Annotated in this window: 40 protein-coding genes; 12 read left to right on the top strand and 28 right to left on the bottom strand. The window is 56.8% G+C overall.

What is annotated here, in order from left to right; genetic code table 11:
• Positions 1–240: 240 nt before the first annotated feature.
• On the top strand, positions 241–1,026 hold the full coding sequence (locus EXR70_10940) for a hypothetical protein (GenBank protein MSP38994.1): 786 nt from the start codon (positions 241–243) through the stop codon (positions 1,024–1,026).
• Between the two features lie 269 nt (positions 1,027–1,295).
• Here EXR70_10940 and EXR70_10945 read toward each other — a convergent pair whose 3' ends face one another.
• The 8 genes from EXR70_10945 to EXR70_10980 all read right to left on the bottom strand — a co-directional run bounded on the left by EXR70_10945 (position 1,296) and on the right by EXR70_10980 (position 7,578).
• Positions 1,296–2,192, bottom strand: a complete 897-nt coding sequence (locus EXR70_10945; GenBank protein ID MSP38995.1) for an MBL fold metallo-hydrolase — start codon at positions 2,190–2,192, stop codon at positions 1,296–1,298.
• A gap of 371 nt (positions 2,193–2,563) precedes the next feature.
• Entirely contained in the window at positions 2,564–2,794 is a 231-nt protein-coding gene (locus EXR70_10950; GenBank protein ID MSP38996.1) for a YgiT-type zinc finger protein, read from the bottom strand.
• Positions 2,791–3,045 carry a DUF4258 domain-containing protein gene (locus EXR70_10955; protein ID MSP38997.1) on the bottom strand — a complete coding sequence of 85 codons (255 nt, stop codon included), beginning with the start codon at positions 3,043–3,045 and terminating at the stop codon, positions 2,791–2,793. The genes EXR70_10950 and EXR70_10955 overlap by 4 nt, the downstream gene beginning before the upstream one ends.
• A 217-nt stretch (positions 3,046–3,262) precedes the next feature.
• The gene (locus tag EXR70_10960; GenBank protein ID MSP38998.1) at positions 3,263–4,024 is read right to left on the bottom strand and encodes a 2-pyrone-4,6-dicarboxylate hydrolase; all 762 of its coding nucleotides are present in this window, start codon (positions 4,022–4,024) and stop codon (positions 3,263–3,265) included.
• A 58-nt stretch (positions 4,025–4,082) separates the two neighbouring features.
• Positions 4,083–4,841 (bottom strand): ribonuclease HI, encoded by a 759-nt coding sequence (locus tag EXR70_10965; protein MSP38999.1) that lies wholly within the window; start codon positions 4,839–4,841, stop codon positions 4,083–4,085.
• A gap of 42 nt (positions 4,842–4,883) precedes the next feature.
• Positions 4,884–5,291 (bottom strand): hypothetical protein, encoded by a 408-nt coding sequence (locus EXR70_10970; GenBank protein ID MSP39000.1) that lies wholly within the window; start codon positions 5,289–5,291, stop codon positions 4,884–4,886.
• A 175-nt stretch (positions 5,292–5,466) separates the two neighbouring features.
• Positions 5,467–6,195, bottom strand: coding sequence for a dienelactone hydrolase family protein (locus EXR70_10975; protein MSP39001.1), 729 nt, complete (start codon positions 6,193–6,195; stop codon positions 5,467–5,469).
• 18 nt (positions 6,196–6,213) lie between these two features.
• Complete coding sequence (locus EXR70_10980) at positions 6,214–7,578, bottom strand: MmgE/PrpD family protein (GenBank protein MSP39002.1); 1,365 nt, start codon at positions 7,576–7,578, stop codon at positions 6,214–6,216.
• A 107-nt stretch (positions 7,579–7,685) separates the two neighbouring features.
• On the opposite strand from EXR70_10980, the gene EXR70_10985 reads away from it, so the two are divergent.
• The 6 genes from EXR70_10985 to EXR70_11010 all read left to right on the top strand — a co-directional run bounded on the left by EXR70_10985 (position 7,686) and on the right by EXR70_11010 (position 13,374).
• On the top strand, positions 7,686–8,861 hold the full coding sequence (locus EXR70_10985) for a CoA transferase (protein MSP39003.1): 1,176 nt from the start codon (positions 7,686–7,688) through the stop codon (positions 8,859–8,861).
• A 52-nt stretch (positions 8,862–8,913) separates the two neighbouring features.
• On the top strand, positions 8,914–10,089 hold the full coding sequence (locus EXR70_10990) for a CoA transferase (protein MSP39004.1): 1,176 nt from the start codon (positions 8,914–8,916) through the stop codon (positions 10,087–10,089).
• Between the two features lie 26 nt (positions 10,090–10,115).
• Entirely contained in the window at positions 10,116–10,754 is a 639-nt protein-coding gene (locus EXR70_10995) for a glutathione S-transferase family protein (protein MSP39005.1), read from the top strand.
• 42 nt (positions 10,755–10,796) lie between these two features.
• Positions 10,797–11,207 carry a hypothetical protein gene (locus EXR70_11000; GenBank protein ID MSP39006.1) on the top strand — a complete coding sequence of 137 codons (411 nt, stop codon included), beginning with the start codon at positions 10,797–10,799 and terminating at the stop codon, positions 11,205–11,207.
• Positions 11,208–11,250: 43 nt separating this feature from the next.
• Positions 11,251–12,429: an NAD(P)/FAD-dependent oxidoreductase gene (locus EXR70_11005; GenBank protein ID MSP39007.1), complete on the top strand. Its 1,179-nt coding sequence runs from the start codon at positions 11,251–11,253 to the stop codon at positions 12,427–12,429.
• 147 nt (positions 12,430–12,576) lie between these two features.
• Entirely contained in the window at positions 12,577–13,374 is a 798-nt protein-coding gene (locus EXR70_11010; GenBank protein ID MSP39008.1) for a DUF1003 domain-containing protein, read from the top strand.
• Between the two features lie 5 nt (positions 13,375–13,379).
• On the opposite strand, the gene EXR70_11015 is transcribed toward EXR70_11010, so the two are convergent.
• From EXR70_11015 to EXR70_11050, 8 genes are all read right to left on the bottom strand, one after another.
• A complete protein-coding gene (locus tag EXR70_11015) occupies positions 13,380–14,090 on the bottom strand; it encodes a hypothetical protein (GenBank protein MSP39009.1) in 711 nt (236 codons plus the stop codon).
• Positions 14,091–14,255: 165 nt separating this feature from the next.
• Positions 14,256–15,095: an amidohydrolase gene (locus EXR70_11020; protein MSP39010.1), complete on the bottom strand. Its 840-nt coding sequence runs from the start codon at positions 15,093–15,095 to the stop codon at positions 14,256–14,258.
• Between the two features lie 120 nt (positions 15,096–15,215).
• Positions 15,216–16,646 (bottom strand): protoporphyrinogen oxidase, encoded by a 1,431-nt coding sequence (gene hemG / locus EXR70_11025; protein MSP39011.1) that lies wholly within the window; start codon positions 16,644–16,646, stop codon positions 15,216–15,218.
• Entirely contained in the window at positions 16,643–17,560 is a 918-nt protein-coding gene (gene hemH / locus EXR70_11030; protein MSP39012.1) for a ferrochelatase, read from the bottom strand. Before hemH ends, hemG begins: the two co-directional genes overlap by 4 nt.
• Before the next feature lie 95 nt (positions 17,561–17,655).
• Positions 17,656–18,261 (bottom strand): hypothetical protein, encoded by a 606-nt coding sequence (locus tag EXR70_11035; protein ID MSP39013.1) that lies wholly within the window; start codon positions 18,259–18,261, stop codon positions 17,656–17,658.
• Positions 18,261–18,647, bottom strand: a complete 387-nt coding sequence (locus EXR70_11040; GenBank protein MSP39014.1) for an ABC transporter substrate-binding protein — start codon at positions 18,645–18,647, stop codon at positions 18,261–18,263. The genes EXR70_11035 and EXR70_11040 overlap by 1 nt, the downstream gene beginning before the upstream one ends.
• Positions 18,648–18,763: 116 nt before the next feature.
• Complete coding sequence (hemE, locus tag EXR70_11045) at positions 18,764–19,798, bottom strand: uroporphyrinogen decarboxylase (GenBank protein MSP39015.1); 1,035 nt, start codon at positions 19,796–19,798, stop codon at positions 18,764–18,766.
• A 44-nt stretch (positions 19,799–19,842) separates the two neighbouring features.
• A complete protein-coding gene (locus tag EXR70_11050; protein MSP39016.1) occupies positions 19,843–20,964 on the bottom strand; it encodes a DNA polymerase IV in 1,122 nt (373 codons plus the stop codon).
• Positions 20,965–21,100: 136 nt separating this feature from the next.
• On the opposite strand from EXR70_11050, the gene EXR70_11055 reads away from it, so the two are divergent.
• Together EXR70_11055 and EXR70_11060 are read left to right on the top strand one after the other, a co-directional pair.
• Positions 21,101–21,448, top strand: coding sequence for a type II toxin-antitoxin system RelE/ParE family toxin (locus EXR70_11055; protein ID MSP39017.1), 348 nt, complete (start codon positions 21,101–21,103; stop codon positions 21,446–21,448).
• Positions 21,445–21,723: a Fis family transcriptional regulator gene (locus tag EXR70_11060; GenBank protein MSP39018.1), complete on the top strand. Its 279-nt coding sequence runs from the start codon at positions 21,445–21,447 to the stop codon at positions 21,721–21,723. Before EXR70_11055 ends, EXR70_11060 begins: the two co-directional genes overlap by 4 nt.
• Before the next feature lie 43 nt (positions 21,724–21,766).
• Here EXR70_11060 and EXR70_11065 read toward each other — a convergent pair whose 3' ends face one another.
• The 9 genes from EXR70_11065 to EXR70_11105 all read right to left on the bottom strand — a co-directional run bounded on the left by EXR70_11065 (position 21,767) and on the right by EXR70_11105 (position 35,562).
• Positions 21,767–22,765, bottom strand: coding sequence for an ABC transporter substrate-binding protein (locus EXR70_11065; protein MSP39019.1), 999 nt, complete (start codon positions 22,763–22,765; stop codon positions 21,767–21,769).
• 27 nt (positions 22,766–22,792) lie between these two features.
• Positions 22,793–23,794, bottom strand: a complete 1,002-nt coding sequence (locus EXR70_11070) for an ABC transporter substrate-binding protein (GenBank protein ID MSP39020.1) — start codon at positions 23,792–23,794, stop codon at positions 22,793–22,795.
• Positions 23,795–23,819: 25 nt separating this feature from the next.
• Complete coding sequence (locus tag EXR70_11075) at positions 23,820–24,677, bottom strand: ABC transporter substrate-binding protein (GenBank protein ID MSP39021.1); 858 nt, start codon at positions 24,675–24,677, stop codon at positions 23,820–23,822.
• A gap of 231 nt (positions 24,678–24,908) precedes the next feature.
• Positions 24,909–26,354: a DHA2 family efflux MFS transporter permease subunit gene (locus EXR70_11080; GenBank protein MSP39022.1), complete on the bottom strand. Its 1,446-nt coding sequence runs from the start codon at positions 26,352–26,354 to the stop codon at positions 24,909–24,911.
• A gap of 11 nt (positions 26,355–26,365) precedes the next feature.
• On the bottom strand, positions 26,366–27,802 hold the full coding sequence (locus EXR70_11085; protein MSP39023.1) for a DHA2 family efflux MFS transporter permease subunit: 1,437 nt from the start codon (positions 27,800–27,802) through the stop codon (positions 26,366–26,368).
• 468 nt (positions 27,803–28,270) lie between these two features.
• Entirely contained in the window at positions 28,271–30,898 is a 2,628-nt protein-coding gene (gene clpB, locus EXR70_11090; protein ID MSP39024.1) for an ATP-dependent chaperone ClpB, read from the bottom strand.
• 123 nt (positions 30,899–31,021) lie between these two features.
• On the bottom strand, positions 31,022–31,810 hold the full coding sequence (locus tag EXR70_11095; GenBank protein ID MSP39025.1) for a hypothetical protein: 789 nt from the start codon (positions 31,808–31,810) through the stop codon (positions 31,022–31,024).
• 19 nt (positions 31,811–31,829) lie between these two features.
• A complete protein-coding gene (locus EXR70_11100) occupies positions 31,830–32,552 on the bottom strand; it encodes a DUF2075 domain-containing protein (GenBank protein MSP39026.1) in 723 nt (240 codons plus the stop codon).
• A 28-nt stretch (positions 32,553–32,580) separates the two neighbouring features.
• Positions 32,581–35,562 carry a hypothetical protein gene (locus tag EXR70_11105; GenBank protein ID MSP39027.1) on the bottom strand — a complete coding sequence of 994 codons (2,982 nt, stop codon included), beginning with the start codon at positions 35,560–35,562 and terminating at the stop codon, positions 32,581–32,583.
• Positions 35,563–35,881: 319 nt separating this feature from the next.
• On the opposite strand from EXR70_11105, the gene hisC reads away from it, so the two are divergent.
• Together hisC and EXR70_11115 are read left to right on the top strand one after the other, a co-directional pair.
• The gene (gene hisC / locus EXR70_11110) at positions 35,882–36,937 is read left to right on the top strand and encodes a histidinol-phosphate transaminase (GenBank protein ID MSP39028.1); all 1,056 of its coding nucleotides are present in this window, start codon (positions 35,882–35,884) and stop codon (positions 36,935–36,937) included.
• Positions 36,938–36,978: 41 nt separating this feature from the next.
• Positions 36,979–37,383, top strand: coding sequence for a VOC family virulence protein (locus tag EXR70_11115; GenBank protein MSP39029.1), 405 nt, complete (start codon positions 36,979–36,981; stop codon positions 37,381–37,383).
• Between the two features lie 14 nt (positions 37,384–37,397).
• Here EXR70_11115 and EXR70_11120 read toward each other — a convergent pair whose 3' ends face one another.
• A complete protein-coding gene (locus EXR70_11120; GenBank protein ID MSP39030.1) occupies positions 37,398–38,711 on the bottom strand; it encodes an HlyC/CorC family transporter in 1,314 nt (437 codons plus the stop codon).
• Between the two features lie 192 nt (positions 38,712–38,903).
• On the opposite strand from EXR70_11120, the gene EXR70_11125 reads away from it, so the two are divergent.
• Positions 38,904–41,192: an ATP-dependent RecD-like DNA helicase gene (locus EXR70_11125; protein MSP39031.1), complete on the top strand. Its 2,289-nt coding sequence runs from the start codon at positions 38,904–38,906 to the stop codon at positions 41,190–41,192.
• A 76-nt stretch (positions 41,193–41,268) separates the two neighbouring features.
• Here the strand turns inward: EXR70_11125 and EXR70_11130 are convergent, their stop codons facing one another.
• Together EXR70_11130 and EXR70_11135 are read right to left on the bottom strand one after the other, a co-directional pair.
• Entirely contained in the window at positions 41,269–41,970 is a 702-nt protein-coding gene (locus EXR70_11130) for a hypothetical protein (GenBank protein MSP39032.1), read from the bottom strand.
• A partial coding sequence (locus EXR70_11135; GenBank protein MSP39033.1) for an amidohydrolase occupies positions 41,967–43,055 on the bottom strand: 1,089 nt, incomplete at its 5' end. The genes EXR70_11135 and EXR70_11130, both read right to left, overlap by 4 nt.

Here is a 43,055-nt window from a genome sequence, read left to right on the forward strand (position 1 = left end):
TTGCTCTGCTTTTTCTTTCTCGCCCACGCCAAACTCGCAAACGTTGTCTGCTCCCCCACGCTCTTTCCTCCCGCCTCACCTTGTCGGTCTTTCTGCTCTTCGTTATTAGACGACTTGCTAGATGACTTGTTCAGAGATTCCTTAAGTAGGAACAAATCCGATCAGGCCGCGGCGAATTGGCTTCGTGGACGTCAAGATCAAACTCTCGCTAGAATATCGGCGCAACGTGGCAACCGCAACGTGATCTTCTATGCCTCAGCCTTTTTACAGAAGCCTCAATCAAACGCACTAAATCTTCAGTTAACGCATGAAGAGATCAATGGGTTCATGTCTGTGATGTTTGGCATGGACTGGAGCAAGGGGCTTACCTTAATTCTGCACACCCCCGGCGGAATAACAAATGCGGCAGAGAGCGTCGTGGCGTATCTCGATAGTAAATTCGATCAAATAGAAGTCATAATACCTACTTTCGCTATGTCGGCTGGGACGATGATCAGTTTGGCTGCAGAAAAAATTGTAATGGGACGCCAAAGTCAGCTAGGCCCCATAGATCCTCAGATTCCACTTGGCGGACGATTGGTTTCAGCGCGCGCTATAGTCGATCAGTTTGAGCGAGCGAAAAAAGAAATTCTCGCCGATAGAAATGTTGCACATGTTTGGGCGCCAATTCTTCAAACGATTGGACCGGCAATGCTTGTAGAGGCACAAAACGCGCTAGATTATGGCGAGAGGATGGTTGCTGAATGGCTTGCAAAGCGAATGTTCAAGGGTGAATCCGCTGCGAAGGCGGCCAGCGCGGCTAAATATTTCAACGACGCATCTGAGCACAAGAGCCACGGCCGACGAATAGACCGACAAGAGGCGAGAACCCAAAGTATTAACGTTGAGGATCTCGAAGATGATCAGGATTTACAGGATGCAGTGTTGACACTGTATCATCTGACAACTATTGCATTTGAAAAAGGTCCCTCAACAAAATCGATCGCAGGTTCGAACGGGCGAATGTGGGTTAAGAATAGCGCCTGACGATTCCCCGCCAAACAAAATTGTCGGCTGATGTGTACGGTCCGCCTCTTACCCAACCTTCTTCGGCCGATAAAATTCGATGGCATTTTGTGTCAGTATCCAGTGTCACTATCCCGTGACAGGCCTTTCAATATTAACACTCTGAGTTATGTTCTCTCACCTATTCGAGTTACGAATAAGGTTCACGATTAAATCGGCAGATCCACCCACCAGACATCGATGACTCGCCTAAACGGTTGATTCTTTCATATCTCCCTCGATTCTAGATCTCAAAACTCCATCAAGTCGTTGGCGATCACGACGGCGCCAGCAAAGTATTTCTTCACTTCATCGGCCCAGGGTGTGTAGTCGGTGGAGCCGAAGCGCTGGGTCAGGTGCGACAGCACGACGGTTTTGACTTGAGCTTGCGCCGCGGTTTTGCCGATCGCTTCCAATGACATATGGCCTTGGGTCGCTTGCTGCATGATGCCTGCTTGCTCCGCTGGAGTCATGGCTTGCCAGCGGCCGTCTTCGATCATGGCCTGCTTGCGATCCTCGCAGGAGGAAGTCTCGGTGACGAGTAAATCGGCGCCGGCGGCAAGCGCGGTGACGGCGGCGCTGGGGCCGGTGTCACCGGTGAAGACGATCACCCGGTCGGGAGTCTCGAAACGGTAAGAATAAGACTTGTGCTTACCGGCGGCGGCGCCTTTGTGAAAACTGAAATGGGTGTTTTCCACCGCCGTCACTTTGATGTTGTCGTCCTGATAGATCATGCCGGTGCCCCGGTCATGGCCGCAGAATACTTGAGCGATCGGCTTGGTGCGGCCGCCGTCGGCGATCCTGATCTCGGCGCTGATGGCGCAATAATTTACGGCGGCCTGGACCAATTCTTCCGTGCGCGGCGGGCCGTAGACGTCGATCGGTTTAACCCTCTGGCGGTCCCATGCCAGGGACAGGAGCGTGCTGAGGCCTGCGGTGTGATCGTCATGATGGTGGGTGATGAAGACGATGCCGATCTCGCTTAGCTTGATTCCCGCCCGCGCCAACCGGCGTGATACGCCATCGCCGGCATCGATGACATAATGGGTCCCGTTCACTGTTAATAGATTGGACGATTGCGCCCGGGCCGGCTGGGCCGACGGCCCGCCCGCGGTGCCGAGCGTGATTAGCGACGATGGCTTTCCCATGTGGATGCTCCGATCTGTGGCTTGGGGGAGTAGGCGTAACAATAATGAAAATCTTTGTCAGGGCATAACATTTTCTTATTCACACTGATCGCAACTGCATCGGCGCCGAAATATCTATCAGCTTCTATCCAACTTTCTTCGGCCGGTAAAACTCAATAGCGTTTTTATAAAAAACGTTCGCCGCCTTTTTTTCTCCCAAGGTTTCTAAGACTAATGTGTCATCGCTATCGAGGTACGGACTCGGCGCTTGGGTGGACGATAGGTCGGTTGGAATATGTCGGGACGATGTTTCCTAGCTGGTCGAACTTACGGAGTTGTCTCATTAAGCGCCGATTCGTTTAACCTGGCTCGATCGGTACGCCAAGGAAACTTCAAGGAATCTGGTAAACCGTACCCACGGAACGCGGCGCAATCTCTTTGCGGGCAAACTCGTCTCGTAATCGCTCAAGCTGCCGCAAAATCTCGGCGGAATAATAAGCCTCGCCGCACTCAACGCAGCTTTCAGCCTCGATAGTTGTCAACAGATGGTCGTAGCCAACTTTAACTTCGACTTGGACTGAGGATTTTGTCACCGCACCGGTTTTACAAATCACACACTTCATAACCGTTTCCTCCCTTTAAGGTCTGCTTCCCATCTCGCCGGATCTGGCTGATAAATTGTAATAACGATCAAACGCTGCTCGTCTACGACAGGAGCGCAGACAACATGGAGCGGTCTATTCGCCCGCGTCCGGCCAAGAATCAGACAGCTCGGATAGGGCTGATCTTCGGGATAATCCTCGATGATCTCGCCGCTATCGAGGGCCTCAAGCACTTCATCAATGCGAATAAGTCCGAAGGATTCCGATTCCATCTCTCGACGCGCGTGTTCGGTGAATCGGCAATTCCCCAAACAGGATCGGATCTTAGGATAATTCACAAAGGAACTTTAATCCATGTCGGTCAATTTTACCATCTTCTGATTAGTTCCGTTGGGGCTTTGCGGGCTGTGTATCAGGCATTGATTGTTTGTTATCAGCGCCGCGGTCATGGGTCCGCTTCGGTCCCTTTTTTGAGATTTCCATCTGCTTCTACCCAACCTTCTTTGTCCGGTAAAACTCAATCGCGTTCTTGTAGAAAACGTTCGCGGCCTTTTCTTCTCCTAGGACTTCTAACACCAACGTGTAATCGCTATCGAGATATGGCCTTGGCGCGCGGGTGGACGGCAGGTCGGTGCCGAACATCAACGCTTTCGGATTGGCGGCGTAGAGTTCTTTTAGCGCCGGGCCGACGTCGAAGTTGACGCGGCCGAAGCCGGTGGCTTTCACGCGCACGCCTTTCTCGACTAGTTTGAGCAGCGTCGGGAAGCCCGCTTTGGAGAGACCGATATGGTCGATGCTGACCGCCGGCAGTGACACGAGAGTGTCGAACAGAGCGGTGGCGTCGGTGGAATCGATATACAACTCGGTGTGCCAGCCGACCAGTTTGTGCACGCGACGGGCGAAATTTTCCAGATGTTTGATATCTTCCGAGCCGCCGCGCTTGACGTTGAAGCGGACGGCGCGCACGCCGGTGTCGTTGAGTTGCTGCAACTCTTGATCCGAAATGGTCGCCGGCACTTGGGTGACGCCGACAAAGGTCGGACCCAACACTTTCAAGGCGTGATATAAATAAGACTGATCCAACTCCTGGAAAGAGCCGGAGACCACGGCGCCGCCGCACAGGTCGATCTCTTTCAGGCGCGCTAAATAATCTTCGCTGACAAAGGCGTCGGGCATGAAGCCTTGATTGGCCACGACGGGATAGTTCTTGTCGATGATATGAAAATGGCAATCGAAATATTTTTGTTTCAACGAAATTCTCCTCTCAAGTTACTGGCACCGCTTATCGTATTCGCACCGTACGATCAAGTTATCCCGCGCGCAGCTTGAGCAGCGCCGAAATATCAAATCCTTCCTCATATTGCCGCAATGTTTTTTCTTTACGCTGGGCACCGAGCATGGCCATGCGGTCGGCGAGCTCGTTGCCTTCAGTGCCGACATGGGCGGAGACATGGGTGAGGGTGAGTTGTTTTTTGATTCGTCCGAAGATCGCGTAAGAGGCCTGGATGATTTCCAGATTCTTGATCTCGCCGCCGGGTTTCTTCCAGCCTTTCTTTTCCCAGCCCGGCGCCCAACTGCGAATGCAGTTGATGGAGTACGCCGAGTCGCTGCAGATCTCGACGCTGTTACCCTTTTCAATCTCCGCTTCGGCCATGCGTAAGGCGTGATAGAGCGCGTTCAGTTCGGCGGTGTTGTTGGTGCCCGTGGGGTTGTACAGGCCGTACCACAGTTGCGCGAGTTCGCCGGCGCGATAGACGACGACACCGGAGCCGGCTTCGCCGGGGTTGGGATCGCAAGCGCCGTCGCAATAAATGCTGACATCGAAGCGATGCGCAGTATGCGCGGCGCGGCGTTGGCTGTCCGACGCGCTGGCTTTGGGGCTGTTCGCGCTTCGCGCTGAATGGCTCGCGCCGCCGCCGTGAGCGAAAGCTTGCTCAGCTTCCGCACGGGTGGGGAAGGACTTAAAGCGCGCCCCGGCAAACTTTTCGACGGATCGCTGCGTCGTCGCCCAATCGGTGAATACACCGGTCTGCCGTCCGGCCCATACTACGTAAAATTTTTGCGCCATGCTGACCTAATCTGCCTCATGAGATATTAATCGATTTCGCGGTTACTGGCTGGCATACATCGACCGGCGATCCCGCAGTGCTAGCCAGCCGCGCACAATGCGGTAGATGACCCAGATACCCGCGGCGACGAAAATCATCACCGCCAGGGGAATGCCGATGAATGTGATAAAGAAAAACCAGCCTACCAGATTACAGAGGAAGCAAAACCAAAATGTCCGAATCTGCCAGCGAAAGTGCGATTCGAGATACGTGCCGCGGGCTTCGCCGCGCTTCAGATAGTTGATGATCACAGCGATGATCGACGGCAGGCCGAAGACGAAGGCGCCAATGATGGTCGCGGCGGTGGTGATGCCGATCACCAGGCTGAGTGCATGCAGGGCATAGACCAAGTGGGTGGCGTTGACCAGGGAGGGCGATGGGTTGGCGTCGATGATCGTTTCTTCGGACATGAACGGTTTCTTTCAGCGAAGTACATGCCCATCCTGATTGACGGCGGCGGCCAATTCAAGTCCGTCGTGATTTAACGAGATTTCCTCATGACTGAACGATGCTATGTTGATAGGAGTGCGGGTTTTCTAACCCGCGATTAGAAGACGCGGACAGGAATGTTCGCGCTCCGTTATGCTAACTTCTTTTCTCAGCATGTTGGGCGATGAATTCCAGCGTCCGTTGGCGCGCAAGCTGGCAGGCTTCTGCGTGGAACCGATCGGCGCGACTGGGATTGTCGAAGCCATGCTGGGCGGCGGGATAGATGTGGATGGGAACGGTCGGTTGCACTTGGTGAAATAGATCTATTCGTTTTTTCGGCATGGTCGTATCGGCGCTGCCGATATGGGCGACGACGGGACAGCGCGAGGTTTCCGCGGCGAAGTCCGGCATCATCGAGCCGTAGTAGGCGACGGCGGCGGCGTAGCCGCGCCGGCAGGCGGCGAGCCAAGCCAGCGTGCCGCCCCAGCAGAAGCCGACGATGGCGACTTTCCCCGCTTCCATGACGGCGCTCTTGCCGGCGTCGAGATCGTCGAGGGCGTGCTCCCAGTTCCAGTTCTTATAAATGGTCTGGGCGAGATCGTGGTTTTGCTGGTTGTATTCCAGGACCAGATTTCGCCGCCGGCGGTCGAAGAGCGCCGGGGCGATGGCGAGATAGCCCTGGGCGGCGTAGAAATCGCAGGTGTCGCGCAAGTAGCTCGTGACGCCGTACATTTCTTGGGCGATGACGATGCCGCCGCGCGGATTACTTGCAGGCCGGGCCAGGTAGGCGTCGAGGGTGTGGCCATCGCGAGCGGTGATCTGTATTAGTGTGCCCATGAAATACTTGATGCGTGGTTTGCGATGATCGGTATCGCTTCGCTCCACCCATCCTAGGGATCCTGCTTACGCCGGTGTTAGCAAACTCGCCAGCTTCTGCATGTTATCGATGGTCTCTAGTTGCTGCACCGCAGTGATGAGATTCCGCTTGCGGTCTTCCGACAGCACGGCTTTGACGTTGCCGCGAAATTTCTCGGTCACTTCATCTTCGGTCATCGGATTGCGCGGGTCGCCTTTGGCGATTTTTGCCGTGAAGCTGTGGCGCGTGCCGTTTTTCAGTTCGACGCTGACCGGACAATAGGGGCCGGGTTCGGGGATGCTCTCGTCGCAGATGACTTGGACTTTGTTAAACGCGGCTTGCACTTCCGGCCGATTGACTTTCTCATCGGTAAACGTGGAGATTTCCAATTTACCGTCGAGAAAGCACATGGCGACGACGAAGTTGATGGCGAACTTGCCGCGCAGGCCGGTTTTGACTTCCGCCGCGTAGTGGCGCGCGTAGCGTTTGGGCGGGATGCTGACCGCGATTTTGGCGACGTCGGCGATGTCGATTTTATGTTCGCGCTTCAAGTGCAGCGCGGTGTCGGCGGCGAGAAACTGCGGCGCGCTGCACGGGTGCCATTTCAAACCCAGCCCCGGCGTTTCTAAAAAGTACGGCTTGCCGATGCTGTCGATCATTTTGTCATAGTCGCAGGTTTCAGGACCGAAGAAGGTATCGCAGAAGCCGCGCGGCGCTTCGAATATGGCGGCGTCGGCGGTGAAACCTTGGCTGGCGAGCAGCGCCGCTTCGGCGCCGTTGCGCGCCGAGTTGCCGGCATGAAACGGTTTGACCATTGAACCCTGTTGGCGATGAATGCCGCCGGCGGCGGAGGCGGCGATGCCGAGGGCGGCTTTGACTTTGTCGATGTCCAATTTCAACAAACTAGCGCAGGCGACGGTGGCGCCGAGGCTGCCGAATACTGGCGTGCTGTGAAAGCCGCGGTCCTGCACGTTGGGTGCGTTGGCGGCGAGTTTGCAAATCACTTCGATGCCGAGGACGTAGGCTTTGAGCAAATCTCTTCCCGACGCGCCAATACTTTCCGCCAGCGGCAACGCGGCGCCGACTAGCATGCTGCTCGGATGGCCGACGTGGATGAAGGCGTCCCAGTCGTCGTAGTCGAGCGCGTGAGATAACAGGCCATTGGCAAACGCGGCGGTGGAGACCGCTGCTTTTGCTTTCGTCCCCCAGATCGATGCTTCACTCGACGCGCCGAGACTTTTGCAGTAGCCAAGCGCTATGTCCGCCACCGGCGTGCTCACTCCGGCGAGGGCGACGCCGAAGGTGTCTAGAATATGCAGCTTGGCATTGCTCAGAGTCTTCTCCGACATGGAGCCGATCTCTGTGGTGGTGACGAAGTGGGCGAGGATATCTGTAACCGGTGCGGTTGCCATCTTGTTCTCCTGCGAAATGGGAGATATGAAAGTTCATTATCCGAAGCGGAAGGCATTAGGCAACAGGCAGTAGGCATTAGTAAGAAAAAAATTAAGGAGACAGAAGTATGAGCGGGTGTTTAAACGGTATCAAGGTTTTGGAGTTGGGCAATTTTATTTCCGGGCCCTACGGCGCGATGTTGCTAGCGGACATGGGCGCGGAAGTTATCAAAGTGGAAAATCCCAAGGGTGGCGATCCGTTTCGCGGTTGGGATTTCGGCGGCGATCAGCCCAACTTCTGGGCGTACAATCGCGGCAAGAAGAGCGTGACGCTGAATTTGCAGACGCCGGAAGGCAAAGAAGTTTTCTACGGCCTAGTGAAGCAGTCCGACGTGGTGATGGACAACTATCGTCCGGGCGTGACCAAGAAGCTCGGCATCGACTTCGAGTCGCTGAGCAAGATCAATGGGAAAATCGTTTGCTGCTCGATCACCGGCACCGGCCCGTCCGGTCCGTACGTCAAACGGCCTGCCTACGATACCGTGGGCCAAGGCATGGGCGGCATGATGAGCGTGCTGATGGATCCGAAAAATCCCAAACCGGTGGGTCCCGCTTATGCGGACTGCTTGAGCGGCATGTTCTCGGCGCTGGGCGTGCTCGGCGCGCTGATGGCGCGCACGACGACGGGCAAAGGCCAGCAGGTTGACGCGACCATGGTGGGATCGATTCTCGCTTTCTTGAATGCGCCGGCGACGGAAACGCTGGCGCATGGGCGCATTCCCGGTCCGTACACCCGGCCGCGCCAATCGCAGACCTACGCGTTCGCCTGCGCCGACGGCGCGATGTTGGCGATTCATTTATCTTCACCGCAAAAGTTTTGGGAAGGTTTGTGCAAGTCGGTCGGCCGTCCCGAGATGATCGAAGATCCGCGCTTCAACACCCGGCCCAACCGGCGCGCCAACTATGACGATCTCAACAAAGTGTTCGCGGAATTTTTCAAAGAGCAGCCGCGCGCCCACTGGGTCGAACAGCTCGAAGCCAACGATGTGCCGCACACGCCGGTCTATAATTTGAAAGAAGTTTTCGACGATCCCCAGGTCAAACACATGGGCATGCAGATCGCCATCGAGCGCCAAGGCAAACCGACGATCAAAACGGTAAAATTTCCGCTCACCCACAGCGACACACCGTCGCCGTTTCCTTCTCCGCCGCCCGAGCTCGGCGAGAACAACGGCGAGTTTTTGAAAGCGCTCGGCTATGATGACGCGAAGATCGCCGAGTTTAAGGAGAAGGGGATAATCTGATTTTTCCGCAAAGGCGCAAAGTGAAGATCAAAGATCATCCTAGGAGATCCTAATGAACGGCTGCTTGGAAGGCATCAAAGTTTTAGAACTGGGCAATTTTATTTCTGGTCCCTACGGCGCGATGTTGCTCGCCGACATGGGCGCGGAAGTTATTAAGGTAGAAAATCCTAAGGGCGGCGATCCGTTTCGCGGTTGGGATTTGGGCGGCGATGAGCCGAATTTTTGGGCGTATAATCGCGGCAAGCGCAGCGTCACGTTGAATTTGCAGACGCCTGAAGGCAAAGAAATCTTTCTCGCGCTGGCGAGGAAAGCCGACGTGGTGCTCGACAACTATCGCCCAGGCGTCATGAAGCGGCTGGGCATCGATTATCAAAGCGTGAGCAAAACCAATCCCGGCGTGATTTATCTGTCGATCACCGGCACTGGACCGACGGGTCCGTACGTGAAACGGCCGGCCTACGACACCGTCGGCCAAGGGCTCGGCGGCATGATGAGTTTATTGATGGATGCCAAGAATCCGCGTCCCATCGGTCCCAATTACGCCGACAGTTTGAGCGGCATGTTCGCGACCATCGGCGTGCTCGGCGCCATCGCCGCGCGGGCGAAAACCGGCAGAGGCCAGCAGGTCGATACGACCATGGCCGGTTCGATCTTGGCTTTCTTGATTGCGCCGGCGACCGATGCACTGGCGACTGGAAAAATTCCCGGTCCGTACACCCGGCCGATGCAATCCCAGACCTACGCATTTACCGGTTCCGACGGCGCGATGTTCGCGATTCATCTATCTTCGCCGCAGAAGTTTTGGGAAGGGCTGTGCAAAGCCGCCGGCCATGCGGAACTGATCGACGATCCGCGCTTTAGCACGCGGCCGAACCGGCGCAAGAATTATGACGAACTGGCTAAAACTTTCGGCGAGTTCTTCAAGGAAAAACCGCGCGCGCACTGGATGGAACGGCTTGAAGCCGAAGACGTGCCGCACACGCCGGTCTACAACATGCAGGAAGTTTTCCAAGACCCGCAGATCAAACATATGGGCCTGGAAATCACTCTCGAACGCCAAGACAAACCGAACATCCGCACCGTGGCGTTTCCAAACATCTACAGCGACGACAAAAATCCTCATCCACTGCCGCCGCCGGAGTTGGGCGAGCATAATACCGATTACTTAAAACCTCTCGGTTATTCAGATCAGCAGATCGCGGATTTTAAAGCGAAGGGGATTATCTGAAATCGTAAGCTGAGGAGATTAGTTACATGAAACTCTACTACCACCCACTTTCTTCATATTCCCAGAAAACTCTCATGGCCTTTTACGAGAAGGGCTGCGCCTTTGAACCCGTGCTGATCAACTTGATGGATGAGAAGGCTAAGGACGAGTACAAGAAGATTTACCCGATGGGTAAAGTTCCGTTTCTGCGTATCGAAGAAAAGTCGTGGAGCGTGCCGGAGTCGAGCATTATCGTCGAGTACATCGACCGGCATTGCCCCGGCGGTATGAAATTAATTCCCGACGATCCGGATCTGGCGCGCCAGGTGCGCATGCGCGATCGCTTCTTCGATCTCTACGTCAACGATCCGATGGTGAAGATTTTCTTCGATGGCTTTCGCCCTGAAGGTCAGAAAGATCCGTACGGCGTGCAGCAGGCGAAGGATCTCTTGGATATTTCGTTCGCGATGATCGATCAGGAGATGGCGAACAAGAGTTGGGCGATGGGCGATTTATTCTCCATGGCTGACTGCGCGGCGGCGCCGGCGCTGGGTTATTGTCGGATGGTTTATCCGTTCGCCAAGCACAAGAATGTCGTTGCGTACATGAACCGGCTCGCCGAGCGCGCTTCTTTTCAAAAGGTGCTTGAGGAAGCCGCGCCCTATCTCAAAGCGTTCAAGAAATAAGGCTCGATAATTTGGTTAGTCGCGAAAGCTAGAGGACGCACGATGTCATTTCCAAAAGTGTTGCTCGGGAAGTTTTTGCTGGCAGCGGCGATTTTTGCACTCGCGACAATCCACGATGATCAGCGTGAATTGTCGGCCGCCGAGGCAGGTCAACCGTACATCGACCGGATGAACATACTCGATCGGATGATCAAGGATATAATCGGCGAACCGCGAGCCGATAATTTAACGCAATGCCGATTGATGGCTTATGGCGCAAAGGCATGCGGCGGGCCGGCGGCCTACTTAGCGTTTTCGACGGCGCGAACCAACGAGGCGCAATTGACTGGGTTGGTCGACGAGTACAATCAGAATGCCAGGAACTACAATCAGGTGAGCAACCGCATGTCCGATTGCATGTTCGTAATGGAACCCCAAATTGAATTAATCAGCGGAATCTGCAAACTCCGTTGAAACTAGCCGGCTTTATTATCGGTTCGCCGCGTCCGACTAGACAATGACCCAGTTCGATGTTGTCGTTATCGGCGCCGGCGCCGCGGGTTTGATGTGCGCCATCGAGGCGGGCAAGCGCGGCCGGCGCGTGATGGTCATCGAGCACTGCGACCGGGTCGGCAAAAAAATTCTCATCTCCGGCGGCGGCCGCTGTAACTTCACCAATCTCTACGTCACGCCGGATAATTTTATCTCGGCCAATCCGCATTTCTGCAAGTCGGCGCTGGCGCGCTACAGCCAGTGGGATTTCATCGCCATGGTCGAGCGCCACGGCATCGCTTACCACGAGAAAGAGCTTGGCCAACTATTTTGCGATCAGTCGGCGCGCCAGATCGTCAAAATGCTCAGCGACGAATGCGCCCAGGCTGGCGTGCGGATCAGCACCGATTGCCATGTCACCGGCGTGGAACGCGGCGCGGTTGGCTTCATCGTCAAAACCAACCGCGGCTCGATGGCTGCGGCTTCACTGGTGATCGCTTGCGGCGGTTTGTCCGTGCCCAAGATTGGCGCGACGGCGTTTGGTTACGAATTGGCGAAGAAATTAGGTCACAGCGTGGTGCCGACACGCGCGGGTTTGGTTCCGTTGATTTTTGGTGCTGACGATTTGGTGCGCTACAAAGATTTATCAGGCGTCGCTGTGCCGGTAGAAGTCGGCTGCGGCCGGCAGAAATTTTCCAACGCCATGTTGTTCACCCATCGCGGCATCAGCGGCCCGGCGATCTTGCAGATCTCGTCCTATTGGAAACCGGACGGAGAATTGTCGCTGGATTTTCTGCCCTTGACCGATGCCGATGCTTGGCTCAAGAAACGGCAATCGGCTCGCCCAGATGCCGAGTTGAAAACCGTGCTCGGCGAATTTTTACCAAAACGTTTGGCGCAGCGCTTGTGCGATATCGAACTGGGCAACCGGCCGCTGCGTCAATATACGCAGCGCGACCTGCGCGGCGTCTGCGAGCGCTTAAAGAGCTGGCGCATGCAGCCGAGCGAAAGCGAAGGCTATCGCAGCGCCGAAGTTACGCTTGGCGGTGTCGACACCGATGAACTCTCGTCGACGACGATGGAATCGAAAATCGTCCCCGGCCTCTATTTCATCGGCGAAGTCGTCGATGTCACGGGCCATCTCGGCGGCTTCAATTTTCAGTGGGCTTGGTCGTCGGGTTGGGCAGCCGGGCAATCCGTTTAGAACTTCAAGCAATGTTAAAATTTCACAATTGCAGTTCGTTGTTGCTCACCGCAGAGAAATTCATTGACCTCTAAACACCGAGAGGTTATCTCTCGGTGATCGAAGTTTTTACCGGGACAAAGTCTCAAACGAACTACGGGGGACGCCATGGTCAATGCTGATATCTTCAACGATGTGCCTCTGTTCGCTTTGCTCGACGCCGACGAGCGGCAAGTCTTGGCGCAGCAAGTGTCGGTTCGAACATTCGCCAAAGGCGAGACGATATTTCGCACTGGTGAGCCTGGCCATTACGCCTATCTCATCCAATTCGGTAAAGTGAACGTCAGTATTCGGGATTTAGCCGACGAAGAAATCTTGCTCGAGGAAGCGGAAGCCGGCGGACTATTGGGCATGTCGTCGTTGCTCGCTCAAGCGAACCATCTGACCACCGCCGTGGCGCTCGAAGACACCGGCGCTATCGAGATCGATCGCGGCGATATTAGCGCCCTGCTGACGCGCAAGCCGCTCGCCGGATTGGACATGATGACGATGATCGAGAAGCAGCTACGCGAGACTCAAGAGATCATGCGCACGCGGGTGTCGCGTAATTTGAACATTGAAATGGAAGGCGCCGAATCCCTCGGCGAACGAATGGCCGACGGTGTGGCCAAGTTCGGCGGCTCGTGGCGATTTGTAATCAGCTTCGGCGTGGTCTTGGTGATTTACGCATTGATCAATATTTTTATCTCCAAGCCTTGGGATCCTTATCCATTTATCTTGCTCAATTTGTTTTTGTCGATGCTGGCGGCGATCCAAGCGCCGGTGATCATGATGAGCCAGAATCGCCAGGACACCAAGGATCGCATGCGCAGCGAGTTGGACTACAACGTCAACTTGAAGGCCGAGCTGGAAGTCGGCGAACTGCTGCGCCGCGTCGGCCGCATTGAGCAACGGCTTGGCAGATAAATATTTTATTGGCTGCCTAATTCCCTGCCGAGAAAATTCGCCATCAGCGTCCACGCCTGATCCGCCAAGTCGGGATCGTAGCAGTCGCCATCCGCCATGGCGAAGCCGTGGCCGGCGCGGTGGAAGTAGTGCCAATCCAATGGCTGGCCGTTGGCTTGGAAACTCGCCATTAACTTTTGCTGCACCGGAATGGTCGCGATATGGTCGTTGCCGCCGAGGAAGATTTGCGACGGGCATTTGATGTCTTTGACGGCGTCGTTGGCATGGCGCGGCCGCAGCTTGCTCGGCTCTTCATCGCGCACCGATGGATAGTAGCCGACAAAAGCGCCCACGCTCGGCGTCGCGGCAACGAAGTGAATGCCAATGCGCCCGCCCATGCAGTAGCCGACCACGGCGCAGCGTTTGGCGTCGACTTCCGGTCTGCTGGTGAGATAGTTCCACGCGCGGGTGAGGATCTCGATGAATTGTCCGTCGGTGGTCGTCTTCTGCGCTTCGTGCACGCCGTCGGCGGCGCCGAGCATTTTATATAAATCGGGAACGATGGTGGTGTAGCCGAGCTTGGCGTAGTCGCACACTTTGACTTTCATGTTGCCTGTGCAGCCGTAGTGATGATGCACGATCATGATGCCGGGCCCCGGTTCTTCGCGGTCGGGATGGGCGAGGTAGCCGGGCACGCCGTCTTTTTCGCTGGTCAAATCGCGATTGATGATGTTCATTGTCTTCTCCTCCAAATGATTTGCTGATTGTGGCTTTCCCGTGAAGAACAATTCATCGGTAGGGGTGGACCTATGTGTCCACCCGTCCGGAGGGCCGACACACAGGTCGACCCCTACGCTCGGCGTCACAGCGGTGTAATCTCTGACCGTTGCATGCCATTCCAATTATTTCGCCAGCGGCCAGCGCAGCCATTCGGCGATGGCGCGGCCCATGATCCATTCTAATTCATTGGCCGTGAGCGATTTCATTTCTTCGGTGAACAGCGTCACCACTTGTTTGTACGAACAAGGCAAGTGGGAAAGATCGGTGCCCCAAAAACAACGCTGCGGCCCGAAGGCGTCGACAACGCGGCGCACCAACGGATGCAAAGTCGGAAACGGATACGCTTCATCGACGTAGCACGGCAACGCGGAAACTTTCACGGCGATATTTTTGTGGCGCGCCAGTTTGATCACGTCGGCGACCGCCGGTTCGAGGGATTTGCCGCGCCACATGGTGTTGAGCCCCATGTGATCGACGATCAAGCGCAAACCCGGATGGCGCTCGGCGATCTCGCCAAATTTCGGCACGTCGTTGGGGGCCATCGCCATCACCGGCACGTCGTAGCGTTCGGCGGCGGCCCAAAACCAATCGGCGCTGCCGTCGTTCAACCATTGCGCCGATTGGCCGCGATTGAAAACCATGCGGATGCCGAGCATATGCGGCTGCTGCGTCCAGGTCGCCATCAACGCGCGGCTTTCGGGTTTGGTTAACGCTAATCTGCCCATCACGCGAAAGCGATCGGGATGCAAACGCGCCGCCTCCAATGACGTATCGTTGCGGTCGGCTTCCCAAGTCGGCGGCACGAGAATACAGCGCTCTACGCCGGCGCCGTCCATTTCGCGCAGCAGTTCATCGTGGCCGAGCGGCGTGGTGCGGTGCGGTTTGGAAGCGTTGTCGACGGCGTAAGGTTTTTCCGCTGTTTCCGGTGCCCAGATGTGGACTTGGGAATCGATGATCATCATTGAAAAAATACTCCTTACGATCGCGACGATAGCGAATTCATAAACCGGGAGTTGTGCGGGCGTCAAGGAGAAAGTGAAACCCGATTCGCGATAAGGGCTTGTAGGGTGCGCTTGCGCACCCTACGGGGAACCTTGGGCAAAAACTTTTTCCGCCGCTTCTTCGCCGGTGCGGACGCAATCCGAGATGCCGACGCCGTGATAGGCACTGCCGGCGAGGGCGAGATCGGGAAATGATTGCAATGCCGCTTCGATTCGCTTGATGCGGGCGTCGTGGCCGACGTGATATTGCGGCATGGAGTTGGGGTGGCGCCAGATGCGGACGAATTGCGGCTTAGCGCGGATACCGAGCAACGCTGCTAATTCATCGCGGACGTTCTGCTCCATCCGTTGATTGTCGTCGCTGAATAATTCCGGCTGCAGACTGCCGCCGACAAAGGCGCGCATTAGCACACAATCGTCAGGCGCGCGGCCGGGATATTTTAAACTGCTGAAGGTGCACGCCATGATCTTGCGTTTCTCTATCGCCGGCACGACGAAGCCGAAGCTATTCGGTACTTGAGGAAAATCTGCGCGCCGATAAGCGAGGCTGACAGTGGCGGTGGAAGCATAGGAGATGTTTTTCAGATCGTTGGCGGCGTTGGAGTCGATAGATTCGAGCAATTGGCCGGAACGAAACGCCGGCGCGGCGAGGATGACCGCGTCGGCTTCGATGATTTCATTGCCGCCCACCGTGACGCGCCAAGTGTTATCGGTGTTGCGTTTCAATTCTGTCGCCGCAGAATTTAAACGCACGGTGCCTGGCGCCAGCCGCTGGGCGAGGTTGTCGACCAGTTCCTGCATGCCGCCCGCGAGGGTGACGAACAAACTCCAGCGCGCGCCGCTGCCGGTTTCGGCTGACGTCGCACTTTTGGCGCGCTCACGCTGGGCCGACCACATGGCGTAAATGACGCTGCGCTTGTCGCGTTCCATTTCTTGGAAGCGCGGCATCGTGGCGTTGAGACTTAGTTGATCGGGATCGGAGGCGTAGATGCCGCCGACCAAAGGTTGGGCGACTCGTTCAAGAGCTTCGTTGCCGAAGCGGCGGCGCACGAAGGAGCCGAGGCTTTCGTCGTCATTCGATGCGCCGCGCGGCAAAAATATTTCGCTCGCCATGCGCAGCTTGCCGGCCCAGGAGAACAGCGGTGTTTGCAAGAACGGCCACAGGCGCGTCGGTGCGAGCAAGAAGAAACCTTCTGGGAGTTGCACGAGCTTACCGCCATGGACGATAAAAATTTTCTGATTGGCCGCTTGGGTCGAAACCAAGCGCGATCTAAGTCCGATGCGCTCGCAGAGCCGGAGCGCCCAGGGTTTTTCGGTGATAAACGAATCCGGTCCGGCTTCGATGAGAAAGTCGCCGATGCGCTCGGTGGCGATGGAGCCGCCGAGACGCGCTGAGGTTTCGAGCAATTTAATGTCGATGCTGAGTGACTTCGCGCTGGCAAGTTCCGTGAGGCGATGCGCGGCGGCGAGTCCGGCGATGCCGCCGCCGATGACAATGACGCGATGAATCATGAAATAGCTTGTTCGATGACCTCGGCGATCATGCGAATAAAAGTCGGGTGATCGTTGGGACAGCTGGCGCGAATTAAATTCACGCCGAGATCGGTGGCAATCTTTTTGGCTTCGATGTCTAAGTCGTAGAGCACTTCGACATGGTCGCAGACAAAACCGATGGGCGCGACGACGATTAGTTTCTCGCCTTGTGCCGCCAAGTCACGAATCGCGCGGCCAATATCCGGTTCGAGCCAAGGATCCGTCGGTCTACCGCTGCGGCTTTGATAGGCGAGGGACCAGCGCGGATGATGGAGTTTTGCGGCGATCAATTTCGCGCTGGTTGTTAGTTGTTCGACATAAGGCGAGCGCGCCGCCATTGCGGTCGGCAAACTGTGGGCGGTAAAAATCACCGGCGTGCGCCCTCGCGTATCGACATCTAGGCTTGTCATCGCGGCTTGAATCAACTCCGCCCACGCTTGAATGAACAGCGGTTGATCGTGCCAACCGTCGCAGTAGCCGACTTCCGGTGCCGCGCCACCGATCTCCGCGCGGGCGTCGGCAATATTTTTCTGATAGCGCTCCCAACTCGCTTCGGTGCGATGGGAGGAAAGAATGAAGCCGAGCGCGCGCTTCACACCATCTCGTGCCATTTCTTTCAGGGTCTCACTGAAAAACGGGCTTGAGTTGCGCATACCGACGTAGAAGGGAAGTTGATCATTCAAGACTTTTTTTAGCGCGTTTGCTTGTCGGAATGTGATTGCGTTGAGCGGCGATTTGCCGCCCACCGCTTCGTAGTGATGGGCGACTTCTTCGAGTCGCGCGGCCGGTATCGGAATGCCTTGGGTGACGCGGGCGAGGAATGGGCGGATCTCTTCGGGACAGGTCGGGCCGCCGAAGGCGATCAGCAACACAGCGTCGTATGATAAAGTCATTGCTGGACAGCTTTAACCTTGATCCTCCCCGCACAGCGGGCGAAGGAATGAATACAATCGAATATTCTTGTTACCTATTACCTGATGCCTGTTGCCTACTTGATCAGCCTTGTCGCCCGCGCCATGACATTCGGATCAATGTTCACGCCGATCTGCTTAGCGGTCTTCAAATTGATGACGAACTCGAACCTCATCGGCCGCTCCACCGGCAGTTCGGCGGGCTTGGTGCCTTTAAGAATCCTGTCCACGAAATATGCGACGCGCCGATAGCTTTCCGCTTGGTCCGCCCCGTAGGACATGAGACCGCCAGCCTCTGCCCAGTCTCTGCCAGTATAGATCGCAGGAAACCGGCTCTTTATCGCAAAGCTCACAATTCGTTTCTGGTTATTATTCATTAGCCCACCCCCGGACACGTAGAGTCCATCCGGGCGCTGCTTGCCCATCGCAGCAAAAATCTTGTCGATATCGTCCGCAGCTCGTATCTCCCAAGGCTGAAGAGTCAACCGCAGCGCACGTGCCGCGACTGGGAGAACCTCTTTCATGTCGAGTACAGTGCCCGGAACGGCCGGATCGTAGACAACCGCGACACGGGCAACTTTGGTAACCGCTTCTTTGAGGATCTCCAGCCGCTTACCGCCGAGTTCTCTGGCAAGGTTTGTAATGCCGGTGACATTGCCGCCGGGATGGGCGAGGCTTTCAATTAGGCCTGCCTCGACAGGATCGACCCACCGCCCGTCATAACAATGGGAATCGTCTTGGTCGCATTCTTGGCCGCCCGGACCGGTCCGGTCCCTCCAGCTACCAAGATGATATCAACCTTGAGACGCACCAGCTCGGTTGCAAGCTCAGGAGTCCGATCGCGCTTCCCCTCCGCATATCGGTACTCGATGGCGATGTTCTGTCCTTCTATGTAGCCACGCTCGCGCAGAGCCAGCCGAATTCCTTCGGAACGGGCGGACTCGCGAGCTGGATCGGCCGACGATAGATACCCTATCCGAGGGACTTTCTTCGGCTGCTGCGCCCGAGCGGGAAAGGGCAGAGTCAAGAGCACCGAGCAAAAAGCTCGTCGAGTGATTTTTTTGTGCATAGGGGGATCCTCAATGGAGTGATGGAGTACTGGAGTGTTGGAATGATGCTAAAGACAAAGCACTTCCCGTCTGTCCCAACACTCCATTACTCCAATACCCCATCACTCCATTTTTTTCACCTTGCGCTCAGTTCGTGCACGGCGTCGACCATGGCGATGACGTGATCGACCGGCGTTTCCGGCAGGACGCCGTGGCCGAGATTAAAAATATGGCCCGGTCTGCCGGCGGCGCGGCGGAGAATTTCCGCGACTCGACTTTTGATTTCTTTCGGCGACGCGAACAGCGCGACCGGATCGAGATTGCCTTGGACGGCGACATCGTGACCGACGGCGGCCCAGCCTTCGTCGAGATTGACGCGCCAGTCGAGACCGATGACATCGCCGCCGGCGGCGCGGACGTTTTTCAGCAGGCCGGTGGTGCCGGTGCTGAAGTTGATCACCGGCACGCCGGGCGTGACCGCGTCGATCACCGCTTTGGTGTAAGGCTGTACGAACTGTTGATAGTCGGCGGGCGTCAGACAACCGGCCCAGCTGTCGAAAATCTGTACCGCTTGGGCGCCGGCGGCGATTTGACAGTTTAAATATTCGCCGATGAGCTTGGCTAGCCGCTCCATCAAACGTTTCCACGCTTCCGGCGCATTATAAAAAAGTTTCTTGGTATGAATGTAATTGCGCGAGCCACCGCCTTCGATGAGATAGGAAGCCAAAGTGAACGGCGCGCCGGCGAAGCCGATCAAGGGAACTTTGTTCTTGAGCTCTTGGCGAATTTTTTTCACCGATTCGTAAACATAGGCGAGCTCGGTCGCGACGTTGAAATCTTTCAAGCCGTCGACATCCTTGCCGCTGCGCACCGGGCGGTGCAGCACCGGGCCGTCGCCTTTAGAGTATTCTAAACCGACGCCCATGGGTTCGAGGATTAGCAATATATCGGCGAACAAGATCGCCGCGTCGACGTTGAGTTTCTCCACCGGCGTGACTGTGATCTCGGTGGCCAGATCGGGTCTTTTACACAGTTCGAGAAAGCCATGTTGGGCGCGCAGCTTGCGGTAGTCTTCCATGTAGCGGCCGGCTTGGCGCATGAGCCAGACGGGAGTGAAAGAAGTGGGTTCGCGCCGGCAGGCGGCAAGAAAAGCATGAGTCGGTGTAGCCATGATGTTTGTCGAGATAAAAACAGTATGAAGCTTTATAGTTAAAATCAACTCGTTCGTTTGCGCGGCGTGGCGGCGCCGATGGTTTGCTCGCCGTATTTCCGGCGCAGTTTGTCGATGCCTTCGTAGAGACGCTCAAACGATTTGCGTTGGTCGCGGTTCAACAACGGCTCCTGCCAGCCGGAGTCTTGCAGCGCGCTGGCGCTCACGCCCAATAGGCGCACCGGCCTGCCTCTGGCGAGATTGTCGCGCAGCAATGCGCTGGTTATCTGGAAAATTTCTTTGTCGTAACAAGTGGGCGACGACAGCGTGCGCGAGCGAGTGATCGTCTGAAAATTGGCATAGCGAATCTTGACCGTCATGCAGCGGGCGAAAAGCTTTTCATGGCGCAGCCGGCCGCCGACTTCTTCGACCAGTTGCCAAAGCACTTGTTCCATTTCAGCGACGGTTTTAAGCGGTGCGGCCACCGTCGTTTCGTTGCCGATGGAATGATCGTGGTGGCGCTCGGGTCCGGTGGTTTCGCTCAGATCGAGATAGCGCGCCGCGAGTTCCGGCCTGGCGAGCAAATCGCCGATGGTCTTGATGCCGCGCTGAAGCAAGCTCTTGTGCGTTTTGGGGCCGACGCCGGGGATCATCTCCACCGCTAGGGGCGTGAGAAATTCCGCTTCCGCGCCCGCCGGCACATAGACCAGCCCGTGGGGTTTGGCCAGGGTCGCGGCGATTTTCGCGACTACGCGGCTCGTCGAAATGCCCGCGGAAGATGGCAAGCCAAGTTCTTTCTCGATGCGCCGAATGATTTCATCGCTGATCTTTAGCGGCGTGCCGAGTAGTCGTTCCGTGCCGGTGAGGTCGACCAGCCCTTCGTCGATGGAGAGCTTGCGCACTTCGGGTGAATAATGTTCGAGGATGGCGAAGACTTTGCGGGAAAATTCCACATAAGTTCCCCGCCGGTTCGGCAAGAAGATTCCTTGGGGACAAAGTTTTTTCGCTTGAAACCCCGGCATCGCCGAGCGCACGCCGAATTTTCTCGCCGCGTAGGATGCTGAAGTGACCACGCCGCGGCCGTTGCGACCGCCGACAATCACCGGTTTGCCTTTCAAACTCGGATCGAGCGCTTCTTCCACCGAGGCGTAGAAGGCGTCCATGTCGATGTGGAGGTACCAGGACATGTGCAAATGGGTAGCGGACTATTTTAATGAATGCCAGCCCGCTGCAATTTGCCATCAATCACAATGAGTCCTGTGAGCAATGTTTAAATTGCCATAGTGCACCTTTACCGGTACAATCGCTTCGCTGGGTGACGGTATGGCGGAGAACCAGAAAGTACAGCTGATCTTCTACCGGAGCGCTTCCGGGGCTGAGCCTGTCCGAGAATGGTTGCAGAGCTTGCCGAGGGCAGACCGCAGAGCCGTTGGCCTTGACTTGATGCGTGCCCAGTGGCGCTGGCCGGTTGGCATGCCATTATGTCGTCCATTGGGCCAAGGCTTGTGGGAAGTGCGGACGGAATTGCCGAGCCGCCGCATTGCCAGAGTATTGTTATGTTTCGTGGCCGGACATTTGATCGCGCTTCATGGGTTCATTAAGAAGACGCAAAAAACTGCGGACGACGACTTGAAATTGGCGCGTCGACGCCAGAAGGAATTTGACCAATGAAAAAGAAACATCTCGGTTCCAGCCTTGACGATTACCTCAAAGACGAGGGCATCTTTGAAGTGACCCAAACCAAGGCGATCAAAGAGGTCGTGGCTTGGCAGCTCGGCCAGGCGATGAAAAAGAAGCGAATTTCGAAAGCGCGGATGGCGACGCTGCTAAAGACAAGTCGAACTCAGATTGACCGGCTGCTTAATCCAGAAACCGACATCACGCTGTCAAGCTTGCAGCGCGCCGCCGCGATGGTGGGACGGCGGGTCAGAGTTGACCTGGTTTAATCACCTATCTGAAACATCGAGATTTAGTTCCACCAATCTCAGTTCAGCGCGCGTAGAGCGAGTTGATAAACCCCGACGCTTCGATTTTTTGCACGAAGGAGTTGTCGTAGAAGACTTCCGGTTTAGCGCGTACGCCTTTGGGGCTTTTGACGACGTCGAGCACGGCTTGGACTTCTTGTTTGGTTATCAGCGGCACGCGCTGATAGGCGCTGCCGTAGTCGTCGTAGATGCTTTCGAGAATTTGACGGTTGTCGGTTTTCAAAAATTTGCCCATCGCTTTGTAGGTGGTTTCCTTATCCGTGCGGATGATCGCCAGCGCTTCGACGTAGGCGCGCAGAAACCGGGTAACGGTATCGGGCCGCTGTTGAATCATTTTCCGCGTCGTGCAGACACCGACGAAGAGGAAGGGAATATTCATTTCCGTGACGTTGAGAATCGGCTTCAAGCCGAGCTCCAGCGCTTGAATCGTCGTCGGCGCCGACATCAGGCCGGCGGCGGCGTTACCGGATTTCACCGTCGTGACCAGCGCCGGCATATTGCCGGTAAAAAGAATCTTCACGTCCTTGTCGGGAACCAGCCCGTAGCGTCGCAATACGATACGGGTGGCGTAGTCCGTCGACGCCGCCGCTTGGGTGACGGCGACCGCTTTGCCTTTGAGGTCGTGCACCGACTTGATCGCCGGATCGCCGTATAGATGAAAAACGAAGCGCGAAATATCGCTGGCGACGTAAATCGTCTCGGCGCCTTCGAGGGCGAGATCGACACATTGATTGCCGACCAAGCCGATGTCTTCGCTGCCGGCAACGATCGCTTGGACCGAAGTGGTCGCCGCTAGGTAACTTAGACTATGCTGCAAACCATGCTTGGCGAAGAGGCCGAGCTCTTGTCCCAACCACAGCGGCGCCATGGAACCGCCCAAGGCATTGTAGACGATGCGGATGGTCGGCGCTTCGGCGGCGTTCAGCGCCGGGTTCGCCGTTAGCGTCAGATGGACCAGTGCGACGAGGGCTATGCCCTGGCAGAGCGTTAATAATCGTTGCATCTTTTTCCCTCCCTGGAGACTGATGGTTCAGCGCTTGTATAGCGAGTTGATAAAGCCGCTGTATTCAAGTTTCTGCAAAAATGAGTTGTCGAAAAAATCTTCCGATTTGACCTGCGCGGCTTTGGGATTCTTGACGATGTCCAACACCGCCTGGACTTCCGGTTTTCTCATGTAGGGCGTGCGCTGCAAGACCTTGGCGATGTCGTCGTATACCGCGTCGAGCCATTGGCGGTTGTCCATCTTCATATTCTTGCCCATGATCTTAATCGTGGTTTCCTTGTCACGCTGGATTATCGATATCGCTTCGGCGTAGGCGCGCAAATAACGAATGATAGCATCCGGTTTTTCCCGGATGACTTTTTTGGTGGTGCAGACGGCGACGAAGATGAACGGAATATTCATCGAGGTAAGGTTGGCGATCGGCTTCATGCCGATCTCTTGGGCTTGGTAGATTGCCGGCGCGTTGATCACGCCGGCGGCGGCGTTGCCGGATTTTAACATCGACAACAGCGCCGGGCTGCTGCCGGCGTAAATAATTTTCACGTCGCTATCCGCTACTAGGCCATTCTTTTTCAACAAAATGCGCGCGGCATAGTCTGTGGATGCGGCGGGCTGGGTTGCGGCGATCACTTTGCCTTTCAGATCGGCGACGGTTTTAATCGCTGGATCGCCGTAGAGTTGGAAGATGAAGCGCGACGCGGTGGCGGCGACGTAGATCGTATCGGCGCCTTCGAGGCCGACATCGACGCACTGATTGCCGACCAAACCGATCTCTTCGCTGCCGGCGGCGAGCGCTTGGACCGCGGTGGTGGCCGGCAGATAGTTGAGGCTATGCTGCAAGCCATGCTTGGCGAACAGGTCGAGATCCTGGGCGACGAACAGCGGCGTCATGGTGCCGCCGAGAGCGTTGTGCACGCCGCGCAGGGACGGCGCCTCGGCGGCGTTTAGCTGAATCGCCGGCAGCGTCATGGCGAGGAGCGCAGCGAGCTTTAGGCGCCGGCAGCAGGTTAAGAGCGAAAGCGAGTTCATCCATGCCTCCCTGGCGTCGAGAGTCTCAGCGTGGATAGAGCGAATTGATAAAGCCGCTGGCTTCGAGTTTCTGTAGGTAGGAGTTATCGTAAAAAACTTCCGGTTTGGCCTGCACGCCCTTGGGGCTTTTGACCACTTCAAGCACCGCTTCGACAACTTTTTTGTTCATCAAGGGCACGCGCTGGAGCACTGGCGTAAATTCGTTGTAGACCGCTTCAAGATGTTGGCGGTTGTCCATTTTCATATACTTGCTGATGACTTTAAGGGCGGTTTCTTTGTCGCGTAAGATCACCGAGATCGCCTCGGTGTAGCCGCGCAGATAGCGCATAACCGCGTCCGGTTTCTGTTGCAGCACGCGGCGTGTGGTGGCGACGCCGACGAAGATAAACGGAATATTGAGATCGGTGACGTTGACGATTTCCTTCAAGCCCACTTCTTGAGCGGCGTAAATCGCCGGCGCGGTCATCAAGCCGGCCACCGCGTTGCCGCCTTTCAACATCGACAGCAGCGCCGGGCTGCTGCCGGCGTAAATGATTTTCACGTCCTTGTCCGGCGTCAAGCCGTATTTGCGCAACAATATGCGCAGGGCGTAGTCGCTGGAAGCAGCGGGCTGGGTGGCGGCGACTACCTTGCCCTTCAAATCGGCGACGCTTTTAATCGACGGGTCGCCGTAGAGCTGAAAGAGAAAGCGTGACGCGGTGTCGGCGACATAGACCGTGTCGGCGCCTTCGAGGGCGACATCAATGCCTTGGTTGCCGACCAGGCCGATGTCTTGACTGCCTGCGGCGATGGCTTGAATGGCAGTGGTGGCGGCGAGATAATCCAGGCTATGTTGCAAGCCATGCTTGGTGAACAGGCCGAGATCATGGGCGACCCAAACCACCTACATGTTCCCGCCGAGCGCGTTGTAGACGCCGCGTAGTGTTGGCGCTTCGGCGGCGAACAGTTTCGCGCCCAGGATCAGCTGAAACGCTAGAACAAACACCGCGGCCAGTTTAATTCTCGATAATCCGTGATTCATCTATACCTCCGGTGCTGTCGTAATGGCCGGAGATTAGGCGAGCTATCTGCTTGCTGTCAAGGGAACTCGTGAATTCAAAGCGTTGCCAGGCGGTCAGCTATCTAGTTGCCGACCGCGAATCGCGGAAGTGAAAACCGCCAGCAGGGTGAAACAACTCAAGGCGTAAATCGTCGTTGAGAAACCGGACATAAATAACTCAGGTGCGGCGCGCCAGCTGGCCGGCGAATTCACTTGGCTGGCCGGCAATCCAGCGCCGGCGAGGAGATAGCCGAATAGCGTTGCCGATAGAGCCACGCCCATGGCACCGCCGGTGCGCGCCGTGGTGGCGATCATGCCGGCGGCGGCGCCGATTTTATCCGTTGCCACCGCGCCCAAGATGGAGCGCTGGTTGGGCGCGTTGAATAGCGACCAGCCGATGCCCCAGAGCATTAGCGGCAGTATGATTCGAAACAGCGACGCGTGCAGATCGATCGACGCCAACAGCAATTGCGCGACGGCGACGGCCGCACAGCCGAGGGTGCAGAGCAGGCGCGAGCCGAGGCGATCGGACAACGCGCCGGCGATGGGCGCCATGACCATGATGATCACCGAGTCGGCGACGATGATCCAGCCGGTCTGCGTAGCGGAAAAGCCCAATAGGCTTTGCAAATAAAATGGCAGGAGAAAATTAATCGCCGACAGCGTGGCGGCGAGGACGAACAGGCTGGCGATGCCGGCGCTGAACAGCCGGGCGCGAAACATGGTCAGTACGAGTATCGGCAATTTGGCGCGGGCTTCCACGCGTATCAGAAACAGCAGCGCGACAGCCGCGAGTGCCATGGGCGCGAAGAAACCCGGCTGGCGCCAGCCGACGCGCGGCAATTGATCGATGGCGTAGATGAACAGGCCATTGGTCAAGAGCAATAGCACCGCTCCAGCAATATCCACCGAGGTCTTGCCTGGCATGCGCGTTTCGGGAACGATTTTCCACGCTAGGAAAGCGCCGGCCAGGCTAAACGGCATGTTGATGTAAAAAATCCAGCGCCAACCGAGGCTATCGATCAAAAATCCGCCGAGCGCGGGGCCGGTGAGAAAGCCGACATGAAACGCCGTCGACGTGAGTCCCAAGGCGCGGCCGCGTTCTTCCGCCGGCAAGTTGACCGATACGATGGCGCGGCCGTTGGCGGCGATCATGGAACCGCCGATGGCCTGAACCGCGCGGAAAAAAATTAATTGGCCGGTGGTTTGGGTGATGCCGCAGATTGCCGACGCGCAGACGAAGATTAAAAAGCCGAGGGTGTAGAAACGGCGCCGGCCGAACATATCGCCGAGCCGGCCCATGGTGATGATCAAGCCGATCAAGACGAGATCGTAGACGAGGATCGTCCATTGAATGGTCGTGAACGCGGTGTTGAACGTCGTCGTCAGCGTCGGTAGGGCGACGGTGATCGCGCGTTGATCGAGGCCGACCAGGGCTTGGCCGAGGCAAACGCTCAGCAAAATTAGGTTCGAAGTGCGCTTCGAGTGGATGACTTCAGGGATCAAGCTTGGCTGACTCATGGAACGGTTGGCTAGTCTTCGCGCCGTCCGCGCATGGCGGCGAAAATTACCGCGAAGATCGCCAAGGCGGTGATCCAATGGGCGGTGAAGCTGAAGGATTTTAAAAATATTTCCGGCGCCGCGGCCCAGCTGGCGGGGGATTCGATCTGCTCAGGGGTGAGGCCGTTGGCGCCTAATGCGAAAGTCATCAGCGCGCCGGAAATGGCGATGCCCATGGCGCCGCCGATTCTTGCCGTGGTGAGCGTCATGCCCGAAGCCGCACCGACTTTATCGCGTGGCACGGTGCTCATGATCGCGCTTTGGTTAGGCGAGTTGAATAGCGCCCAGCCCAGGCCGATCAAGATTTGCGGCATGACCATTTGGAATATCGTCGACTGCAAAGTCAGCGAGCCGATGAAATACTGGCCGACGATCATGATCGAAGCGCCGACCGAGCAGAGAATGCGCGAGCCAAAACGGTCGGACAAGCGGCCGGCGACTGGAGCTAAGACGATAATCACCACCGAGCCGCCGATCAAGATCCAGCCCATTTGGGTCGGCGTGAAGCCAATCAGGTTTTGCAAATAGAAGGGAATCAGGACGCTGACCGCGGATTGCGTCAAGGTCAGAAAGAACAGACTTAGATTGGCGGCAGTGAAAAGCCGGTTGCGAAACAGCGACAAACTCAGGATCGGCGTTGGCGCTTTTTGCTCGGTGCGAATGAACAGCAACAAGGTCACGGCTGCGACGCTAAAAAAGGCGACCACTAGAGCATCGCGGGCGCCGCGATGGGGCAACCGGTTGAGCGCATAGATGAAACAGATGTTGGTTAGCAATAGAAAAGCGGCGCCGGCGAAATCGATTTGGACTTTTTCTTCGCTGGCGGGGCGCTCTTTTAAAACCTTCCAGCCGAAATAGGCACAAGCCAAGCCGATCGGCACGGTGAGAAAAAACACCCAGCGCCAGCCCACCGCATCGATGATGAAGCCGCCGAGTGTCGGTCCGGTGATGTAGCCGACATGGAACGCCATGGAGGTGAATCCCAGCGCTTTGCCGCGCTCGGACGGTGGCGAGTTGACGGTGACTAGAGCGCGGCCGTTGGCCATGATCATGGCGCCGCCAATGCCTTGGAGCACGCGAAATAAAATCAGCTGGGTCGACGATTGCGCCAGACCGCAAAGCGCCGAGCCGGCGATGAATATTAAAAAACCGAAAATATAGATCCATTTGCGGCCGAATAGATCGCCGAGCCGTCCGAGGGTTAAAACCAAACCGATGATGCACAGGTCGTAGACCAGCAAGACCCACTGGATGAACGACAGGTCGCTATGAAAAACATGGGTGAGGGTAGGCAACGCGACTTGAATGGCGCGATGGTTGATCGCCACCACGACCAGCCCGAGCGAGACTTGATAAAGCACCAGCCGGGAATGGCGCCGTTGCTCGTCGCTGATGTTTGAATCTGCCATGAATTAAAAAATCACTGAAGCGCCGTCCACGTCTGGTTCCTGTCATGTCTGTCATCCCGAACGGATGTGAGGGATCTTGTCTTCAGGACAGCGAAGAAATTTCACCACGGAGGACACAGAGCACACAGAGGTTTCGGGAAAAATCTTTTCTCTGTGATCTCTGTGTCCTCTGTGGTGAAATCAGATTCCCTATCCCATCGGCCAGCTTCATTCGCTAAGCTCGCGGCAACCAAGAGCAGCAAAAAATGACGAGGGGGCGGCCGGTGCCGGTCGCCCCCTCGTTGGATCGACTCTTTGCCGTAGAGCTTTATGAATTGCCGTTGCTCAGATGCTCTTTGAGCGTGCGGCGCAGTTCGGCTTTGGCGCGTTTACGCAGGACGTCTTTCTTGCTCTTGATGATTTTTCCCGGCGGCGGCAGCTCTTTGCGCACCTTTGCCAAGCCGATGGAAATTTTTTTCGCTACCGGGTTCAATGAATCGTTCTTGCTTCGTAAGCTTCGTCCGCCAGCGGCGCTGTGCCATGGCTGAAGTCCAGCTCGTCGTTGAGCACGTCGACTTTCACCCGATCGCCTTCTTTGAATTCGCCAGCGAGAATCTTAACCGCCAGCGGGTCCTGAATCAATCGCTGGATGGTGCGCTTGAGCGGCCGCGCGCCGTAGACCGGATCATAGCCGGCTTCGGCGAGCAGCGCTTTGGCGCTTTCGCTGATATCCAAAGCCATTTTCCGCGCCGCCAAGTTATGGCGCAAGCGCTTGAGTTGGATGTCGACGATGGATTTAATCTCATCGCGGCCAAGATTATTAAAAATAATCGTTTCATCGACGCGATTCAAAAATTCCGGCTTGAACGCCTCGCGCAAAGCCGCGTTGACGCGCTGCTCCATTTGCTTACGGTCTTTAGCGCCGAGTTCGAGAATATACTGACTGCCGAGGTTCGAGGTCATGATGATGACGGTGTTTTTAAAATCGACGGTGCGGCCTTGGCTGTCGGTCATGCGGCCGTCTTCGAGCACTTGCAACAGCGCGTTGAAGACATCGGGATGAGCCTTTTCGATTTCGTCGAATAGGACGACCGAATAGGGGCGGCGGCGCACGGCTTCGGTCAACTGCCCGCCTTCGTCGTAACCGACATAGCCGGGAGGGGCGCCGATCAAGCGCGACACGGAATGCTTTTCCATATACTCCGACATGTCGAGGCGCACCATCGCCTGCTCGTTGTCGAACAGGAATTCCGCCAGCGCCCGGCACAGTTCAGTCTTTCCCACACCGGTAGGGCCCAGGAAAATAAACGAACCGATGGGGCGGTTCTGATCCTGCAAACCGGCGCGGGCGCGGCGCACGGCGTTGGCCACGGCATGAATCGCGCTTTCCTGGCCGACCACCCGCAGTTGCAACCGATCTTCCATCTTGAGCAGCTTTTGCACTTCGCCTTCGAGCATCTTCGAAACCGGAATGCCGGTCCATTTGGCGACCACCTCGGCGATATCTTCGGCGTCGACTTCCTCTTTGAGCATCTTTTGATCTTTTTGCAGCTCGTTCAACTGCTGGTTCGCCGCGGTTAAATCCTTTTGCAGTTGGCTCAAGGTGCCGTAGCGTAGCTCGGCGGCGCGGTTCAAGTCGCCGGCGCGCTGAGCTTTTTGCTCGTCGACTTTGGTCGCTTCGATTTTTTCTTTTAAGGCGCGAATGCGTTGAATCGATTGCTTTTCATTCTGCCAGTGGGCTTTGAGACCGCTGGAAGTTTCTTTGAGGTTGCGGATCTCGCCTTCAAGCTGGCCGAGCCGTTCCTTGGAGGCTTGATCTTCTTCGCGTTTGAGCGCTTGGCGTTCGATTTCCAATTGCATGATCTTGCGCTCGACTTCGTCGATCTCGATGGGCATGCTGTCGATTTCCATTCTCAGGCGCGACGCCGCTTCGTCGATCAAGTCGATGGCTTTGTCGGGCAGAAAGCGGTCGCTGATGTAGCGTTCCGAGAGCGTCGCCGCGGCGATGATCGCCGGATCGGTAATGCGCACGCCATGGTGCACTTCGTAGCGTTCTTTCAAGCCGCGGAGAATCGCGATGGCATCTTCCACCGAGGGTTCGCCGACCAAGACCGGTTGAAAGCGGCGCTCCAAGGCCGGATCTTTTTCCACCCGCTTGCGGTATTCGTCCAGCGTCGTGGCGCCGACGCAGCGTAGCTCGCCGCGGGCGAGCGCCGGCTTCAACATGTTCGATGCGTCCATGGCGCCTTCTGCCGCGCCGGCACCGACCAATGTGTGCAGCTCGTCAATGAACAAAATAATCCGGCCGCTCGCTTCAGTGACTTCTTTCAACACCGCTTTCAAGCGGTCTTCGAACTCGCCGCGGAATTTCGCGCCAGCGACCATGGCGGCCAAATCGAGGGACAATAGGCGCTTTTCCTTCAAGCCTTCGGGCACGTCGCCGTTGACGATGCGCAGCGCCAGCCCTTCGACGATGGCGGTTTTGCCGACGCCCGGCTCGCCGATCAGCACCGGATTATTCTTGGTCCGGCGCGATAGCACTTGAATCACCCGGCGAATTTCATCGTCGCGGCCGATTACCGGATCGAGCTTACCGGCGCGCGCTAGATCGGTGAGATTGCGCGCGTATTTTTCCAACGCCTGATATTTTTCTTCGGGATTGGGATCGGTAATCCGCTGCGAGCCGCGGATACCGACCAGAGCGGCGAGAATTTTATCTTTGCTGGCGCCCAGCTCTTTGAGCAGCTTGCCGGTCTCACCGGTCTCTTGCACCATGGCGAGGAGCAAATGCTCGGTGGAAACATATTCGTCTTTGAGCGTTTCGGCTTCGGTCTCGGCGCTCTCGATGACTTTCTTGAGTCTTGGAGTGATGTAGCTTTGACCGGTGGCGCCAGTTACCTGGGGCAGACGATCGAGGGCTTTTTGCAATTTTTCGGTTAACCCATTGAGCGGCACGCCGAGTTTTTGCAACAGCGCGAGAACCACGCCGTCTTTTTGTCCCAACAGTGCGAACAATAGATGTTCGACGTCGATCGCTTGATGATTGCGCTTGTCAGCGAGCCCCTGGGCTTGCTGCATGGCTTCTTGTGATTTGGTTGTCAGTTTATCTAATCGCATCGGCTTCCCCCGTCCGTGCAGGGAAGTTAAGCATGGTATCGGGAGCTGTCAAGAAAAGCGCCGCAGGGGGCCTATCAGGGGTAAAAAATGTTTCTTTAAAACCCGCGATTGCCAGCCGTTAGCTCATTGACTGGGCAGTTCGAAACATTCGAACATCGACGCTGTCGCCAAGGCACGGTTGACCGCGCCCTCGGCGGCCTGAGTGTGAAGCACGATGCCGCCGTTGGTACGAATGTCAAAACCATACTCCGCCGGCAACACCGGCGTGCCGCGCATCTTGCGGATCGTCAGGGTTCGTTCAAAGCTCGCGCCGGCGCGATTTATTTTGAGGGCGAACACGCCGGAAGCCAAAAACTCTTCGATGCCGAAAGTTTGGTCTTGGTTGGCGCGGCTGGAAAAATGCGCAGTCAATATATTCGTCGTCGTGAGCTGGGTCTGAATTAAATTAATCAGCGCCCGGGCTTGATCCTGCCCCGGGCTGTCGGCGTCGGGCGGTAATATGAACGGCGTCACCGGATCGATGATCAACAGCGTCGCCCCGAGCCGTTTTATATAGTTGCCGAGATCGGCGACGATTTTTTGCGGGTCGATGCCTTTTTCACTGGAGTTGCCGGAGCGGCCGCTAAAATAGGGCGACGCGTCCAAGATCGCCAAATTCTTATCCTGGATATGTTGTTGGAGGATCCACGAAAATGACAATGCCGAATCGGTGATCTCGGAGGGGCGTTCGTCGACGGTGACGTACACCGCTTTCTCGCCTTGGTCGAGGGCGCTTTGCAGCAACTGCAAGCAGGCGATGGTTTTGCCCGTGCCAGTGTCGCCGGTAAAAAGATAGGAGCGCCCTTTGACCAAGCCGCCGTGCAGCAATGAGTCGAGGGTTGCGATGCCTGTGGAAATGCGTTGGTCGTTCATTGAATGGTCGGTCCTGAAATTATTCGGCGCCGGCGATGACGAGGCCGGTCCCTTTGACGATGTCGAATTCCAATTGCCGCGGTTTGACGTCGGTGTAGCGCATTTTTTCGACGATCAGGCTGCGTCCGAGGGCGCCGCCTTTCCAAATCATTTCCAGCACGATGGCGCCGGCTACTAAATATTCCTCGACGCCGTGCATGGAGCGCTCACCGCTGCGCGGCACGGCGTAGGAAGTTAATAGGTTGGTGGTCGGCATGGTCGTGCGCAGCAGTTGGATCAATTGGCGCATTTGATCTTGAATGCGCGTGGCGTTGTCGCGCAACAAGATGAATGGCCCCACTGGATCGAAGACCAACCGTTGGGCGCCGATCTGTGTGACGAAAACAGCGAGATCGTTGACCGCTTTTTGAATGTCGATGCGTTGTTCGCTGCCGGCGCTGGGCAGCGTGTTCAGATAACTGCCGGCGTTTAAAATCGCCAATTGCCGGTTTTGAATCAACGGCTCAAAATCCCAGCCCAGCGACGCGGCTTGGGCGATGATATCCATCGGCGTCTCGTCGGCGGTGATCCAAACGCTATTTTCGCCGCGCTTGAGACCCTCGTAGAGAAACTGCAAGGCAAAAATAGACTTGCCCGTGCCCGGCTCGCCGGTGACGAGAATCGACCGACCCTTGGGAAATCCGCCCTCGATCAGCGGATCGAGTCCGACGATTCCGGTCGGCACCCGTTCGATCTGAATCATGTGGCTACCTTTCTACGCATCTTTCGTTTCAAACTTTCCAACGCCGCTTGGCCGCGAATCCGCTTTGCCAGCGCCGTTCATGGGCCTGCGCGGCAAAATTTACAGTATCGCTGGCGGCGGTGTTGGTGCCTTCAAGGCGATTCGGTTCGCGCGCCGCTGCTTGTTCGCTCAACTGCTGGCGCAGGGTTTCAACTTCTTGGCGATACTCTTGTTCCGCGCCCTCGACCAAGGCGCGGCGTTCGTCCAGCGCCCAATCCTTTTGACTGAGCTCAGCTTGGAGCAACGCCAGTTGGGCTTGAAACTCGCTGCGCATGCTTTCTATTTCACTATTCGCGGCGCTTTCCGCTAACGCGTTGGCGGCGGCCGTTAGGTTGAGCTGTTCCTGGTGCGCACCGAGATCGGTTTGATGGGCGTCGAGATCGGCCTTGACCCGCACCAGCTCGTCGTTGCGGTCCTGCAAAATGCGGTTGCGTTCTTCGACTTCGCGCACCAAGCGATCGACTTCGCGGCGTAGCGACTGTTCTAAGTTCGCTCGAGCTTCGGCTTGCTCCTCGAACTGGTCGTTGGTTTGCTTGAGCGCTAGGTTGAGGGCGTCGATCTGGGCAAGGGATTCTTGGCGCATCTGCTCGGCCCGGCTGAGCGCGGTCAACTCGGCATGTTGCAGCGCGACTTCCAACTCTTCGACGCGCTGCTGCAACGCCCGCGAGAGTTCTTGTTGTTTCCTTAAATTTTCATCGCCCAGTCCGGCGCCGCCGCGCAGCTCGTGCAATTTGCCTTCGAGCTCACTCTTTTGTGCCCGGTAGGCCGCCGCCAATTCCTCGGCACTGGCTTGTTGTTGCGCCATTGCCCAGCTTTTTTGTTGCAGTTCCAGACGCAAGGCGTCGAGTTCGCCGGTCAGAACGGCGCGCGCTGGTTCGTCGGCTTGCTGAAGCTCCCGCTGCGCGGCCAAATCGTGTAGGCGAGTCTCCAGCGCGCCGCGCTCGGCGTTGGCGTTGGCGATTTCTCCGCTGCGGCTTGCGAGCATGCTTTCCAGCTCGGCGGCGCGCTGGACGAATTCCCGGTACTGTTCGCGGGCGCGATTGGCCGCTTCCCGTTCTTGGCTCAGTTCATTTTCCAGCCGGCGTCGTTCGGTCTGATGCGCGTCGTCGAGGGCGGCGATTTCATTGTGATGCGCGAGACGGCTTTGCTCGGTTTCTTGCAGAAGATGAGTCGATTGGTTTTGCGCCGACTCCAAGTCGGTCAATTGCGTCGCCAAACGGTGGTGTTGCACTTTGAGATCGGCGATCTCGTTGCTGCGGCTCTCGGTCAATAACTGTTTCTCGGCGAGCTGTAATTGCAGCTCGTTGAGCTTGGCGCCGAGTTGATCGGTGGTTTCGTCGCTACCCTTGCGAATCGCCTCGAGCTCGGCGGTTTTCGCTTGTAAACGTATTTGCAGTTCACTCTGAATGGCGCCCGAGCGTTGCCAATTTTCCTCGGCTTCTTGGCGGGCTAGTTCGGCGCTGTTTTGGCGCTCGCTCAGGGCGGTGATTTCCGCGTGAGCGTTTGCCAGCTCCTGGTCGCGGCGGGCGAGATCTTGCTGGCCGTGGGCCAGTTCCTGTTGCAACGCTTGAATCCTGCCATGCAGCGCGAGCTCGACGCCGGTGACCGCTTCGTAACGTTGGGTGAGATCCCGTTCTTTGACCGCAATATGGTGGTGCAGTTGCTCCAGTTCGTTTTCGAGCGCGACGCGCAGGTTTTCCAACGCGGCTTTGTCATTGCCCGCTTGTTGCTGCCCTGCTGCCAGTTCGCTGACGCGCTCGCGCAGGCCGGCGTTCTCGTTCTGCGCTTCATGCATAGCGCCATCGCGGGACTCGGTCTGTTGACGTTTCTGGTCAATCTCTTGATGTAACCGACTAATTTCGGATCGGAGGTCTTCCTCGCCGGACGCTCGCGCGGCTTGTTCTTGTTGGTGCTCCTGCTGTCGTAAATCGAGCGCGCTTTGCAGTCGCGCGATCTCGGCGTTCAATCGATCGCGGCCTTGTTCTAGTCGATGATTGTCGTGCGCGGCTTGCTGTTGCGCCGCTTCCAGCTCGCCGACGCGCTGGCGCAGGCCGGCAATCTCTCTCTCAGCTTCATGCCAGGCGCCATCGCGCGACTCGATCTGTTGACGTTTGTGCTCGATCTCTTGGCGTAATTGGATGATCTCGGCTTGAAGATTTTCCTCGACGGCGGTGCGCGCCGCGCGCTCTTGTTCGTATTCTTGCCGCCGCGCTGCTAGGGCGCTTTGGAGTTGGGCGATTTCGCCATTGAGTTCAGATCGGTTGCGCTCTAATTCGCTGGCGGCGTCGGCCTCGGCTTGTCGTCGGCTCGCTTGCAGCGCGGCAATGTCATTTCGCAGCGCGGCGATTTCTTCGCGGTATTTGTCGATCTCGCCGTCGGCGTTTTGTTGCCAAGCTTGTTTGTCCGCTAGTTGTGCTTGCAACTGTGCCAGCTGGGCGCGCAATTCGCGCTCAAGTTGTTGGGCGTCGAGCTGTTGTTGGCGGGAGTTCTGTTGGTCCTGCTCGGACTGCCAGCGCAACGCGGACAAATCGCTTTGCAGATTGTTGGCGAACAGCGTCGCCGCATGGGTTGCGGCTTGGGCCTGCTGGTACGCCGTTTCCAATTCGCCAACTCGCTGCTCGAGTGTGATGACCCCGGCGCGGGTGGCTGCTAGATCGCCTTCGCGGATATTGAGCAGTGTTTCTTTGTCGTCGAGGAGAATTTCTAATTGATGGATGCGCTCGGCAAACGCTTGCTGTTGCGCCAGGTTTTCCGCTTGAGTGCGGCCGGCTTGCTCTTGCTCCGCCAAGGCCGCGCGCAGCTGGCTCACCTCAATGCGATGCTGCTGTTGCACGCGCGCCGCTTCGTTGGCGCTAGTGGCTTGGGCTTGCTTGAGATAGAGTTCCATCAGGCGCGTCTGTGCCAACAGGATATCGATCTCGTTGAGCAGGAGAATCGCCGGATCGTTCGGTGTTATGCTACTTCCATTCATAAGTCAGAACTTGTGATCTTGGGGTCTCGGCGGCCCACCCGATGAGCAGCAGACGAAACCCGCCAAGCCCCTGGCTATAGCGATTTGCGTGCCATTACTAAAAAACAGAGTGAAGCAAAATCAGCTAATTACCAACCGGCGAATACGAGTTTACGCGGCAGAATTCGCCAAAGCGGGGATTTTTGGACAATACCGAATAATCTTGGACAAAAATGTCTCTATGTTGACTAAAGTCATCTCGTTTCCTGTGAGCGGATATCCACCCGGAGAACCATCGGCTAATTGAAAAGCTCCTTGGCTGCCGCTAGAATCCGGCGCGATGTCAAAATACTTTCGCTCGAATATTGACGCCATGACCGGCTACTTGCCCGGCGAACAGCCGCGCGATCCAGCCGTCATCAAGCTCAACACCAACGAGAATCCTTATCCACCGTCGCCGAAAGTTCATGCGGCATTGCGCCAAGCGATCGCACCGTCGCTACGACTTTATCCCGAGCCTTGGAGCGACAGCTTGCGCTCGCGGGCGGCGGATGTCTATGGGGTCAAGCCGGAGAATATCATCGCCGGCAACGGCTCGGATGAGATTTTGTCGTTGCTGTTGCGCTGTTTTGTCGCGCCCGGCGGCCGGGTCGCGTTTCCTGTGCCGACCTATTCACTTTACGATACGCTAGTGGAGATCGCCGACGGCGTCGCCGCGCGAATTAATTTTCCCGACGATTTCACCGTGCCGCAAGAGTTGGCCGGGCAAAACGCCGCGCTGACTTTTCTCTGCAATCCCAACGCGCCGTCGGGAACGCTGGTATCGTTGGCGGAAATCGCCAAGCTCGCCGGCACGGTGGCGGGCATTCTCGTCGTCGATGAAGCCTACGTCGATTTCGCGGCAACTGAAGGCGCGTCGGCGATTCCGCTGGTCCGGCAAATTCCTAATTTAGTAGTGCTGCGAACTTTCTCCAAGTCTTTTTCGCTGGCCGGCATGCGCATCGGTCTGGGCTTCGCCAGCGAAGAGATCATCGCCGGTATGATGAAAGTGAAGGATTCGTACAATTTGAATCGTTTGAGTTTGATCGCGGCGACGGCGGCGCTCGACGACATGGCGTGGATGCAACGCAACGCCGGGCGCATTCAGCGCAGCCGCAAGCAACTCAGTGTTGGGTTGACGCGTTTGGGCTACCAAGTCTATCCGTCCCACGCCAATTTCGTTTTAGCGCGCAAGCCGGGGCAAAATCTCAAACCGGTTTACGAAGAACTCAAGCAGCGAAAAATTCTTGTGCGTTACTTCGACACGGCCGGCTTGCAAGATTGCCTGCGCATCACGGTGGGCACGCCGAAGGAAGTAAAAGCGTTGTTAGATGAGCTGGCGTCCCTCGGCTCTTAGAGTGCGGCGCCCGATTGCCAAGGAGTTCAGCCATGGGCAAGATTAAAATCGTCGGACTGGATCATATCGTGCTCAACGTCGGCGATATTGATCGCTCGTTAAAATTCTACACCGAGGTGTTGGGGTTGAAGGGTGAGCGTGTCGATGAATTTCGCGCCGGCAAGGTTGGGTTTCCTTCGGTGCGGATTAACCAGACGACGATTATCGATTTGTTTCCGCGCAAACCGGGTACGGACAAAATAGCCACGGATAAAGTCGACGGTAATCTCAATCACTTCTGTTTAGTCGTGGATAAAGAGAACTTCGTCGCTGTGCTCGATGACTTGCGACGGGGTGAAATTTCCGTGGGTGAAGGGCCGGTGTCGCGCTGGGGCGCGCAGGGGCAAGCGACGTCGGTTTATTTTCTCGATCCCGATGGCAACGAGATCGAGATTCGTTGTTATTGAGTTGAGTTGCGAATTTACGCCACAGCGGCTTTTTCGACCTTGATCTTGACGATGCGCCGGCCTTCCATGTCGACAATGGTGAGTTTGTAGCCGAATTCTTCCACCCACTCGCCGCCGCGCGGGATCCGCTTCAGCCGTTCGAGCATGAAGCCGGCCAACGTGTGATAGTCCGGCGATTCTTCGAAGGGCAAGTCGAAATCGGCGCGCAGATCTTTGAGCATGGCCGAGCCTTGAATGACCATGGAGCCGTCCGGCAGCCGTTCGACAGGGCCGCGTTCTTCGCGGTCGTACTCATCGCGGATTTCGCCGACGATTTCCTCGACCAAGTCTTCCAAGGTGACCACGCCTTCGACTTCGCCAAATTCGTTGACCACCAAAGCCATCGCTAAGTGGCGGCGCTGGAGCTGCTTTAACAATTCGCTAGTCGGTAAGGTGCTGGGCACGAAGAACGCTTGATGCAAGTGATCGCGGATGTGGAAGTCGCTGCGCTCTTGGAGCGCTTTGAAAACGTCCTTGTTGTAGAGAATACCAATGATCTTGTCCAATTCGCCTTCGTAAACCGGAATGCGCGAGAAGCCGCAGTCGACGATATTTTTCGCTACCTCGGCCAACGAGGCGTGCACTTCGATGGCATGGATTTCCGTGCGGGGTTTCATAACCGCTTTGACCGGCGTGTCGCTGAATTCAAAGACGCTATGAATCAACTGCCTTTCGGTCTCGTTGAAAATCCCCTGGGCGGCGCCCTCGCGGATCAACGATTTAACTTCATCCACTGAGATGAAGCTGGCGTGGCCGCTGTCGCTGCCGCCGAAGATGCGCAGCACGAAGTTACTCGACGCCATGAGGATTTTGACGAAAAATGAGCTTAAGCGCGCTAGCAATTCGATGGGCCGGGCGACGCCGCAGGCGATCTGCTCGGAAAATCTCAGCGCCAGCGATTTGGGTACTAGTTCGCCGAGGACCAAAGATAAATAGGAAATCGGCAGGACGACGATCAACAAAGCGATCGCTTCAGCCCAGCGAGCGACCAGCGGAATCGGCAGCTCGGCGATTTGCGGTTTCAAAAAGCCGATGGCCGTGGCGCCGCCCAGGGCGGAGGCGAAGGAGCTGACGATCGTCACGCCGATCTGTACGGTGGCGAGAAAGCGATCGGGATCGTTTTTCAACCGCGCCACGGCGGCGGCCGAGCGCACGCCTTTTTCCACCAGGGCATCGATACGGCTCTTGCGCATGGCGATCATGGCGATCTCCGAGGCGGCGAAAAAGCCGTTGGCAAGAATTAAAACGAGAATCAGAAGCGACTCGAACCAAAAACTATCCAAGGTCATGGACGGAATCTCCTGTGTCGCATTGTGCGACCAACCGAATTGGGGCGACGATGCTTGTCTTGATTCACCGATGTGCTGACGCGGGGCCAAGGCTGCGTTAGCGTGATTGGATATGTATGAATAGAAAAATTCTAACCTCCCGCCGGCAAAAGGCAAGGGGCGGCGTTTACCCGCTTGGGGCTTTCAAGTAGGATGCGCCCGAGGGAATTGTCATTGGCCGAGAAACCCGCAGAAATATCGTCGCTTCAAGGAACGATCAGCCGGATCACCTACCAGCATCCCGAAACCCACTACACTGTTGCCAGACTCGATGAAGACGGCGGGCCGAGCACCACTTTGGTCGGCACGATCTTTCCCGTCGCCGAAGGTGAAGAGATCAAAGTCAGCGGTGCCTGGAAGCGCCATCCGCGCTACGGTTTGCAGTTCCAAGTCGATCATTGGGAAAAAATCGATCCCAGCACCATCGAAGGCATCGAAAAATACTTAGGCTCCGGTCTGATCAAAGGTATCGGCCCGACCTACGCCAAGCGTTTGGTCGCGGCCTTCGGCGTCGATACTTTGAAAGTATTGTCCGACTCGCCGCTCAGGATTCTCGATGTCGACGGCATCGGCGAAGTGCGCGCGCGCCGCATCATGCAAGCCTGGCAGGAACAGCGCGGCATGCAGGACGTGATGGTGTTTCTCCAGGGCCACGGCGTCGGCGCGTCGTTGGCGTTACGCATTTACCGCGTGTACGGCGCCGACACGGTACATCAGGTGCGGGAAAATCCCTACGCGCTGGCGCAACAAGTGCACGGCATCGGTTTTATCATCGCCGATCGGCTCGCCAATCACATCGGTATCCACGGCGACTTGCCGATGCGGGTGCAGGCCGGCGTGCTCCATGTGCTGCGCGAGATGGCCGACCGCGGCCATTGCTACGCCCACTTCGTGTCTCTTAAACGCGACGCCGCGGCGCTGTTAACCATTGATGAAGATCCGGTGGATGCGGCGGTGGCTAAGTTGGCGGCCAAGGGTGACTTGGTTTTGGAAGAAGGCGCCGACGGCGCCCACACGCAAGTTTATCTGACCGAGCTCTATCACGCCGAGCGGCGCGTCGCCGCGGCATTTTACAATTTACTGACGACCTCGTCATACTTGCAGGGCGAACTCGGTAACGGACTTTTTGAACGTTCGGAGCGCGCCGCCCGCGGTGCGCGAGGTGCGATTGACTTAATCAGTCCGGAGCTGTTCGGTCCGGCGTCCTTGACCTTGGACGAAGACCAAACTCGCGCCACCGAGCAAGCGCTACGCGATAAAGTTTTGGTCATCACCGGTGGGCCGGGTACCGGCAAGACGACATTACTCACCGCGCTGCTGACAATCTTGCGGCGGGCCAAGGTTACGTTCGTTTTAGCGGCGCCCACCGGACGCGCCGCCAAGCGCATGAGCGAAAGCGCCGGCGACGAGGCGATGACGATTCATCGCCTGCTCGAATACAACCCGCGCGAAGGCGGATTCAAGCGCGGCGAAGACAATCCCTTGTCGGCCGACTTCGTCATCGTCGACGAGACCTCGATGGTCGATTTGGCGTTGATGGATCATTTGCTGCGCGCCGTCGATCCGCACAGCCATTTGATATTAGTCGGCGACGTCGATCAGTTGCCGTCGGTGGGGCCGGGCAGCGTGCTGCGCGATTTGATCGATTCCGGCGTGGTGCCGAAAGTCGTCCTGCGGCGGATCTTCCGCCAAGGGCGCGAGAGTTTGATCGTCGTCAATGCGCACCGGATTCTTGAGGGCCAACAGTTGGAATTGGCCGAAGACGGCGATGCCAGCGATTTCGTTTTCATCGCCCAGGAGTCCGAAGAGGAGATTCTCGCCACGGTCAAGGAATTGGTCCGGCAAAATATTCCCCAGGCTTTTCGACTCGATGCCAATGAAGTGGCGCAATCGATTCAAGTGCTGACGCCGATGCATCGCGGCATGCTCGGCACGATCAATCTCAACCGCGAGCTGCAAGCGCTGCTCAATCCCGGCGGCACGGCCTTGGAACGGGGCGGCTGGGCGCTGCGCAGCGGCGACAAGGTGATGCAGCTGCGCAACAACTACGACAAAGGCGTGTTCAATGGCGATCTCGGCCGGATACTCTCGATCGATCGCGATGTCGCCAGCGTCAAGGTCGAGTTTCTCGAAAAGATCGTCGAATACGAATCGGATCAACTCGACGAGATCGCGCTGGCCTACGCGACTTCAGTGCACAAGAGCCAGGGCAGCGAATATCCGGTGGTGGTGATGCCGCTGCACACCACGCACTACATGATGCTGCATCGCAGCATTCTCTACACCGCGGTGACGCGCGGCAAAAAGTTGGTGGTGTTGGTCGGCAGCCGCAAGGCGCTGTCGATGGCGATCCGCAATTTGCGCGTGGAAAATCGCAATACTGGGTTGAAAGAGAAATTGCTTGCGGCGATGAAATCTAACGGCGGTGCGCGGATTATCTAATTCCGACATCAACGGCGGGCGGGTTTTCCAACCCGCCTGGCGGACAGGAATGTCCGCCCTCCTTTAGGGGAATGCGCTAATTGAATAGCCGGCCGAGGCGCGGGTCGCTGTGTTTGATGCCGAGTTTTTTCAAGCACGCCCAGATGGTTGCTTGATTGCTGTTCACCACTGGCTTGCCGAGGTCGTTCTCTAAATCCGCAACTGCTTCAATCATGCGCGTGTTGGTGCAGCTTAAGAAATAGCCGTCGGCATCGGCGCGCAGGTTTTCTTTGACGATTTTTTTCCATTCCTCCGGCGTGATCGTCGAATAGGCTTGGGAGTCGAGCGCCAGGCCTTTCTCGTGCAGCACGGTATAGCCGGTTTCGCTCAGATAATTTACTTCAAGCTGGTTGGTCGCCTGGACGTAAGGGCTGATCAGCACCATCTTTTTGATACCGACGCGGTCGAAGGCTTGGGTCAGCGCTTGCGCGGTGGTGATGGTCGGGCAGCCGCTCGCTTGCTCGATGATGTCGACGATCGCTTTCTCGTGCGCCAGACCGCTCTCCATCGAGTTCGCCGTGCAGTGAAACACGATGACGTTGGGCTTAATGTCGGACAACGCTTCGGCCGCCTGGATTAGTTCCGGCTTCAACTCTGCCAGCGGCTTGCGAAATTTTCCCGCCATGCGCAGTCGCGTGACAAACGCGCCAACGCCGGCGGGAAGATAGGTATTGAACTGCGGCTCGGTCAAACGGTTGGCCGACGGAATGATCAGGCCTATGCCGGTCGGCGTGGTCATAAACCTGGCGCCCCTAAATTATAAAACCGGCGCGCGTTGCCGTGCAGCACGGCGGCTTTGTCGGCGTCGGTGATCTCTTTGTTCTCAAGCATTTCTAAAATTTCATGCTTGCAGAATTCGTTATTGACTTCGTGCGGGTAGTCGCTGGAGTAAACCCAGGGCTTGTTGCCGATTCTTTTAATCGCGTGGGCGATATCCGGCTCTTCGCCTTCGCAGCCGACGAAGATGCGGCCGGCGTCGACCTGACGCTGGATGTATGCGCTGATTTTTTCCTTGGGTTTCAATTCCAAGAACCGTTTGCGCGGATCATGTTGAATGTGGGTTTCCCAGGATCGATCGAAGCGTTCCAAACACATCAACAGCCAAGCCACGCCGCCTTCCATGAAACCGAATTTCACATTGGGAAAGCGATCGAAGACGCCGTTGAAGACGATGCCAGCGAAGGAAATCATTTGGCCGAAGGGATGGCCGAGCGCGTGCACCGGCGCGTAGGGAGTTAAATCGTCGAGGCCGAGATTTTCATGAGCGCCGCCGTGGACGCCGATGGCGCAGCCCAGTTTGTTCGCTTCCTCGTAAATCGGCCAGTAGCGTTGATCGCCGAGATGAGCTTGGATTCCCGTCGACGGCAGCATGGCGCCGCACATGCCGAGCTCTTTGACGATCCGGCGCAGTTCGTCCACCGCCGCGGACGGTTCTTGCAGCGGCAACAACCCCATCGCTTGGAAGCGCGGGTTGAACTTCATGTAGGTATGGTAAATCCAATCGTTGTAACCGCGTGCCACGTCGATGGCCCAGTCGCGGCTGACGATTTTACCGAGGGCCAAGCCGAGAGTCGTGTAGAGCACGGTTTTCTCGATGCCGACGTCTTCAAGAAAAGCCACCCAGCCTTCGGGGCCGACTTTATTGAAAGCGCCCGGCGGGAAATCATGCATGTTGGCCGAATGTAAATGGTCCAGCGGCGGAAACGGATTGAAAAAAGGATGGGTATCGAATTTGTCGCGATAAGACTGCGGCATGTAATTGATAATCGCTTTGGTATCCTCGATCACATGACCGTCGCCGTCGATAATCGTATGGCCTTGAAA

Source organism: Deltaproteobacteria bacterium (genome assembly GCA_009692615.1).
Lineage (GTDB): Bacteria > Desulfobacterota > Binatia > UBA9968 > UBA9968 > DP-20.

Bases quoted from the DNA above. Each gene is read 5' to 3' on its own strand.
- EXR70_10945 (MSP38995.1), bottom strand. From the start codon at position 2,192: ATGGGAAAGCCATCGTCGCTAATCACGCTCGGCACCGCGGGCGGGCCG.
- EXR70_10950 (MSP38996.1), bottom strand. From the start codon at position 2,794: ATGAAGTGTGTGATTTGTAAAACCGGTGCGGTGACAAAATCCTCAGTC.
- EXR70_10955 (MSP38997.1), bottom strand. From the start codon at position 3,045: ATGGAATCGGAATCCTTCGGACTTATTCGCATTGATGAAGTGCTTGAG.
- EXR70_10965 (MSP38999.1), bottom strand. From the start codon at position 4,841: ATGGCGCAAAAATTTTACGTAGTATGGGCCGGACGGCAGACCGGTGTA.
- EXR70_10970 (MSP39000.1), bottom strand. From the start codon at position 5,291: ATGTCCGAAGAAACGATCATCGACGCCAACCCATCGCCCTCCCTGGTC.
- EXR70_10980 (MSP39002.1), bottom strand. From the start codon at position 7,578: ATGGCAACCGCACCGGTTACAGATATCCTCGCCCACTTCGTCACCACC.
- EXR70_10985 (MSP39003.1), top strand. From the start codon at position 7,686: ATGAGCGGGTGTTTAAACGGTATCAAGGTTTTGGAGTTGGGCAATTTT.
- EXR70_10990 (MSP39004.1), top strand. From the start codon at position 8,914: ATGAACGGCTGCTTGGAAGGCATCAAAGTTTTAGAACTGGGCAATTTT.
- EXR70_10995 (MSP39005.1), top strand. From the start codon at position 10,116: ATGAAACTCTACTACCACCCACTTTCTTCATATTCCCAGAAAACTCTC.
- EXR70_11000 (MSP39006.1), top strand. From the start codon at position 10,797: ATGTCATTTCCAAAAGTGTTGCTCGGGAAGTTTTTGCTGGCAGCGGCG.
- EXR70_11005 (MSP39007.1), top strand. From the start codon at position 11,251: ATGACCCAGTTCGATGTTGTCGTTATCGGCGCCGGCGCCGCGGGTTTG.
- EXR70_11010 (MSP39008.1), top strand. From the start codon at position 12,577: ATGGTCAATGCTGATATCTTCAACGATGTGCCTCTGTTCGCTTTGCTC.
- EXR70_11015 (MSP39009.1), bottom strand. From the start codon at position 14,090: ATGAACATCATCAATCGCGATTTGACCAGCGAAAAAGACGGCGTGCCC.
- EXR70_11020 (MSP39010.1), bottom strand. From the start codon at position 15,095: ATGATGATCATCGATTCCCAAGTCCACATCTGGGCACCGGAAACAGCG.
- hemG (MSP39011.1), bottom strand. From the start codon at position 16,646: ATGATTCATCGCGTCATTGTCATCGGCGGCGGCATCGCCGGACTCGCC.
- hemH (MSP39012.1), bottom strand. From the start codon at position 17,560: ATGACTTTATCATACGACGCTGTGTTGCTGATCGCCTTCGGCGGCCCG.
- EXR70_11040 (MSP39014.1), bottom strand. From the start codon at position 18,647: ATGCACAAAAAAATCACTCGACGAGCTTTTTGCTCGGTGCTCTTGACT.
- hemE (MSP39015.1), bottom strand. From the start codon at position 19,798: ATGGCTACACCGACTCATGCTTTTCTTGCCGCCTGCCGGCGCGAACCC.
- EXR70_11050 (MSP39016.1), bottom strand. From the start codon at position 20,964: ATGTCCTGGTACCTCCACATCGACATGGACGCCTTCTACGCCTCGGTG.
- EXR70_11055 (MSP39017.1), top strand. From the start codon at position 21,101: ATGGCGGAGAACCAGAAAGTACAGCTGATCTTCTACCGGAGCGCTTCC.
- EXR70_11060 (MSP39018.1), top strand. From the start codon at position 21,445: ATGAAAAAGAAACATCTCGGTTCCAGCCTTGACGATTACCTCAAAGAC.
- EXR70_11065 (MSP39019.1), bottom strand. From the start codon at position 22,765: ATGCAACGATTATTAACGCTCTGCCAGGGCATAGCCCTCGTCGCACTG.
- EXR70_11070 (MSP39020.1), bottom strand. From the start codon at position 23,794: ATGAACTCGCTTTCGCTCTTAACCTGCTGCCGGCGCCTAAAGCTCGCT.
- EXR70_11080 (MSP39022.1), bottom strand. From the start codon at position 26,354: ATGAGTCAGCCAAGCTTGATCCCTGAAGTCATCCACTCGAAGCGCACT.
- EXR70_11085 (MSP39023.1), bottom strand. From the start codon at position 27,802: ATGGCAGATTCAAACATCAGCGACGAGCAACGGCGCCATTCCCGGCTG.
- clpB (MSP39024.1), bottom strand. From the start codon at position 30,898: ATGCGATTAGATAAACTGACAACCAAATCACAAGAAGCCATGCAGCAA.
- EXR70_11095 (MSP39025.1), bottom strand. From the start codon at position 31,810: ATGAACGACCAACGCATTTCCACAGGCATCGCAACCCTCGACTCATTG.
- EXR70_11100 (MSP39026.1), bottom strand. From the start codon at position 32,552: ATGATTCAGATCGAACGGGTGCCGACCGGAATCGTCGGACTCGATCCG.
- EXR70_11105 (MSP39027.1), bottom strand. From the start codon at position 35,562: ATGAATGGAAGTAGCATAACACCGAACGATCCGGCGATTCTCCTGCTC.
- hisC (MSP39028.1), top strand. From the start codon at position 35,882: ATGTCAAAATACTTTCGCTCGAATATTGACGCCATGACCGGCTACTTG.
- EXR70_11120 (MSP39030.1), bottom strand. From the start codon at position 38,711: ATGACCTTGGATAGTTTTTGGTTCGAGTCGCTTCTGATTCTCGTTTTA.
- EXR70_11125 (MSP39031.1), top strand. From the start codon at position 38,904: ATGCGCCCGAGGGAATTGTCATTGGCCGAGAAACCCGCAGAAATATCG.
- EXR70_11130 (MSP39032.1), bottom strand. From the start codon at position 41,970: ATGACCACGCCGACCGGCATAGGCCTGATCATTCCGTCGGCCAACCGT.